The sequence below is a fragment of the Nonomuraea dietziae genome (assembly GCF_014195505.1).
Classification (GTDB): domain Bacteria; phylum Actinomycetota; class Actinomycetes; order Streptosporangiales; family Streptosporangiaceae; genus Nonomuraea; species Nonomuraea roseola.
The window spans coordinates 2,347,842-2,403,248 of sequence record NZ_JACIBV010000001.1; the positions used below are offsets into that span (position 1 = coordinate 2,347,842).

Genomic DNA, 55,407 nt, shown 5'->3' on the forward strand with positions numbered 1-55,407 from the left:
CGACCAGCCGGGCGTAGCCCTGCCTGCCGTACGCCCTGAGCGTCGCCCAGATCGGCAGCGCCCGCGCCCTGCGCGAAGACTCGGGACCGAGGTTGTTGTAGTTGACGTCGGAGGGCAGGTAGTGGGCGCCCCACGCGCCGAACGACCTGAACATCAGGTCCTGGTCGCGCACGAAGGCGAAGCCGCTCTCGTAGGGGACGTTGAGCCACTTGTGCCCGTCGGCGGTGATCGAGTCGGCCCGCTCCACGCCCTCCACCAGGTGCCGCAGGCGCGGCGAGGCGGCGGCGAACAGGCCGAAGGCGCCGTCCACGTGCAGCCAGGCGCCGTACCGCCCGGCCAGGTCGGCCAGGTCGGCGATCGGGTCGAAGTCTCCCGTGTTGACCTCCCCCGCGTTGCCGACGATCACCGCGGGTCCTTCCAGCGCCGCCAGCTCCCTCTCCATCGCCTCCAGATCGACCCTGCCCGCTTCGTCGCGCGCGCACACGGTCACGCCGTCGCGGCCGACGCCGAGCATCTGGAGCGCCTTGCGGCTGCTGGGGTGGATGTAGCCGCCGGCCAGCACCGGCATCCTGGGCAGTCCGGCCAGGCCCTGCGAGGTGACGTCGGCGCCGTGCCGCTCGCCCCACCACTGCCTCGCGCACGCCAGGCCTGTCAGGTTCGCGAACGTGGCGCTCGGTGTCAGCACCCCGCCGTACGCCGGGGGCAGGCCGAACAGGTCCTTGAGCCAGTCGAGCGCGACCCGCTCGGCCCTGGCGGCCAGCGGCGAGGTCAGGTGCAGGCCGCTCGACTGGTCGAGCAGCGAGGTCACCCAGTCGGCGGCCTGCGCGGCGGGCGTGGCGCCGCCGACGACGAAGTGGAAGAAGCGCGGGCCCGAGGTCTGGGTGGAGGCCTCGGTCCCGACTGCGAGCAGCTGCTCGACGGCGGCCATCGTGCCCTCGCCCTCCTCGGAGAGCGGGCCTTCCAGCAGGTCGAGCAGGTGGTCGGCGGAGTGGTCGTGGACAGGGCGCTCGCCCAGCGAGCCGAGGTACGGCTCGGCGGCCGCGGCGACGAGGTTCAGCGCGGCGGTGGCCTGCTCCCGCTCGGACAGTGGATCACTCATTTCCGGATTGTGCCTCCTCGGCGGGGGAAGCGAGCGGGAGACGCAGCACCAGGCGGGTGCCCTTCGCCGAGTCCCCGACGCGCAGGGTGCCGCCGTGGGCGGTGGCGATGTCGCGGGCGATGGCCAGGCCGAGGCCGGTGCCGCCGTGGTCGCGCGAGCGGGCCGTGTCGAGCCTGGTGAACCGCTGGAAGACGGCCTCCCGCTGGTCTTCGGGGATGCCCGGCCCGTCGTCGTGCACCTCCACCACCCCCTCGTCACCGCGGCGCGAGACCGTGACGTGGACGGCTTGGCCGCCGTGCCTGTCGGCGTTGGACAGCAGGTTCGTCACCAGCCTGTCGAGTCGCAGGCGGTTGCCGCGCACCATCAGGCGTGGCTCGACGCAGGTGGTGAAGGGAAGGCGGAAGCAGCGGCGGTCCATCTCGTCGGCCACCAGCTTGCCGAGGTCGAGCAGCTCCTCCGTGGGACGTGTCCCCTCGTCGAGCCTCGCCATGAGCAGCAGGTCCTGGACGATGGCCGACAGCCGCCTGGCGTCGCCGAGCGCCTCCTCCAGTGTCTGAGCGCACTCCTCGGGATCGGGCCTGACGGCGCACGCCTCCAGCCGCACCAGCATCGCCGTCAGCGGGGTGCGCAGCTCGTGCGAGGCGTCGGAGACGAAGCGGCGCTGCCGCTCGACGGCCTCCTCCAGCCTGCCCAGCGTGTCGTTGACGGTGACGGCCAGCCGGGCCACCTCGTCGCCGGTGTCGGGCACCGGCATCCTGTCGCCGAGGTCGGTGGCGCTGATCTGCTCCAGGCCCGACCTGATGCGTTCCACGGGGGCCAGGACGCGGCCGACACCGATCCACGCCGCCCACCCCATCAGCGCGAGCAGGACGAGCGCGGCGGCGCCCAGGATCACGGCCAGGAGCGGGACGTTCAGCACCGCCGACTCCCTGACCGCCGCGTAGGCCACGGCCGGGCCGTACGCGGTGGACCTGTTGCTGGTGCCCACGACGATCAGGCAGTTCTCGCCGCCGGCGCGGCAGACCCTGTCCAGGACCCTGGAGTCGCCGCCGACGGGCACGGCGCGGGTGAGGAGCGGCTCCCCCTCCAGGGGGGCGCTGGCGGCGACCACCTCTCCCCTCGCGTCCACCACCTGCAGCAGGAAGACCTCGCCCTGCGACGGGATCGGGCCCTGGATCGGCCGGGTGTCGATGAGAGTCGTGACCATGCGGCTGGCCTCGTCCGCGCGGTCGACGAGCTGGGCGCGCGCCCATGAGGGCAGGGTCAGGCAGAGCGTCACGACGCCTACCAGGAGGACGACGCCGAACAGCGCCACCGTGGCGACCGTCATGCGGGCCCTGATGGAGCGTGGGCGAAATCTGCTGAACTGCACCTTTCCACGGTCACCGACGGCCCATCACGGCCGGTGCAAACAGGGCTCACGAGCGGCTATAGAACCTCTCACGAACCGGTGCACGGGGCGCTTCGGCCCGTTCGCGGCATGGTGCGGATCTACGGACGGTCAAGCGAGGGAATGGCGGCGCGGCCTGGTACGGTCGCGGGCGGCAACGCCCCGGACGGGCGAGTTCGACCTCGCCTGACCGCCACGCGACAGGGGCCCCAGGGAGAGCACTCTGAGGGCTTTCGTCACCAAAAATGGGTTGATCCCACTATTAATCTAGAAGGGATGCCTCCCGATACGAACTCCCCCAGACGTCCCCTGCTCGCTTCCAACTCCCTGTGGCGCATGCGCTCCTATCTGCGCCCCCACATCGGCAAGCTGGTCTTCATCTGGCTCGTCGCCATCCTCGGCATAGCCGCCAGCATCGCCTTCCCCCTCGTGGGCAAGGAGGTGATCGACGCCGAGCAGACCGCCGACCTGCTCCCCCTCGGGCTCCTGGCGGTGGGCGTCGGCGTCGCGGAAGCCCTGATGATCTTCCTCAGGCGATGGGTGCAGACCAAGCCGGTCCTCGGCCTCGAGACCGAGATCCGCGACGACCTCTACGAGCACCTGCAGCGCCTGCCGATGGCCTTCCACAGCGACTGGCAGTCGGGCCAGCTGCTCTCGCGCGCGACGACCGACCTGTCGACCATCCGCCGCTTCCTCGGCTTCGGCATGCTGTTCCTGGTCATGAACGTCATCCAGCTCACCACGGTGACGATCGTGCTGCTCAACATGTACTGGCCGCTGGGCCTGCTGGTGGCGGCCTCCGCCGTGCCCATCATCTGGGTGTCGCTGCGCTTCGAGAAGAAGTACATCAAGATCTCGCGCCAGGTCCAGGACGAGCAGGGCGACCTCGCCACACTCGTCGAGGAGTCCGCGATCGGGATCCGCACGATCAAGGCCTTCGGCCGCCGCCACCACGTCTACGACAGCTTCGACGAGTCCGCGCGCAAGGTCTACGCCACCTCGATCGACAAGGTCGGGCTCTCGGCCAAATTCTTCACCTTCCTCGAGGTGATCCCGAACTTCACCCTCGCCCTGGTGCTCCTGCTGGGCGCGCTGGCCGTGGGCACAGGGGGGCTGACGCTGGGCACCCTGGTCGCCTTCACCACGCTGATGCTTCAACTGGTGTGGCCGATCGCGAGCCTCGGCTACATCCTGGCGATGGCACAGGAGTCGATGACCTCGGCCGACCGCGTCATGGAGGTCATGGACACCGTGCCCTCGATCAGGGACGGCTCGGAGACGATCGAGGACCCCAGGGGCCATCTGCGCCTCGAGGGCGTGGGCTTCCGCTTCCCCGGAGCCGAGCGCCCTGTTCTGCACGACGTCTGGCTCGACGTGCGGCCGGGCGAGACGGTCGCGGTGGTCGGCGCCACGGGCTCGGGCAAGACGACGCTCACCGCGCTGGTGCCCCGCCTGGTCGACGTGACCTCGGGCCGGGTCACCATCGACGGACACGACGTGCGCGACCTCAAGCTGAGCGTGCTGCGCGACGTCGTCGCCACCGCCTTCGAGGAGCCCACGCTGTTCTCGATGAGCGTGCGCGAGAACCTCACGCTGGGCCACCGCGAGGCCACCGACGAGGAGGTGCGCGAGGCCCTGGAGGTGGCGCAGGCGACCTTCGTCTACGACCTGCCGTGGGGTCTCGACACCCGCATCGGCGAGCAGGGCATGTCGCTGTCGGGCGGTCAGCGTCAGCGCCTGGCGCTGGCGCGCGCGGTGCTGTCCAAGCCGAAGATCCTCGTCCTCGACGACACGCTGTCGGCGCTGGACGTGGAGACGGAGGCGCTGGTGGAGGAGGCGCTGCGGCACGTGCTGCGCGAGGCGACAGGCATCGTGGTCGCCCACCGCGCCTCGACCGTGCTGCTCGCCGACAAGGTGGCGCTGCTGCGCGGCGGCACGATCACCCATGTCGGCACCCACCAGGAGCTGCTCGCCGACGTGCCGGAGTACCGCGAGCTGCTGGCGCAGGACGCCGACATGTCCGAGGAAGGGGCCCTGCGATGACGACCGCCACCGACTGGCGCGGCGTCGCCTCGGAGAACAAGGACGACCTTCCCGAGAAGGTGTCCCTGCTGCTGCGCACCCGTTCGCGCAAGCTGCTGACCGACCTGCTCAGCCCGCACCGCAAGGCGATCGCGCTGCTCAGCGCGGTCATCGTCTGCTCGAGCGGCGCAGGCCTCGCCATCCCCTACCTGGTGAAGGTCGGCATCGACTCGGGCATCCCGCCGATGGCCAGGGGCGAGGGCTCAGGCACGCTGCTGACCGTGATCGCGGTCATCCTGGCCGCCGCCGTCACCCAGGCGCTGACCAGGCAGGCCTTCCTGAAGATGTCGGGCCGTATCGGCCAGGACATCCTGCTCGAACTGCGCCGCAGGGTCTTCGACCACTTCCAGCGGCTCTCACTGTCCTTCCACGAGAAGTACACCTCGGGCAGGGTCATCTCGCGGCTGACCTCCGACATCGAGGCGATCGCCGAGCTGCTGCAGTCGGGCTTCGACGGGCTGGTCACCGCGGTGCTGACGATGTTCGGCACCGCGGCGCTGCTGCTGATCCTCGACGTGCACCTGGGCCTGGTGGCGCTGGTGCCGCTGCCGATCCTGCTGCTGTTCACCCGGTGGTTCCGCCGCCAGTCGGCTCTCACCTACCGGCGGACCAGGGAGACGGTCGCGCTGGTCATCGTCCACTTCGTGGAGTCGATGACCGGCATCAGGGCCGTGCAGGCCTTCCGCCGCGAGCCGCGCAACCAGGAGATCTTCGGCCAGCTCAACACCGACTACCGCGACGCCAACGCCCGCGCCATGCAGCTGATCGCGGTGTTCATGCCCGGCATCAAGCTCATCGGCAACCTCACGATCGCCGGGGTGCTGATCTACGGCGGCTGGCTGGCCTTCCACGACGAGGTCACGGTCGGCGTGCTGGCGGCCTTCCTGCTCTACCTGCGCCAGTTCTACGAGCCGATGCAGGAGATCAGCCAGTTCTACAACACCCTGCAGTCGGCGGGCGCGGCGCTGGAGAAGCTGTCGGGCGTGCTGGAGGAGGAGCCCTCGGTCCCCGAGCCGCCGCGCGGCGCGGAGCTCGCCAGGGCGCGCGGCGAGGTCCGCTTCGAGGGCACCGCGTTCTCCTACGTGCCGGAGATGCCGATCCTGCCGCGCCTCGACCTGACCATCCCGGCGGGTCAGAGCGTGGCGCTGGTCGGGGCGACGGGCGCGGGCAAGACCACGCTGGCCAAGCTCATCGCCCGCTTCTACGACCCCACCGAGGGCCGGGTGCTGCTGGACGGCGTGGACCTGCGCGATCTCGACGAGACGACGCTGCGCGGAGCCGTGGTGATGGTGACGCAGGAGAACTTCCTGTTCTCGGGCACGGTCGCGGAGAACATCGGCTTCGGCCGTCCGGGCGCCTCCCGCAAGGAGATCGTCGAGGCGGCCGAGGCGATCGGCGCGCACGAGTTCATCTCGGCGCTGCCCGACGGCTACGACACCGAGGTCGGCAAGCGAGGCGGCCGCATGTCGGCCGGTCAGCGCCAGCTGGTCGCCTTCGCGCGCGCCTTCCTCGCCGACCCCTCGGTGCTCATCCTGGACGAGGCCACCTCCTCGCTCGACGTGCCGAGCGAGCGGCTGGTCCAGCGGGCGCTGCGCACGATCCTGGCCGACAGGACCGCGCTGATCATCGCGCACCGCCTGTCGACGGTGGAGATCGCCGACAGGGTGCTGGTGATGGACAAGGGCGTGATCGTCGAGGACGGCTCGCCCGAGCAGCTCGTCGCCTCGTCAGGCCGCTTCGCCGGCCTGCACCAGGCCTGGCTCGACAGCCTCGCCTGAGCGACGCGAGAGGGCGCGGCCCCGCCACGGCGGGGCCGCGCCGGTGCGTTCGCCACTACATGATCGGCGCCCGCCAGGTGAACTTCAGCGCCGTCTCCTGCGCGATCTCCCTGGGCGCCGGCACCACGGGCTCGGCCCTCTTGGCCAGGTAGCCCGAGGGGAACGTGGTGATCTGGACCGCCCCGCACTTCGGGCAGCTCCTGTCGGAGTTGGGCGGCTGGACCGACACGCCGGACCTCAGCCAGACCTCCACCTCGTTGCCGTGGTCGTCGGTGAGACGTCTGACGAGGTACTCCTCTTCCCAGACATGCCAGCAGCACTGGCACTCGAACGGCCACGTCTCCCTCGCGTCATAGCCTTCTCGCACGAGGATCACCTCCGCCTCTCTTCCGAGTGTCCGCCTCCATGCCCGGCGCTCGCAAGCCATTGACGAGGGAGAAAACGGCCCGTAGGTTCCCATACCGACCGGTTGGTTCACGAGCGAGGAGAGCGTCGATGGTCGATCCCCACGTGGCGAGGCGGGCATGGCGACGCCTTGAGCCGGTGCACGGCATGATCTACTTCGTCCCCGAGGCGAGCGAGCGGTACGCCGCGCTCGGCCTCACCGGACAGATGACGGGCTACTTCGCCTCCAGGGGCGCCGCCTTCGGCGAGGCGAGCGCCGAGGTGGTCATCGCGGCCTTCTTCAACTTCAACCCCGCCCTCGTACGGCGGGCGCTGCCCTCCGCGTGGGAGGTGACCACACCCGCCAAGGTACTCGAGGCCAGGATGGAGGCGGCCGAGGCGGCGCTGCGCAGGGGCGGCATCGACACGGCGGGCGCGCTCGAGGAGACGCTCGCGCTGGCCAGGAGGGCGGCGGAGGCGGCGGCCGAGCACCTGCACGGCAGGCCGTTGTTCGCCGCGCACACCACGCTGCCGTGGCCCGGCGAGCCGCTGCGCGACCTGTTCCACGCCCAGACCCTGCTGAGGGAGTTCAGGGGCGACGGCCACGTCGCGGTGCTGACCTCGGAGGGACTGTCTCCCGTGGAGGCGCTCGCGATGCACGCGGCGGGCGGCGACGTGCCCGAGATCTTCCTGCGGGCGTCGCGCGGCTGGCCCGAGGAGGCCTGGGCGGCGGCGGTCGCCTCGCTGCGCGCGAAGGGCCTGCTGGCCGGAGCCGCCGACGGGCAGGCCGCCGACGCCCCGCCCCCCGGAGGCGGCTGGACCGCGGCGGGCCTGACCGAGGAGGGCAGGCGGCTGCGCGCCCACATCGAGGCGAGGACCGACGAGCTGGCCCTTCCCGCCTACGCCGCGCTCGGCGAGCAGGGATGCGCGCGCCTGGCCGAGCTCGCCCAGCCGTTCGGGCGGGCCGTGGTGAGCGCGGGGCTGCTCGCGGTGTAGGGGCTGCTCGGTGGAGCCACCCGACCCGAAGACGGGCGGCCGTCCGCGCTGGAGGCGGGGCGGCCGTCCGCGCGGGCGGCGGGGCGGGCGGCGGGGCGGCCGTTAGAGGGTGGAGACGACCACGAAGCAGGGCCGCGCCCACGACCACGCAGAGCGTGCCGATCCAGGCCACCAGGGCGTCCAGGCGGCCGTCGAGCGGGTCACCGCGATGCAGGGCGAGCTGAACGGCGCGGAAGCGGGCCGAGGTGCGCACGAGCAGGATTCCTCCGCACAGGGCGGCCAGCGCGAACCCGGCCACGAACACCGGGCCGAGACCGGTGCGCGCCGACAGGCCGGCCGCGGCGAGGCCGCCCGTGGACAGTGCGACCGCCGTGCGCACCCAGGCCAGGCGGGTGCGCTCGCTCTGCAGTCCGGGGTCCCAGATCTCGCTCGACATGGTCAGACGGTCATCAGGATGAGCACGAGGGCGACGACCGCCACCGCGGCCACGCCGTAGCCGAAGACGGCGGCCAGCGCGGGGGGCGGCAGCGGGGCCTGGTTGCGCAGCGCGCGCTGGATGTTGCGCCAGCGCGGGTAGGCCATGCCCGCGGCCAGCGCGGCGAGCGCGACGAGCATCACCGACAGGACGGTGCGCGCCCACGGGACGAAGACGTCGTCGGCCACCGCCGCCATGGCGACGCCGCCCGCGCACAGCGCCAGGGAGGTGCTCAGCCAGGTCAGGAACGTCCTCTCGTTGGCGAGGGTGAACCGGGGGTCGGGCTCGGTGCCGTTCATGTCTCCACGCTAGTTCGACCCCATTTCCCCTAGAGAAGCTGGGATAGGAGATCCTGGGAGCATGCGCATGGCGGAGATCGCGGCACAGTTCCTCGGCGGCCTCACCGACCCCCAGCGGCAGGCCGCCGCCTACCCCTTCCACGACCCGCGGCGGCTGCGCTGGACGTACGTGCCCACGCCCAGGCCGGGGGTGTCGCTGCTCGGGCTGGACAGGCAGTCCCGCAAGGGGGCCCACAGGCTGCTGGCCACCGCGCTGTCGCGGCACGCCTTCGCCCAGGTGGTCACGATCATGGCGCTGGAGGAGGTGCTCGACCTCGACGAGGGAGGCGCCAGGGGCCGCCACAGCGACGACTACCACCTGGCCGTCTTCGGCACACCAGGCGACGAGGAGTGGGGCTGGCGCTTCGAGGGTCACCACGTGTCGGTCACGGCGACGGTCAGCGGCGGGCGGGTGGAGGTCGCGCCGCTGTTCCTCGGCGCCCATCCGGCGGGCGTCTGGTACGGCTCAGCCGCGGTCGTGCGTCCGCTGCCGCTGGAGGAGGAGCTGGCCAGGGCGCTGCTGGCCGAGCTGTCACCCGCCCTGCGCGGCCGGGCGATCGTCGCCGACGAGGCGCCGCCCGACATCCTGACCGGCACCTCGGAGGTGACCTCGGCGCTGGAGCCGCTGGGCGTGCGCGGCGCCTCCATGGGCTCGGCCGAGCGCGACCTACTGGCCGGGCTGACGGCCGTCTACGTGGACCGGCTGGCTCCCGAGCTGCGCGGCAGCCACGACGCGGCAGGGCTGTCGTTCGCGTGGGCCGGCCCCGTCACGCCCGGGGCCGGGCACTACTACCGCATCCAGGGGCAGGGCCTGCTGATCGAGTACGACAACACGGCGGACGCCGCCGACCACGCGCACACGGTCATCAGGCGTCCCGGCGCCGACTTCGGCGCGGCGATCCTGCCCGCGCATCTGACCGGCGAGCTGGGCCTGTCCTAGCTGCAGGCCTCCTTCAGCTTGGTCAGGTAGGCGGTGGTGTCAGTGCCGACCTTCTGGACCGCGTCGACCGCCTCGTTGGCGCTGGTGACGTTGAGCTTGCCGAGGCTGGTGGCCAGGTCGTCCGTCGCCTCCTTGAGCGTGGTGTTGGAGGCCTTGTCGGCCACCTCGCCGAGCTTCTGCGAGGCGGAGTTGAGCTCCTTCTCCATCGCGGCGGGGTCGTTGACCAGGGTGCCGATCTTGGTGACGGTCTCGGTGATGATCTTGGGGGCCTCCAGGCAGGCCTGCGCCTTGTCGACCGTCGCGTTGATCTCGCTGCACCCGGTGGCGAAGACGGCCACGGCGAAGGCGGCGAGGGGCACGAACCTGCTGGAAACGAGTCGCATACCGACGACCCTATCCAACGGCCGCGCCCCCCGCGATGATCAGGACAGCTTGCTGAAACAGGGACCGTCCATCGTGTGAGCCTGCGCGGTGGGCCCTGTGAAGAAGTCCTTCACCTCCGTGACCCCGGTCGGCGCCGACTCGTCCACCTTGTTGATCAGCGTCTGCCGGAACGTGGCCGCGTTCGCGTCGCCCGCGAAGTTGCCCGCCTCCGGGGGCAGCATGCCCTCGTAGTCGACGGTCGCCAGCGTCTTGACCGCCGCCAGCAGGCCCTTGCGGCTGACGTCGCCGCCGGCGACCATCTTCTCCAGCGCCGCCTTCAGCGGGTAGGACCACGCCCAGCCCGAGGTGTAGCCGTCGTTGGGCGTCACGCCCGGCAGCGCGTCACGCATGGCCCGGTGGCCCGGCGTGTCGGCTCCGTACGGCTTGCCGGGCGACGACTGCTCGTACAGCGCCTTCAGCGCGGGCGCGGCAGGCGACTTGAGCAGGGCGGGGTTCCACGTCGGGCCCGTGCCGATGAAGCGGCCCTTGTATCCCGCGGCGGCGGACTGCCCGATGATCGCGGCAGCGTCGGCGGGGCCCGTGGTGAGGATGACCAGGTCGGGCTTGTTCTTGGTGATCTCGGTGATGGCCCTGCCCTGCTCGGTGGCGCCCGAGGGGGTCTCCACCGCGGTGAACTCCAGCCCGTTCTTCTCCGCGGCGATCTTCGCGCCCGCCGCCGCGTCGGCGCCGTAGTCACCGGCCAGGTGGACGGCCATCACGGTCTTGGGCTTGTAGGCCTCCATCGCGTAGTCCACCGAGTTCATGGCCTCGATGCAGTAGTTGGAGCCGGTCTCGATGATGACGTCCTCGAACTCCCACGCCGAGGTCCAGGAGGCGGGCGCGGCGACCACGCTGTTGGCCTTGAGGTCGTCGATGATCGCCGCGGTCGTCGGCGAACCGAGCGTCTGGGCCAGGCCGAGCACCTTGTCCTTGATCTCGTTGTAGACCTGCCGGTGGGTCTCGGGGTTGTACTTGTTGTCCCTGACGTAGCTCTCGACGTCCACCTCGTATTTGCCGCCGATGCCGCCGGCGGTGTTGACCCGCTTCCAGAAGGCCTTCTGCGCGTCGGTGATGGGGACGGCCAGCGCCGCGAACGGCCCCTGGGTGAGGTCGGAGACGGTGCCGAGGTAGATGCACCCCTTCTTCTTGTCGATGGCCTTGGGACATGGTTCGTTGGTGACGCCCGTTGCCACGGCGCCGCCCTTGCTGCCCTCGTCGTCCCCCCGGATGACGCCACATGCGGACAGAAGGGCCACTACCGCGACCCCGGTCACGACATAGCGACTCTTCACGAAATTTCCTCTCTTAGTAGGAGAAGGGCCAGCTCTTCCAGTAGTTGCGGACGCGGATCCAGACGCCGAACAGACCACGCGGCTCGAAGACCAGGAAGAGGATGATCAGCAGGCCGTACAGCACGGTCTCGACCTGGAAGACGTTGGGAGTGACCGTCGTGTCGGCGCTGACGAACGGCACCAGCGCGGGCAGCGACCTGGTCAGCGGCTGCAGCAGCGAGATGAACAGCGCGCCCGCGATCGCGCCGGACACGGTGGCCACCCCGCCGATCAGCACCATCGCGATGAACTGCACCGACAGCAGCAGGCTGAAGGAGCCGGGCTCCACGTAGCCGCTGATGCTGTAGAGCAGCGCGCCCGCGCAGCCGGCGTAGAAGGAGGAGATGCCGAAGGCCAGCACCTTGTACCTGGTCAGCGGCACCCCCATGACCTCGGCGGCGATGTCGCGGTCACGGATGGCCATGAACGCCCTGCCGATGCGCGAGCGCGCCAGGTTGCGCGCGGCGACGGCGAAGACGATGAGCAGGACCAGCATCAGCAGGTAGAGCAGCTGCTCCCGGGTGCCGAGCGGCCCGTCCTGGTCGAGACGCACGCCGAACAGCTGCGGCACCGCGGCCGAGCGGCCGACGCCGGGCCCTCCCGTCAGGGCGTCCCACTCCTTGAAGATGTGCTCGCCGAGGAAGACCAGGCCGAGCGTGACGACGGCCAGGTAGAGCCCGCGCAACCTGGTGGCCAGCGGCGCGACCAGCACGCCTGCCGCGGCGGCCATCAGCCCCGCGGCCGGCAGCCAGATCCAGATCTCCGCGACGCCGAACCCGAGCGTCCTGCCGCCGGGCGGCCCCGACAGCGCCGCGCCCGTGTAGGCGCCGATGGCGACGAAGAAGGCGTGGCCGAGCGAGACCTGGCCCGCGTAGCCGGTGACGATGTTGAGCCCGATCGCCCCGATCGCCAGCACGTACGCGCCCGCCAGCACCTCCAGCGAGCGGTCGGCCAGCACGACCGACAGCCCGAACGCCACCAGCACCAGCAGCCCGGTCCAGACCTTCTTGGCCCCGGTGTCGAGCAGCGCCATGTCCTGGCTGTAGGAGGTGTAGAGCAGCGGGCGCCCACGGGGTCTGCGAGACCGTCCGGTCGGTATGTCGGCGGCCCAGGCCATGGGCGGGCGCCCCTGCTTCCACGGGCGCCGTTCCTTCGTCGGCGATTCCCTGTCGCTCATACCCGCTCCACCTCTTTGGTGCCCCACAGGCCGTAGGGTCTGATGAGCAGCACCACCAGCATCACCACGTACGGCGTGACCACCGCGAAGTTCTGTCCCAGCCACGGCGCGAGCTGGCCCTGGTAGCTCTGGAACAGCGACTCGACCACGCCGATCGCGAGGCCGCCGACCACCGCTCCGCCGAGTGAGTCGAGCCCGCCGACGATGATCGCAGGCAGCGCCTTGAGCGCGATGATCCAGGTCAGCTGCTCCACGCCCTGGCCCGTGCCGACGAACATGCCTGCGATCGCGGCGAGGAAGCCGGCCAGCCCCCACGACAGCGCGAACACCATGCCGACCGAGACCCCCTGGGCGAGCGCGGTCTCCTGGTCGAAGGCGGCCGCCCGCATGGCCAGGCCGTACCTGGTGTAGCGGAAGAAGGCGAACAGCAGGCCGACGAGCACGGCCGTGACCAGGAGCATGGCCAGCCACCTGGTCTGCACCACGAACGGGCCGAAGGAGACCTGCGTGAAGCCCCAGGGGTCGCCCATCTGCCGCACGTCGCGCCCGATGAAGGCGTTCACGACCACCCGCACCACCACGTCGACGCCGAGCGTGATGATCGCGACCACGAAGAAGGGACGGCCCACCATGGGCCTGATCGCGACGCGCTCGATCACCAGCGCGACCCCCGCGATCAGCAGCCCCGCCAGGAGCACCGCCAGGTAGAACCCGGTGACCTCGGCCAGGTAGCTGACCGCGACGGCCCCCGCCAGCATCAGCGACGGCTGGGCGAAGCTGATGACCCTGGTCGCCTTGTAGATGATCACGAAACCGAGGGCGAGCAGCGCGTAGACCGAGCCGTTGCCCAGGCCCCTGATGACCGACTCCACCACGTCCGTCACCGGCGGTACATCCCTTCGACGAGCTCCTCGAACAGCTTGGCGATGGCCGAGCGCTTGACCTTCTGGGTGGCGGTGAGCTCGCCGTCCTCGTGGTCGAGCTCCTTGGGCAGGAAGGCGAAGCGCCTGACCTGCTCGACCCTGGCGAACCTCTGGTTGACCTCGTCGACGATGCCCTGCACCAGCTCACGCACCTCGCTCTTCTCCGACAGGTCCCTGTAGGTGGTGTAGGACAGGCCGCGCCTGCGCGCCCACTCCCCCACGGTGTCGAGCTCGATGCCGATCAGCGCCACCAGGTAGGGCCGCTGGTCGCCGATCACCACCGCCTCCTTGATGTACGGCGAGGCCTTCAGCGCGTTCTCCATCTCGCTGGGCGCGACGTTCTTGCCGCCGGCGGTGATGAGGATGTCCTTCATCCTGTCGGTGATGCGCACGTGCGTGCCCTCGACCCATTCGCCGACGTCGCCGGTGTGCAGCCAGCCGTCCTCGTCCAGCACGTCGGCGGTGGCGCGGGGATTGCGCCAGTATCCGGCGAAGGTGCCGGGGTGCCTGGTGAGGATCTCCCCCGTCAGCTCGTCGATCCTGAGCTCGACGCCCTCCTGGGGCTCGCCGACCGTGCCGAGCCTGATCCTGCCCGGACGGTTGCCGGTGGCGATCGCGGTGTTCTCGCTCATGCCGTACACCTCGTGCATGGCCACGCCGATGCCCATGTAGAACTTGAGCACGTCAGGCGCGATGGGCGCGGCGCCCGAGGCCGCGTAGCGGACGCGGCGCATGCCGAGGCGCTCGCGCAGCGAGCGGTAGCACATCAGCCAGCCCAGGCCGTAGAGGGCCCTGGTGCCCATGGTGTGCCTGCCGCCCGTGCGCACGAGGGTGTCGCCGATGCGGTCGGCCACGCGCAGCCAGAGGCGGGTGGTGAGCCGCTTCAGCGGGGAGGCCGAGTCGATCTTGATGTTGACCTGCGCGAGGATCTTCTCCCAGATGCGCGGCACGCCGAACAGGATGGTCGGCTGCACCTCTCGCAGGTTGGCCTGCACGGTGTCGATGGACTCGGCGAAGTTCACCTGCACGCCGGCGGCCGAGTTGAACCAGACCGTGAAGGCGCGCTCGGCGACGTGGCACAGCGGCAGGTAGGAGACGATCAGGTCGCGCTCCGAGGGCGGAGGCGAGGTGAAGCCGCCGTTCTCGACCAGCGTCCGCACCGCGAACTCCACGTTCGCCACGGTCAGCATGACCCCCTTTGGCGGGCCCGTGGTCCCCGAGGTGTAGATGAGCGTCATGACGTCGCCCGGTTCGGCGCTCGCCATCCGCTCCTCCAGGGGACCCGCCCGCTCGGCGCCCATGGCCAGCAGTTCCTCCCACGACATCAGCCGCGGGTCGTCGTAGCGCCCTCTGATGCCGCGCGGTTCCAGGTAGACGATGCGTTCGAGGTCGGGGCACTCGTCGATGACCGCCAAGGCCTTGTCGACCTGCTCCTGGTCCTCGGCGATGAGAATCTTCGCGCCCGAGTTCGACAGCAGGTAGGCCACCTCGGCGGGCGGGTTGGTCGGGTAGAGGCCGACCGTGATGCCCCTGATCGCGACGGTGGCCAGGTCGGCGTAGAGCCACTCGGGTCTGTTCTCCGAGTGGACGGCCACCCTGTCGCCGGGCTGCACCCCCAGCGCCATCAGGGCGTGCGCCACCAGCTCGACGTGCGTCCAGTAGGTGAGCCAGCCGGCCTCCTTCCAGATGCCGAAGTCCTTGTAGCGCATCGCGACCGCGCCAGGGCTCTCCTCGGCCCTGCGGCGCACCCTGGTGGCGATGGTCTGCGTTCTCGTTGCCGTCATTGTCATGCGGCGCCTCCCAGGTACGCCTCGATGACCTTGGGGTCCTGCTGCACCCGCGCGGGCGTGCCGAGCGCGACCTGACGGCCGAAGTCGAGCACGAGCACCCGGTCGGCCAGGTCCATGACCAGGCCCATGTCGTGGTCGACGAGCACGATGGGGATGCCGAGCTCGTCGCGGATGTCCAGGACGAACCTGGCCATGTCCTCGGTCTCCTCCAGGTTCATCCCGGCCACGGGCTCGTCGAGCAGCAGCAGCTTGGGCTCCATCGCCAGGGCGCGGCCCAGCTCCACCCTCTTCTGCACCCCGTAGGGCAGCAGCCGCACCGGGTGCCTGCGCCAGGCCTCCAGTTCGAGGAAGTCGACGATGTCCTCGATCCTGGCCCTCGCCTCGAGCTCCTCCCTGCGCGCTTTGCCGTACCAGAGGACGGCGGGCAGCGCGCCGTAGCGGAAGTGGCAGTGGCGGCCGAGCATCAGGTTGTCCAGGACGGTCAGGTTGTGGAACAGCTCGACGTTCTGGAAGGTGCGGGCCAGGCCCATGGCGGCGATCTCGTGCGGGCGCCTGCCGAGCAGGTCGGCGCCGAGGAAGGTGACACCGCCCTGCTGCGGGCGGTAGACGCCGGACAGCACGTTGAAGATGGAGGTCTTGCCCGCGCCGTTGGGGCCGATCACGGCGAACAGCTCGGTGGGGCCGACGGTGAAGGAGACGCCGTCGATCGCCTTCACACCGGCGAACGAGAGCCGCACGTCCCGCACGTCGAGGACGTCGGGCGCGCCGGGGGGTTCGGGGGCGGTCATGAGAGCCACCGCTTCCTTCTCTTGTAGTGCTTGACGTCCCTGAAGGACTTGGCGGCTCCCTCGGCGCCCAGGCCCAGGTAGAACTCCTTGATGTCCTCGTCGGCCAGCAACTCGGCCGCGGGCTTGTCCATGACGATCTTGCCGGTCTCCATCACGTAGCCGTGGGCGGCGATCGACAGGGCCATGGTGGCGTTCTGCTCGACCAGCAGGACGGTCGTGCCCTGCTTGTTGATCTCGATGATGAGGTCGCGGATCTGCCCGACCAGCGCGGGCGCGAGGCCGAGGCTCGGCTCGTCCATCAGCAGGTAGCGGGGGCCCGCCATGAGCGCCCTGCCGACCGCGAGCATCTGCTGCTCGCCGCCCGACAGGTAGCCCGACACGCTCCTGCGCCGCTGCTTGAGGACGGGGAACAGACCGTAGACGCGGTCCAGGTGCGACTCGGTGGCGGTGTGTCCGCCGACCTTGAGGTTCTCCTCGACGGTGAGCTCGGCCAGGATGCGGCGGCCCTCCATGACCTGGCTGACGCCCCGCCTGACGATCTGGGCGGGTCTCAGGGTGTGGAGCGGCCTGCCGTCCAGGGTGACGGAGCCTTTGGTGATCTCTCCGTCGTGCACGTCGAGCAGGCCCGACAGGGCGCGCAGGAGAGTGGTCTTGCCCGCGCCGTTGGCGCCGAGCAGCGCGACGATCGAGCCGGGCGGCACGGTGAGACTGACGCCGCGCAGCACGAGCATCACATCGTCGTACACGACCTCGAGATTGCGAACCTCAAGCAAGCGGGCCTCCTAGGTGGCGACCCCCCGATGAGAGAAAGGGTCGCCTTCACCAAGCGCTCGATCAAGGGGTGCGACCAAATTGGAACCCTGTTCTGGTTCTAAGCTTCCTGTCATGGCAATTTGCGAGCATCTTTCCAAGGCAGGAGACCCTTCCCCGCGTACACCGGAGGGCTGCGAGGAGTGTCTGGCCACGGGGGGCCGCTGGGTGCATCTGCGGCGCTGCCTCGACTGCGGGCACATCGGCTGCTGCGACTCCTCGCCCGGCAAGCACGCCTCCAGCCACTTCCGCATGGTGGGTCATCCGGTCATGCAGTCGTTCGAGCCGGGCGAGGACTGGCGGTGGTGCTTCACCGACAACACCATGGGCTAGCTGTACTGCCCAGGGACGTTGGTCAACCTGGTGATGGGTGGTTTGCCGCCGGTAGCGGTGTGGGGCCGGTGGTGATTGTAGTGATGGAGCCAAGCCGGTAGGGCTTTGCGGCGTGCTCGTTCTGAGGTGTAGAAGCGCCCCAGGGCCCAGCCGTCTGCCAGGGTGCGGTGGAAGCGTTCGACTTTGCCGTTGGTCTGAGGGCGGTAGGGGCGGGTCTTCTTGGGCCGGATGCCGAGTTCGGCGCACGCATCACGCCAGGCGTGGGATTTGTAGGCCGATCCGTTGTCGCTGAGCACCCGCTGGATGGTGACACCGCGTTCGGCGAACCAGGCAACGGCGTTGCGCAGGACGTCGATCGCGGTGGCGGCTCTCTCATCGTCACGGATTTCGGCGTAGGCAACGCGTGAGTGGTCATCGACGACGGTGTGCACGAAGGCGGTGCCGATGCGGGGCTCATAGCGGGTGTTGCGGGCGCCGGTGCGGCGAGCGGTGGCCTCTCGGTTGCGCTCGCCTTGGACTCTGCCGAGGTAGCGCCAGCCGCCGCCATCGGGGATGTTGCCGAGTTTCTTGACGTCGACGTGCAGCATCGCGCCGGGCCGGTCGTGCTCGTAGCGTCTGATCGCCTCGCCGGTGGCGCGGTCGATGTGTGAGAGCCGGTTGATCCGGCACCTGCTCAGGACGGCGTGCACGGTCGAGGCCGGCATGCCGAGCCGCCCGGCGATCTGGACCGGGCCCAGACGCTGCTTCCATCGCAGGTGCACGATCTTGCGTACTACCGGCTGCGGCGTCCTGGACGGGCTGCGGTGTGGCCTGGAGGACCGATCGGCCATCGCGGCCGCACCGTGCTGGGCGTAACGACCGGCCCACCGCTTGGCGGTCGGCCAGGACACGTCATAACGCTCCGCGGCTCTGGCGATCGGCCAGCCGTCATCGACGATCAAGCGCGCCAGCCGAAGACGTGCGCGAGGAGTCAAAGCGGCATTAGCGTGGGACACGAAGGCCTCCTGTTGGCGGAGCGGTTCCTAGACAGCTCCACTCCACAACCGGAGGCCTTCGTCATCGCAGATTCAGACCATGTCGTCACACAATCTCAACCAACCTGCCTGGGCAGTACAGCTAGCGCTAGCGCTCGAGGATCGCCTCTTCGAAGTCGAGCTCCGCCGTCACCCGGCGGAGCACCTCGTCGTCCAGCCTTCGCTCGTCGCGCAGCCTGACGAGCACCTCGCGCTCGGCGGCGAGCATCTCCCTGCGCAGGCGCCGGTAGAGGCGGCTGGGCGTCTCCGCGCCGCCCTGGCCGGTGCCGCCGCCCAGGCGCTCCCAGGCGGTGAGGGCGCGCCGCTCCGACTTCTGCCGCAGCATGTCGATGACCTCGCCGTGGATCTGGTCGCCGGGCTCCTCACGCAGCACCTCCTCCAGCCTGGCCAGGCCCGCCTCGACGGCGGCCTGCTGGGCGGCGGCCTCCGACAGGTTGTCCTCGTACTCCTCGCGCTCGCTCGAGACGCGCAGCTTCCTGATCAGCGTGGGGAAGGTCAGGCCCTGAACCAGCAGGGTGAGGATGACGGTGCTGAAGGTCAGGAAGAGCAGCAGGTCGCGCTCGGGGAAGCCCTCGGGGATGGCGAAGGCGGCCGCCAGCGAGACCACGCCGCGCATGCCCGCCCAGCCGACGATGACCACGTGCTGCCACGGCGGCCTCGGCGCGCTCTTCAGCCACAGCAGCGGCAGGTAGGCCGAGGGGAAGACCCAGACGAACCTGGCCAGCACGGTGACGGCGAAGATGGCCAGCACGTAGCCCGCCACCTCCCATGGGCTGCGGCCCGCCAGCCCGCTGAGCACCGGCACCAGCTGCAGGCCGATCAGCGCGAAGACGATCGACTCCAGCATGAAGTCGACGACCTTCCACACCGATGACAGCAGCACCCGGGTGCCCGCGCCGGTGCGGTGCATCCGGTAGCCGAGGTAGAGCCCGACGATCACCACCGCGATCACGCCTGAGGCGTGCACCGACTCGGCGCCCAGATAGGTGGCGAACGGGATCAGCAGCATCACGGTGTTCTCGACCAGCGCGTCGCGCGTCCGCCCCAGCAGCCAGCCGGACGCCAGCGCGACGGCGAGGCCGATCAGCACGCCGCCGACGGCGGTGTAGAGGAACTCGCCGACCCCCTCGATCAGGCTGATGCCGTGTCCCACGACCGCGCCGATGGCGACGCGGTAGACGGTCAGCGCCGTGGCGTCGTTGAACAGGCTCTCGCCGATGAGGATGGTCAGCGGCCTGCGCGGCAGGCCGAGCCTGCGCCCGACCGCGACGGCGGCGACGGCGTCGGGAGGGGCGATGATCGCGCCCAGCGCGAACGCGGCGGCCAGGGGCAGGTCGGGCAGCAGCAGATGCACCACGCCGCCGACGACCAGCGTGGTGAACAGCACCAGGCCGATCGAGAGCATGCCGATCGCCCGCTTGTTCTCGCGCAGGCTGAGGTAGGAGCTCTCCAGCGCCGCCGAGTAGAGCAGCGGCGGCAGGAACACGTAGAGGATGAGCTCGGGCTCCAGCTTGATGGAGGGCACGAGCGGCGAGACCACCAACCCTGCCAGCACCAGCAGCAGCGGAGCGGGCCAGCCCCTTCGCCTGGCCACCCAGGCGACCGCGATCGCCCCGCCCGCCACGAGCAGCCAGTAAAGGCCGGTCGACGCTTCCACGCGCTCCCCCTGCTAGGCAGCGGGCCAGGTCAGGCCCGCGGCACGATTCTCACTCGGCACGGGGACATCTTAGACAGGGGCGTGGCGATCACCACTCGCGGCGTTCGGTCCTGTCTTCCTGGTGCTGCTGCTCGGGGCGCAGGCGCTCGCCGGTGACGAACATCTGGTCGTTGACGTAGGGGCGGTGCATGCTCGGGTCGGGCTGCTGGTGCGGCGGCTGCGTCTGGTAGGCGCCAGGACCGAGGCCGAGCGGGTCGGCGGGGTTCAGCGGCGACTGCGGGTAGCCGGGCTGCTGGCCGCCGTACTGCTCGGGTGGCGGGTACTGGCCGGGCCGGCCGTACTGGTCAGACTGCCCGTACTGATCCGGCTTGCCGTACTGGTCAGGCTGGGCGTACCGCTCGGGCTGGGCGTACTGCTCGTGCTGGACGTACTGGTCCTGCTGGGTGTACGGCTCGGGCTGCGGGTAGGCCTCGGCGACGGGCCTGCGGCCCGCTCCGGGGATGCCGTGCATGGGCGTGCCGAGACCCGCCGCGCCCGGGACCGCCGGGGCGCTCTGCGCGCGCTGGGGCGGCGGCGAGAAGGGGTCGGTGTACGGCGCGGGGGCGGCCTGCTGCGGCGGCTGGGTGTAGGGGTCCTGGTGGACCGGAAGCTGCTGCGTGGCCGCCTGGTGAAGGGGCTGCTGCGCGGCGAACGGGTCGGAGGGGGTCTGCTGGTGGGCGCCGCCCTGCCCGGGGAAGCCGAACGGGTCGGTCGACTGGGGCGAGCGCTCGACGGGCAGCTGGTAGTCGGGCATCTGGTAGCCGGGCCCGCCCAGCGGGTCGGCGGCCCTGGCCGCCTGCGGCTCGGCGGCGCGTGGCCTGCCGTCGGCGCCGATCACGGGCTCGCGCTGGTCCTGGTAGGCCGTGGCGACGAGCTTGTCCTGCTGCGGCGGCGCCCCCCTGGCGACGAGGACGTCGCTGGGCGCGAGCGTGGCCGTGGGCCTGTCGTCGTGCTGTGGGCGCTGCGGGTCGTGCTCGAAGGGCGGCGGCCGGTGGTACGTGCCCGTCCCCGGATACTCGCCCACCTCCACGGGGGGCTCGACCACGACGGGCGGCTGCTCGCCGGTGGCCTCCGCGTAGCCGTCATCGAGGGTGTCGAGCAGCCGCCCGACGTCTTCCATCGGCATCCGGAAACTGCCGGTGCACATCTCCCCTCGCCACAGGCTGAGCACCAGGGTGCCCTCGTGCCACGTGACCCGGAGACACCGCTCCTGACCTCGTGCATCGAAGAACACTTCGCCGAACGACGGCAACGGGACAACTTCCGACATGGCAGACATACTGCTTTAACCAGCCTTTATTCGTCCACTCAACCTTCAGAAACCCTAGCGAAACGGGCCTTACGCCCCCACCTCGGGCCCCACACGCCACAGCAGGAAGATCTTCTTTGACCTGGCGGGTTATCTCCGCAAGTGTGCCACGGGGAACGGCCGACGGGGCCTGGAACGCCAGGATGCGTCCGCCCGATGACTGCGCGTTCTGTCACCGCGAGCGGGTACGGTTTCTGCCGTGCCGGACTCCACTCTCCCTCCAGTCGAAGAGCTGCTATCCATCGCCGTGGGCGCCCTGGGAGGGAGCGACCGGCCTGGGCAGATCACCATGGTCAAGGCCGTGCAGAAGGCCATCGACGACGAGGAGCACCTCGCCGTCCAGGCCGGCACGGGCACCGGCAAGTCGCTGGCCTACCTGGTGCCGTCGATCAGGCACGCGATGGAGTCCGACTCCCCCGTGGTGGTCTCCACCGCCACCATCGCGCTGCAGCGCCAGCTCGTCGACCGCGACCTGCCGCGCCTGGCCGAGACCCTGGGCAAGGAGCTGCCGCACGAGCCGACCTTCGCCATCCTCAAGGGGCGGCGCAACTACCTGTGCCGCTACAAGGCGACGGCGGGGTGGCCCGAGGAGGAGCAGGACCAGCTCTTCGATCCGCGCGAGGTGAGCGCGACGGGCCGGATGGTCCAGCGCATCCAGGAGTGGGCGGAGGAGACGACCACGGGTGACCGCGACGAGCTGGTCCCCGGCGTCAACGAGCAGGCCTGGCGGCAGTTCTCGGTGAGCGCCAAGGAGTGCCTGGGCGCCCAGCGCTGCCCGAGCGGCGCCGAGTGCTTCGCCGAGCTCGCCAAGGCGCGCGCGGGAGAGGTCGACGTGGTGGTCACCAACCACGCGCTGCTGGCGATCGACGCCATGGAGGGCATGGCGATCCTGCCCGAACACGAGGTGGTGGTCGTCGACGAGGCGCACGAGCTGGTCGACAGGGTCACCTCGGTGGTGACCGACGAGCTGTCGGAGGCGGCGATCGCGCTGGCCGTACGGCGGGTCGGCAGGCTCATCGAGCAGCCGATCGCCGACCAGCTCCTCGAGGCGGGCGAAGACCTCAAGGCGCTGCTGGAGGCGGCGCCGCCCGGCCGCATCGACGAGCTTCCCGAGGTGCTCGGCCTCACCCTGGCCCTCGTGCGCGACAGCGCCGCCAGATGTCTCACGGCGATGGGCTCGCGCGGCGCCGACAAGGACGACCCTGACAAGGCCGGCCAGCGCAAGGCGGCCTTCACCGCGCTCGACGAGGTGCACGACACCGCCGTGCGCATGCTCGAGGCCTACGGCCACGCCACCGAGGTCGACAGGGCGGAGGTGGTGTGGCTCGACGGCAGCACCGACCGGCGTCCGGCGACGCTGCGCGTGGCGCCGCTGAGCGTGGGCGGCATGCTGCGCGACAAGCTGTTCGGCGAGCGCACCGTGGTGCTCACCTCGGCCACGCTCGCGCTGGGCGGCACCTTCGACGGCCTGGCCAAGCAGTGGGGGCTCGGCGACCCGGAGCGAAGGAGCTCGGGAGGAGAGAGCGACAGCCGTAAGCGCGGGTGGACGGGCATCGACGTCGGCTCGCCCTTCGACCATCCGCGCGCGGGCATCCTCTACGTCGCCAAGCACCTGCCCCAGCCGGGGCGCGACGGGCTGCCGCAGGCCTACCTCGACGAGATCGCCGAGCTGATCGAGGCGGCCGGCGGGCGCACGCTGGGGCTGTTCTCCTCCATGCGGGCGGCCAAGGCCGCCACCGAGGCGCTGCGCGACAGGCTCGACGTCCCGCTGCTGTGCCAGGGCGACGACTCGACGATGCTGCTGGTCAAGCAGTTCGCCGAGGACGAGCCGACGTGCCTGTTCGGCACGCTGTCGCTGTGGCAGGGCGTGGACGTGCCCGGGCCGTCGCTGCGGCTGGTGATCATCGACAGGGTGCCGTTCCCCAGGCCCGACGATCCGCTCACCTCCGCCAGGCAGCGGCACGTGGTGGCCAAGGGCGGCAACGGGTTCATGGCGGTGGCGGCCAACCACGCGGCGCTGCTGCTGGCGCAGGGGGCGGGGCGGCTGCTGCGGGCGCAGGACGACAAGGGAGTGGTGGCGGTGCTCGACCCCCGGCTGGCCACGGCGCGTTACAGCGGGTTCCTGCTGAACTCGCTGCCGCCGTTCTGGAGGACGAGCGACCCGGCGGTGGTCCGCACCGCTCTGAAACGCCTGACGGGCTGAGAGCTCCCGCCGGGTCGGAACCGGCCGCCACGGATCCCCTTCTATCCCGCGATCACGGGATCTCCCACCCGGATCTCGCCCACGTCCCGCGGAACGAGGCGGATGCCGAACCAGGTCTTGCCGTCCCACCTGCGGTGCGCGGCGAGCGTACGGAGAGGCTCCTTGCCCTTGCGGTAGGTGTGAGGGTCGATGGTGGTCACCGCGCACCGGTCGCACAGCTCGGAGACGCGGAAGGAGACCGTGCCGATGCGGACCTCGCGCCAGGTGTCCTCCTCGAACGGCTCGGCGCCCTCGACCATCACGCTGGGCCTGAAGCGCAGCGGCGAGAGCGGGCCCGCCGAGGCCTCACCGCGTTCGGCGGCGCCCTGCTCGATCCATTCGTCGAGCCTGCGCGAGGAGGCCGTGGTGATGAGCAGCAGCGGGGCGTCCCATGCGAAGCTCACCACCTCGCCGGGCAGTCCGCCGTGGGCGGGGTCGACGGAGCGGCGGGCGGGATCGTCGAGCCACACCAGCCTGGCGGGGACGCCGAGCAGCTCGGTGAACCACGCGTGCGCCTCGGGCGCGGCCAGCATGGCGTGGTCGAGGCCGGTGAAACCCACGGGCACTCTCGGGCCGTCCGCGGGCGGCACCCTGAGATCGGGCAGGCCCCGCGCGGACAGCAGCAGGCCGCCCGCAGGGAGCTCGGTGGCCGTGACGGCGAGCAGACGGGGGTACTCGCCGAGCCAGAGGTTGTCGCCGTCGGGGCCGACCACGGCCCAGCGGCGATCGCCTTCGAGGCCCCACGGGTGGACGTGGGCGCGGTCGACCGCCCGTCCGGTCACCGATTTGATCGGGTAGACATGGATCTCCGAGAGAATCACGCCCTTTACTGTAGCTCTCGAGAGAGCGCTCTCTGGCGATCTGCTCTAGACCGGGGCACGGGTTTTTGTCGGCACCAACCGCTACCTTCTGAGCAGGATGCGAACTCACGACGCGGGGCCGGAACTCATCGGCAGGGAGCACCCTGCCGAGCTGCTGCGCGCCGAGATCAGCAGGGTGACGGGCAGCCACGGCGGTCTGGTGCTCGTCACAGGTGAGGCGGGCATCGGCAAGACCACGCTCGTGACCAGCGCCGCCGAGCAGGCCAGACGGCAGGGCGCGCTCGTGCTGAGCGGCTCGTGCTGGCACTCCGACGCGGCCCCTGGCTACTGGCCGTGGGTGCAGGTCATCAGGGCGCTGCGGCGCAGCGGCGAGTGGCCCGCGATGGAGGAGGCGGCGGGCGGGAGCCTGTCCGCGCTGCTGGGCGACGGCGCGCGAGCGGAGGCGGCCGACGCCTTCGAGGTCTACGACGCGGTGACGACCGCGCTGGTGACGCTGTCGCAGTCGCGTCCTGTGGTCGTGGTCCTCGACGACCTCCACTGGGCCGACGGCGCGTCGCTGAAGCTGCTCGAGTTCGCCGCGCAGCACACCTGGTTCGAGCGGCTGCTGCTGATCGGCACCTATCGCGACGTGGAGGTCGAGCAGGGCGAGCATCCGCTGGGTCCGCTGCTGTCCCCCCTGGCCGCGCGGGCCACGGTGATCACGCTCACCGGCCTCGACCGCGCGCAGGTGGCCGCGCTGGTCACCCGCACGATCGGCCACCGGCCCGACGACGACGTGGTCCAGGAGATCCATCGCCGCACAGGGGGCAACCCGTTCTTCGTCGAGCAGACCGCCAGGCTGTGGCGCAGCGGCGGTTCGGTGGCGGCGATCCCTCCGGGTGTGCGCGACACCCTGTGGCGGCGGCTGTCGCTGCTGCCCGCTCCCGTGGTCAAACTGCTCACCGACGCGGCCGTGCTCGGGCGTGAGTTCCACCGCCAGGTGCTGGCCTCCGTCGCCGCCGAGCCCGCGGCCCAGGTCGACAGGCTCCTCGCCCAGGCCGCGGCGGCCCGGCTCGTCGGGTCGCAGGGCGGCGGGGTGTTCGCCTTCGCCCACGATCTGGTCCGCGAGACGCTCTACGACTCCCTCGACCAGGCCGAGCTGCGCGCACGGCACGCGGCCGCCGTCCATGCCCTGCGCGACCTGCCCGCCGCGATGCCGGGAGAGCTGGCCCGCCACGCCTATCTGGCGGGCGGCGACGTCGATCCCGATCTCGCGGCCGAGCTCCTGGTCGCCGCGGCCAGACAGGCCAACCAGCGGCTGGCCCTGGAGGAGTCGCGGCTCCACTGGCGCAGGGCGATGGAGCTCGCGGGCGCGGGCGACCCCAGACGGCTGGTCAAGATCGCCCTGGAGTTCGGCAGGCTCCTCCACCACGCGGGCGAGTCCGAGGAGTCGGCGCGGGCCTTCGACAGGGCTATCGCCGTCGTGCGTGAGCTCGACGACCCCGAGCTGCTGGCCAGAGTCGCACTCACCCTCTTCCAGACCTGCGGGGCCGAGGAGAGCGGCCGCGGCAGCGTCGCGCTCCTGCGCGAGGCCCACCGCAGCCTCGTCGGCGAACTGCCCACCGTCAACCCGTCGCCCGACCGGCTCGCGCAGGACCTCGCCCTGCGGGTGAGCGTTCTGGCCAGGAACAGCTCAGACGACGAGGCGCTGACCTTCGCCCTGTGGGCTGTGCACGACACCATCTGGGGTCCTGGCACGGCCAGGCAGCGGGTCGAGCTGACCGAGGAGCTGCGCGGGCTCGCCCGGCGCAGGGGCGACGTCGAGATGGAGCACTTCACCTCCGCGCTGCACTGGGTGGCGCTGCTCGAGCTCGGCGACCCTCGCTTCCACGACCAGTTCCGCCTCTACGTCGCGATGGGCAAGGCCAGCGACCAGCTCAACATCGGGCTGTCCACCTCGATCGACCAGAGCATCATCGACACCCTCACGGGCAACTTCGCCAGGGCCGAGTCGCTCACACGCGAGGTGTCGGAGCTGGGCCACGGCCATGGCCACGCCCACTTCGGCTACATGCTCGAACACCACCGGTGGGCCACGCTGCTGGCGCAGGGGCGCTTCTCCGAGCTGGAGGAGGTCCACGAGCGCCTGCGCGCGAGCCGCCATCCGTGTCCCGGGCTTCTCGAGGCGCTGTCGGAGTTCAGGCAGGGCGGGGGCGATCCCGCGCTGTTGCGTGCTGTGCCCGAGCCCGCCGACGACGGCGTGCGCCCCCTGTGGCTGCGGTTCCTTGCCGAGGCGGCGGCGTTCACCCGCGACCCCGACCTGTGCGCGCAGGCGCGCGAGGCTCTGGAACCTCATCTCGACGAGTGGGCCGTCTCGCTTTACGGCTGGGACGTCAGCGGGCCCGTCATCCTCTGGATGGGCGCCGTGGAGGCGGCCGAGGAACGGTGGGACGAGGCGATCGCCTCCCTCACCGCCGCCGCCCGCTCGGCCGACCTCCTGCGGGCGCGCCCGTGGTCGATGGAGGCGAGGCTGCGGCTGGGCGCGGCGCTGACAGCCCGTGGGGGGCCTGGCGACGCGGAGGCCGGCGAGCGCCTCTGGGCACAGGTGGCGGCCGACGCCGCCGACCTCGGTGTCCGCGACGTCCCCGACCGCCTTGATCGGGTACGGCAGGCGAACGCGAGGCGCGCCTCGGAGCAGGCGATCGAGCGTGACAGCGTGGGGCACGACGACCGTGCGGCGGACCGGCAGGCAGGCGGCACGGCCACAGGGCAGCCACGGGGCCCGTCCTGGGACCCACCCGGTGCCGCACGTCCCCCGAGCACGCCGGAGTCGTCGTCTCCGGTCGGCATGCCCGAGGGCTCGCCTGCCGCGGGCACCTCTTTCCCGGCTGGCCCGCCACCCGCTGACACGCCGTCGGGCTCCCCTTCCGCCACCGGCTCGTTCGCGACGGGACCACCTGCCGTTGACCCACCCGGAGGCTCGGGTAGCTCACGGGCTTCGGCGGGCTCGCCGGCTTCGGGCGCGGGCAGACCGGGCGCTTCAGAAGACTCGTCCGCACTGGATGCGGGCGGCTCGTCAGGCTCGAACCGCTCATCGGCTCTGGGTACGGAGGGCATGTCCACTTCGGGCACGGGCAGACCGGCAGGTTCAGGCGACGCGCCTGGTCTGAGTGCGGGCGGCTCGTCTGGTTCGGGCACGCCAGCAGGCTCAGGGGGCACGTTCGCTCCAGGTGCGGCGGGCTTGTCGGGTTCAGGTGGACAGGGGCTTGTGGGGAACGCGTTCAGGAGGGAGGGGGCCGTTTGGACGCTCTCCTTCGATGGGCGGACCGTGCACATGCCCGACGCCAAGGGCCTTCGCGACCTCCACACGCTGCTGAGCAGGCCAGGCGCGGAGCTGCCTGCCGTACAGCTGCTCGCTCCTGAAGGTGGCGACGTGGTGGTGGCCGCCCGGCGGATGGGCGGCGACCCCGTACTCGACGAAGAGGCCAAGGCCCGCTACCGCAGCCACCTGACCCGGCTGGACGAGGAGACCGAACGCGCCCTGGAGCTGGGCGACGATAGGCGGGCGGCGGAGCTCGACAGGGAGCGCGAGGCGCTGCTGTCGGAGCTGCGCCTGGCAGCGGGCCTCGGCGGGAGGGCACGCCGACTCGGCGACGAGGCGGAACGCGCCCGCAAGACGGTCACCGCACGCATCCGCGATGTGTTGCGCAAACTCGACAGCCTCCACCCCGCCCTCGCCGCGCACCTCCGCGCCACCGTCTCCACAGGCGCCACCTGCCGCTACGACCCCCGCCCGACCACCAACTGGCACCTCTAGCCTCGTAATCATCGATTTCACGAGGAAGCCGCTCAAACACCTGGAGGACCTGGACGACCAGGCCCTCCGAACGGTGTGCCTGGCGCTCCGGCCCACCGAACAGCGGCTCCGACGCTCCGACCCACCAAACGGTGCCTGGCGGTCCGGCCTCCGAGCGGTGTGCCTGTAGTCCAGATCCCTCGGGTGGTGGGGACTGGTGGTCGAGGCCCTCAGAACCGTGGGCTGGTAGGCCAGGCCCCCTCGGTGGTGGGACTGACACGTTATTGCGAATATGAGTAACGATCGCTGGGTTAGGAGGCCTGGACCGTGAGCTCGCAGCGCGGCCTGCATGGGTCATGACGCCTTCTTCCGGCGACTGCATGTCTGCGTGGCTGTGCGTACGTCGGCTGACGATCACGCGGGACAAGGCGAACGGGCCGCACCCTGGTGGCCGGTCGCGCCCTGGTGGCCGGGGCCGCGCGGCGGCAAGCGGCTCAAGGGGAAGTGGTCCGTCATAACGTCTGGTCCCGGCCGACCAGGTGGCTCACTCCTGGCTTCCGCAGAGTCTCAGGGTCATCGCCGCCGGACAAACCACGTTCCGTTCCTCTGGCACCGGAGAAACCACGTTCCGTTCCTCTGGCACCGGAGGAACCAGGTTCGATTCCTCGGGCAACCGTCGTCCTACCGGTACCCCGCGCTGCCTGCGGTAGCCACTTTTTTGTGGGTACTTGTCGACCGGGCCAGGAGGGCCTGAAGCTTGGTCGTGCGGGCCGGAAACGCCCTTGGATCCAGATAAGACGGGGAGGTTGGCGGTGTCTCAGGAGACCAGTTGGGACTCGGCCAGCTTCTCCAGACGGCGATGGCCCCAATCGGAAAGCGGTCCCAGCGCTTCGGAGAGCTCGCGACCGAACGCGGTCAGGGAGTACACGGTCTTCAGGGGCCGTACATCGTGTACCTCCCGGTGGATCAGTCCGTCGGTCTCCATCTCCCGCAGCGTCTGAGTCAGCACCTTCTCGGTGAGGCCCGGCAGGCGCCGGCGCAGCTCGCCCGGACGGTGCGGACCGGACTCCAAGGCCCACAGCAGAGTCGACTTCCACTTGCCGTCGATCACGGCGATCGCGGCGGTCACTCCGCAGACGTTCGGGTCCTGGGCACGGCTCCGCGTCATTTTCATCCCCATTCGTAACCGTTTTGCTTATTTTCGAGGAGTTAGGCATGACCTCGCACATTGAACAGTCTGCCGTCACCGTGCTCGGCCTGGGGCCGATGGGCCGGGCGCTGGCCAGAGCCTTTCTGGATGCCGGGCTGCGGACCACGGTCTGGAATCGGACGCCGGGCAAGGACCGGGAGCTGGTCGAGCGGGGCGCGGTCGGCGCCCGATCGCCCGAAGAGGCGGTCGCCGCGAGCAGGCTGACCGTGGTCTGCGTGGTGAACTACGACGCGGCGGACGCCGTCGTGCGGCGCGGTGCGGTGACCGACGCGCTCAAGGGGCGCACGGTCGTGAACCTGACGCCGACACCCCCGATCGAGCCCGGGACACCGCAGTCTGGGCGGCCGAGCACGGCATCGGGTACCTGGACGGTGCGATCATGACGCCGACCACGACCATCGGCACACCGGCCGGAGTCTTCCTCCACAGCGGCCCTGAGGCGCTGTACCGCGAGCACCGGCCAGTGCTGGACGCCCTGGGCGGCACCCACACCCACCTCGGTGAGGACGTCGGCCGGGCCGCTGCGTACGACATCGCCTTGCTCGACATCTTCTGGACCGCGATGGCTGGTTACGCGCACGCGTTGGCGGTGGCCAGAGCCGAGGGGGTCAGCGCACGGGAGCTGGCACCGTTCGCCAAGGGCATCGGCGCGATCCTTCCGCCGATCTTCGAACTGGGCGCGGACGATGTGGACAGCGGGCGGTTCTCCGGTGAGGACAACCCGATCACGTCGGCGGTGTCGTCCATGGCCCATATCGTCCACACCTCCGAGGCTCACGGCATCGACGCGAGCGTGATGCGTGCGGCTGAAGGCTTGGCTCGCCGCGCCATCGGGCGTGGCCACGGCACGGACGGGTTCCTCCGGATCACCGACATCATGAACCCCCGCTGAGAAGGCGTTCCTGCACCGTCCCTTCAGGGACGCGGCCCGGGCCGGCTCACTGCGGTCACGCCCTTTCAAGCGCTCGCTTCGCCCGCTTGGGCGGAGTGAGCGCTTGTGGGCGCGCCTTGGCTGGACCCCTTGCCGCAGCAGGCCGACGTCAGCCACGGGGAATGGCCTCGATGGTTCGCATGTGCTTCTCGCCCCAATCGCCCAGCGGTATGAGGGCGGTGTTGAGCGAGTGGCCGAACTCGGTCAGGGAGTACTCCACTTTCGGCGGGACCTGGTGGTGGACCTCGCGATGGACCAGACCGTAGGTCTCCATCTCTCGCAACTGCTGGATCAGCATCTTCTCGCTGATTCCTGGCACCGACCTCTTCAACTCCCCGAACCGCAGGGGTGCGTAGTGAAGCGCCCACAGGATCAGCGCTTTCCACTTGCCGCCCACGACGTCGACGGCGGCGTCGAGCCCGCACGTGTAACCCTGTTTCTTCAACACCGACTCCACACTTACGAAAGGACCAGTACCTGAGAAAATAGTAGGTACTTGAGGAAAGTCCAGTGGACGGCCAGCATCGAACGTGCCCCGAAGCCCCCCCGCATCCGGGACCGGGGCGTGCGCATATGGGCATCGGATGAACCGACCTTGGACTGGAGTAAGACATGGAAGACGCCAACCGCACACCGGTGACGGTCATCGGACTCGGCGCGATGGGAAGAGCGCTGGCGGGTGCGTTCCTGGACAACGGTCACCCCACGACCGTCTGGAACCGCTCGATCGGCAAGGCGGAGGAACTGGCCGTGCGGGGCGCGACCGTGGCCAACACCGTGGACGAGGCGATCGCCGCGAGTCCGGTCGTGGTGATCTGCGTGCTCGACTACGCCGTCGTGCACGAGATCCTCGGCCCGCTGTCCGGCTCGATCGCGGGCCGTACCTTGGTCAACCTCACCAACGGCACACCGAAGCAGGCGCGCGAGGCGGCCGAATGGGCCGCCGGGTACGGGGCGGATTATCTGGATGGCGGCATCATGGCCGTGCCCGTGATGATCGGGCGCCCCGAGGCGGTCATCCTCTACAGCGGATCGGCCGGTGCCTTCGGCGTCCACGAGCGCGCCCTTGGCGCGCTGGGCACGGCCACGTACCTGAACGCGGACGCCGGCCACGCCTCGCTGTACGACCTGGCGCTGCTGGCCGCCATGTACGGCATGTTCGGCGGCGTCTATCAGGCTGCCGCCATGGTCGGCTCGGAGAAGGTCCCCGCAGCGGAGTTCGCCCCGATGGTGGTCTCGTGGCTCAACGCCATGACCGCCGCCCTTCCCGCCGTAGCCGAGGCCATGGACGCCGGCGACGGCGCCGACGACGACGACTCGAACCTGCAGATGCAGGCGGTGAGCTTCGCCAACATCCTCAGTGCGAGCAGGGAACAAGGCATCAGCACCGCACTGCTGGAACCCATGCAGGCCCTGCTCGACCGGGCTGTCGCCGCACAGCGTGGAGGAGCCGGAACGCCGAGCCTGATCGCTATGCTGCGCACCGATCCTGTCCCGGCCTGACAGGCGACCTGCCGGGCCCGCTCGGATCTGGTGGTCTCCGCCCGGACGGTGGATCAGGCAGGAGGCGGGATCGAAGTCGCCGACCTCCAGGTGGACGAGCTTTTCACGGCGCAGCTGAATCGTGGCGCTGGCCAACCCGTACCCGAATCGAGGGGCACGGGCTTGGCGATACGAGGGTTCGGCCGTTCGTGCGAGTCGCCGATCCATGCGACTGGCCGGCAGACCAGATCCCTCGGGCGATGGAGCCGGCGGTCCGGATTCTCAGAACCGTCAGATTCTCCGGGCGGGGCCCGAGGGTTCGGGTCTCCGGGTGGGGCTACTTGCGGTTGTACAGGCGCATGGTCAGGGAGCCGAAGATCGCGATCAGGGCGACGCCCGCGATCAGGACCCAGCCGAGTTCGGCGACGTTCGGCTGGCCCGACATCAGCGAGCGGACCGAGGCCACCAGGTGGCTGATCGGGTTGATGTGCACCACGAAGACCTGCAGCCAGCCCGGCATCGTGCTCGGGTCGACGAAGACGTTGCTGAGGAAGGTCAGCGGGAACAGCACCATCATGCTCCACCCCATCACCGACTTCTCGCTGCGCAGGAGGAGGCCGAGCATGGTCCACAGCCAGGAGAAGGCGAAGGAGAAGCCGACCAGCACCGCGATGCCCGCCGCCGCCCCCGCGATGCCGCCCGCGGGACGGAAGCCGAGGATCAGTCCGACGATGAGGATCACGACCGAGGCCATCACGTAGCGGAGCATGTCGCCCAGCAGGTAGCCGACCATGGGCGAGGGCCGCCAGATCGGCAGCGTGCGGAAGCGGTCGAACACGCCCCGCTCGATGTCCTTGTTGACCTCGATGCCGGTGTACATGGTGATCATCACGACGCTCTGGACCATGATGCCGGGCAGGACGAACTGGAGGTACTGCCCAGGCGAGCCCGCCAGCGCCCCGCCGAACAGGAAGGTGAACATCAACGTCATCATGATCGGGAAAGCCGTGACGTCGAAGAGCTGTTCGGGGACGTGCTTGATCTTGAGCATCGCCCGCCAGCCGAAGGTGACCGACGCCGACAGCGCGCTCGGGCGCGGCGGGCGGGAGGAGGGGGCGAGAACGGTGCCGAGGGTCTCGGCCACCGGCACGTAGGCGGTGGTGGATGCTGAGGTGTCCGTGCTCATGCCGCGATCTCCTTCTCGGTTGCGGGGTGGTCGGTGAGGGCGAGGAAGACCTCGTCCAGGCTGGGCTGGCCGAGGGAGAAGTCGTCGACGACGATCCCCGCCCCTGCCAGCTCCGACAGGGCGAGGGCGGCCTGCTCGGCGGCGGCGGCGCCGTCGGCGGAGACACGGGCGGTCAGCGCGACGGGGTCGGCCTCCAGGTAGACGGGCGCGTCGAGCGCCTTGGCCAGCAGCCGCTCGGCCTCTGGCCGCTGACCGGCATCGCGCAGCCGTACGTGGACGGCGCCCGCGCCGACGGAGGACTTGAGCTCGCCAGGAGTTCCTTCGGCGATGACCTTGCCCCTGTCGATGACGGCGATGCGGCCCGCCAGACGGTCGGCCTCCTCGAGGTACTGGGTGGTCAGCAGCACCGTGGTGCCGTGGGCGACGACGATGCGGATGATGTCCCAGACCTGGTTGCGGCTGCGGGGGTCGAGCCCGGTGGTGGGCTCGTCGAGGAAGAGCAGGTCGGGGGTGTTGAGGATGCTGGCGGCGATGTCGATCCTGCGCCGCATGCCGCCGGAGTAGGTCTTGACCAGCCGTCCGCCCGCGGCGGTGAGGCCGAAGGCCTCCAGCAACTGGGCGGCCCGCTCCTTCGCGGCCGGCTTGCGGTGACCGAGCAGCCGCGAGAGCAGGACGAGGTTCTCCATGCCGGTGAGGTCCTCGTCGACCGAGGCGTACTGGCCGGTCAGGCTCACCCTGTTGCGCACGGCGTCGGCCTCGCGGGCGATGTCGTGGCCGAACACCCTGCCCTCGCCGCCGTCGGGGCGCAGGAGGGTGGCCAGCATCCTGACCGCGGTGGTCTTGCCCGCCCCGTTGGGGCCGAGCACGCCGTAGACCATGCCGGCGGGGACGGCCAGGTCGAGGCCGTCGACGGCGCGGGTGTCGCCGAAAGTTTTGATCAAACCTCTTGTCTCGATTGCCAGTTCTGTCATGAGATGTCTTCCTCTTCCTTGGTGGTCAGGAGGCGAAGGGCCGGGTGGCGCGGGCGGCGCGCAGCGCGAGGCCCCACCACAGGAGCTGGTCGAGCATGGTGGTCACGGCCAGCGAGCGTTCGTCGGTGTCGTACGGCGTGCCGCCGTCGTCCACTCCCCCGCCGAGCAGGTCGATGCCCACCCCGTCACGCACGGTGACGGTGTGCAGTCCGGCGAAGACCGTGCGCAGCTGCTCGATCGCGTAGAAGCCGTCGGAGCCCGAGCCGTAGGACACGAAGCCGACCGGTTTGGCCTGCCACTCGTCGTAGGCGAAGTCGATCGCCTGCTTGAGCGAGGCGGGAAAGCTGCGGTTGTACTCGGGAGTGACCACGGCGAAGGCCTCGGCCCCCGCGACGGCGCGGGAGAAGGCGCGCATCGCGGGTGTGGCCACGGCGGGGAAACAGCAGGGGAAGGCGTAGTCGGCCAGGTCGAGCACCGAGACCGCGAGATCGTCGCGCAGCTCGGCACGGGCGGCGAACCATCGGCCGATGCTCTCGCCGACCCTGCCCTCGCGTGTGCTGCCGATGATCACCGCTGTCCGCAGCGGGCCCTTGGGCGTCATCTCGCACCTCCTCTCACCAAGGAGGCGCTAGATCGTCGCTAGATCAGATCTAGCGGAGTTCCCACGGCCTGAGGTCGGGCCGCTTGGGGTCGAGCCCGTCGCCCGAGGAGGTGCCGCGCAGACGCCGGTTGACCCACGGCACCAGGAACTCCTTGACCCATCGGGCGTCCTCGCGCCGCTTCACCCTGGGGTCGACGGAGCGCGAGGGCCAGTCCTTGCGCCAGGTGTCGTCGCAGGGAACCTCCAGCACATCGAGCACGCGGGCGGCGACCAGGCGGTGCCCCTCCTCGTTCATGTGCAGGCGGTCGTCGCTCCACGCCCTCCAGTCGCGGATGGCCTGCATCGACCACTGGTCGACGACGCGGCAGCCGTACAGGTCGGCGATGGAGCGCAGGTGCAGGTAGAAGATGGCGAACTTGCCGCGCATGCGCCGCATGAGCGGCGTGTCGCGCGGGTCGACGCCGGTGAACAGCAGCACCTCGGCGCCGGTGGCCCGCAGCTGCCGGACGGCCCCGGCCAGCTTCTTGGCCATCTGGTCGGGATCGCTGCCCGGCCTGAGCAGGTCGTTGCCGCCCGCGCAGAAGCTGACCAGGTCGGGCTTCATCGCGACCGCCGTGGGGACCTGCTCGGCCACGATCTGGTCGATGAGCTTGCCACGCACGGCCAGGTTCGCGTACTGGAAGGAGGGCTCCTTGGTGGCCAGTACCTCGGCGACCCTGTCGGCCCAGCCGCGGAAGTGGCCGTCGACGCCGGGGTCGTTGAGTCCTTCGGTGAAGCTGTCGCCGAGGGCGACGAACGAACGGTAGTGCGTCATCTGATCAGGTCGGCCATCGCTCGCAGGGCAAGGACGTAGGACTGCAGGCCGAAGCCCGCGATCGTGCCCGTGGCCACGCCCGCGACGACGGAGGTGTGGCGGAACTCCTCGCGAGCGGCGGGGTTGGAGATGTGCACCTCGATCAGCGGCGCCGTCCGCATGGCGACGGCGTCGCGCACGGCGTAGGAGTAGTGGGTGAAGGCGGCGGGGTTGAGCACGACGGGGATGCGCCGGTCGGCGGCCTCGTGCAGCCAGGAGAGGAGTTCGCCCTCGAAGTCGCTCTGCCTGACCTCGACCTCGAGGCCCAGCTCCTTGCCTGTGGACACGCACAGCTCGACGAGGTCGGCGTAGGTGTCGGCCCCGTAGATCTCGGGCTCGCGAGTGCCCAGGCGCCCCAGGTTGGGCCCGTTCAGCACGTAGATCATCGCGCCACCTCGCGGTAGGCGGCCTCCAGCAGCTCCTCAGGCGGGTCCTCGAGGCGGCCGGGCTTGGCCAGGCCGTCGAGGACGACGAAGCGCTGCTTGGCGCCGCGGTTCTTCTTGTCGAGCCGCATGTGGTCGCGCAGCTCGGGCCAGGCGTCCTTGCGGTAGGAGGTGGGCAGGCCCACCGACGTCAGGATGGTGCGGGTGCGCTCGACCAGGTCGGCCCTGCCGGCCAGCTTCGACAGCTCGGCGGCGTAGACCATGCCGATCGCGACGGCCTCGCCGTGCCTGATCTGGTAGTGCTCGGCGCGCTCGATGGCGTGGGCGAGCGTGTGACCGTAGTTGAGGATCTCGCGCAGGCCCGCCTCACGCAGGTCGGCGCCGACCACGTCGGCCTTGACCTGGATCTTGCGCTCGATGAGCGCGCGGGTGTGCTCGCCCTCCGGCGTGGTGGCGGCGGCGGGGTCGTCCTCGACCAGCATGAGGATGGTCGGGTCGGCGATGAAGCCGCCCTTGATGATCTCGGCCAGCCCCGCGACGTAGTCGTCGCGGGGCATCGAGGGCAGTGTGGCCAGGTCGCAGAGCACGCCCGCCGGAGGCAGGAAGGTGCCGACGAGGTTCTTGCCCTCGGGGGTGTCGATGCCGTTCTTGCCGCCCACCGCGGCGTCGACCATCGCCAGCAGCGTGGTCGGCACCAGGACGACCTTGACGCCGCGCAGCCAGGTGCCTGCGACGAAGCCCGCCAGGTCGGTGGTCGCGCCGCCGCCCACGCCGACGACGGCGTCGGAGCGGCTGATGCCGTACCTGCCGAAGGCCGACCATAGCTGGGCGGCCACCTCGACGGACTTGGCCGCCTCGCCGTCGGGGACCGGCAGGGAGACGACGTCGTAGCCGGCCCCCTCCAGCGCCCCGCACACCGGGCGGGAGATCTCGGGCAGCGTGGCGGGATGGACGACGGCGACCGTGCGGACGCCCTCGCCCAGCAGGCCGGGCAGCTCGGCGAGCACGCCGGTGCCGATGACCACGTCGTAGGGGCTCTCGCCGCGTACCGTGATGCGGGTGGCGCTCATGCCGGCAGCCCCTTCACGATCTCCTCCACCAGTTCCTCGGGGTCGCGCTTGTCGGTGACCACTCTGAGGACAGCCAGGCGCTCGTAGATCGGGCGGCGCTCGTCCATGAGCTTCTTCAGCTGGCTGCGCGGGTTGAGCACCAGCAGCGGACGGGCCGAGCCGAGGCCGACCCGCTGGACGGCGTCGGCCAGGCCGACCTCGAGGTAGACCACGGGGTGGCCGCCGAGCAGCTCCTGGGTCTTCTCGTGCAGGATCGCGCCGCCGCCGAGGGACAGGACGCCGTCGTGCTCGGCCAGCGCCGCGCGGACCGCCTCGTGCTCCAGCTCGCGGAAGCGCTCCTCGCCGTCCTCGATGAAGATCTCGCTCACGGCCTTGCCCGCGACAGCCTCGACGTCGGAGTCGGTGTCGCGGAAGGTGAGGCCGAGCCGCTGCGCCAGCAGACGGCCCAGTGTCGTCTTGCCCGACCCTGGCGGACCGATGAGCACGACCTTGGTCATTTGATCACCATCGAGGAGAGGTATCCGGACAGGTTGCGGGCGACTTCCTCCACGGAGTCGCCGCCGAACTTCTCGAGGGCCGCGTCGGCCAGCACCAGGGCGACCATCGCCTCGGCGACGATGCCCGCCGCGGGGACGGCGCAGACGTCGGAGCGCTCGTGGTGGGCCTTGGCCGCCTCGCCGGTCTTGACATCGATCGTGGCCAGGGCCCTCGGGACGGTCGAGATCGGCTTCATCGCGACGCTGACGCGCAGCACCTCGCCGTTGGTCATGCCGCCCTCGACGCCGCCCGCGCGGTTGGTGACGCGCCTGACGCCGTCCTCGGTGGTGTACTCGATCTCGTCGTGCGCCCGCGAGCCGGGCCTGCGCGCGGTCTCGAAGCCGTCGCCGACCGCGACGCCCTTGATGGCCTGGATGCCCATGAGGGCGCCGGCCAGGCGGGAGTCGAGGCGGCGGTCCCAGTGGGTGTAGCTGCCGAGGCCGGGCGGCAGGCCGTAGGCCAGGACCTCGACGACGCCGCCGAGGGTGTCGCCGTCCTTGTGCGCCCTGTCGATCTCGGCCACCATCGCGGCGCTGCCCTCCGGGTCGGCGCAGCGGACGGGGTCGGCGTCGATCGCCTCGAGGTCGGCGGGGACGGGGAAGACGTTGCCCGGCGACTGCGCGGCGCCGATCGACACCACGTGGCTGAACAGCTCGACGCCGAGGGCCTGCCTGAGGAAGCGCTTGGCGACCTCGCCGAGCGCGACGCGAGCGGCGGTCTCGCGGGCGGAGGCCCTGTCGAGGACGGGCCTGGCGTCGTCGAAGCCGTACTTCTGCATGCCCGCCAGGTCGGCGTGGCCGGGGCGGGGGCGCGAGCGGGGCGCGTTGCGCGCCATGCCCTCGAGCTCGGCGGGGTCGACGGGGTCGGCCGCCATGACCTTCTCCCACTTGGGCCACTCGGTGTTGCCGACGCGGATGGCGACGGGGCTGCCCAGCGTGCGGCCGTGGCGCAGGCCACCGACGATGGAGACCTTGTCCTCCTCGAACTTCATCCGGGCGCCGCGGCCGTAGCCGAGGCGGCGACGGCGCAGCGCCTCGTCGATCGCGGCCGTGGTCACCTCCACCCCCGCGGGCAGGCCTTCCAGGATGGCGACGAGTTCGGGGCCGTGGGACTCTCCGGCGGTCAACCAACGCAACATGCTCACAAGTCTTCCATGCGCGGAGCGGTGAGATGGACACCGCTCACCAGGCGAGACAGAGCGCGCCTGCCAGCATGAAAGGGCCGAAGGGAAACTCCGCCGACCTGTCGGCCTTTCTCAGGACCAGGAGGGCGATGGCGTAGAGGGCGCCGAGCAGCTGTCCCGCCAGCGCAGCGGCGACCCAGGCGTTCCAGCCGACCGCGCCCGCGGCCATGCCGATCAGCCCGGCCAGCTTGACGTCGCCAAGACCCATGGCCGTCGGCCTGACGAACCACAGCACGCCGTACAGCAGCAGCAGCGCGGCGCCGCCCAGCAGCGCGTCGGCGAGGCGGCCCGTGGGGAGCAGCAGGAGGGCGAGGATCGGATAGGAGGGCAGCGTGAGGACGTCGGGCAACCGCTGGGTGCGCCAGTCGATCACGGCGAGGGCGCTCCCGACGGCCGCGGCGTACAGGAGCGCGGGCAGGTAGACCGGCTCCATCCGCCAGGCCAGCAGCGCGAACACGGCCGCGGTCGCCGCCTCGATCACCGGCTTGGCCAGGCGCACCCTGCCCGGCAGGCCGGCGAACGCCCGCCCGGCCTCGGCCCGGGGGTCGACGGGGTCGGGCTCGAACCCGTCGGCCAGCGCGCGCACCAGGACACCCACGACAAACCCCGCCAGCGCCGCCGCCCAGACCATCCCGCCATCCTCCCCGTGCTCCGGGGGCTCTGTCAGGGCTTTCCGTACGGCTCACGCACGGAACGGCCACCGCGGTCACCGGCGGGCGTGCCTCCATCACGCCGCTCCGGCGGCGCGGGCGACCCGCCGTGACGCCGGGCTCCTCGAGCGATCGGGTGGTCAGCGGCGGCGCGACCAGGGGAAGCGGCGCCGCCTCGGCTCGGTGCTCTCGGCGAATCGCGCCACGGTGACCGAGGGGCCGACCTGGTCGAGCGTGCCCGACTCCACCGCGGCCATCGCCTCGAGCACGCCGCCTTCGATGACGAAGGGCACCGGGCCCGCCACGTCCACCACCACGGCCGCCGCGCCCTCGTGCACGGCCGCCTGGCACACCTGCAGCGTGGTCGCCTGGATGGGCCGGGCGTCCTGACGCCATCGGGTGAGCGCCTCGACGCCGGTGAAGGCGATCACCGCCTGCCTGCCGTCCTTGCCGATGAGCTTGGGGAGAGCCATCTCGCTCTCCTTCTCCTGCCTGAGCCCGTGCTCGCCCACCTCGGACTCGGTCAGCAGCGCCACGACCGGCACCAGCAGCCTGGACGTGCTCAGCACCGACAGGACGGCGGTGGCGTCGGCCGTACCTGAGGAGAAGGCGGTCAGCGCGGCGGCGACGGCGTCGTCGGCGCTCCCGTCGTCACCTGGGACAAGGGGCTGCGGAATGCTCGGCACAACGTCCGAGACTACCGGGCCCTGCGGGCCGGTCCGCGACGTCCCGGTCCGGCCTCAGCCGGCCTCGGCCGGCCTCACGTCCCGGCGGGGGCCACCCACTCCACGAGCTGGACCACGACGCCGTTGGGGTCGGCGAGCTGCAGCAGCTTCTCCCCCACGGCTCCTGGCGCAGCTCCATGGTGATGTTGGCGCCCTCGCGAACGAGCCTGTCGAACTCCGCCGCGATGTCGGTCACCGTGAAGGCGACGATGACGCCCGCGGGCCGCTGGTGGCGCATCTACTTCGACTCGTTCGCGACCCGCCACCCCGGCTGCGACGTGCGCCACCGCCACCTCGACTTCGGCAACCCCTTCGGCCGGCTGCGCACGGGCGAGGCCGACCTGGCGATCGTGTGGCTGCCCGTCGAGGAGCGCGACCTGACCGTCGGCCCCGTCGTCTTCACCGAGCCCGTCGTGCTCGCCATGTCGGCGACCCACCCGCTGGCCGCCAGGGTGTCGGTCTCCCCCGCCCGCTGGGCTCTCGTCTGGCGCTCGGCCGCGGAGACCTGCCTCATCCGCGACTTCGCCGAGATCGTCCACGACCTGGGACCCCTGGCCCTCTGAGCGACGTCAGGTTCTCCCGTCTCAGTAGAGTGGTCGGTATGGGCATGATCGGTACCGTTGGGCTGGTGTTGCATCCTCGGCGTGACTCCGAGACAGCGATCGAGACGATCGTCTCGTGGGCCACCGCCAGAGGCGTCACGGTGCTGGGCCTGCCCGACGAGGTGGACCGCATCCACTGCAGCGCCGTCGCGGTGGAGCCCGAGGTGCTGTGCGAGCGCGCCGACCTGCTCGTCAGCCTCGGCGGCGACGGCACGATGCTGCGCACCATGCGGCTCATCGCGGGGCTCAAGACGCCCATCCTCGGCGTGAACCTGGGCAGGCTCGGCTTCCTCGCCGAGATCGACGTCGACGAGCTGCCCGAGGCGCTGTCGGCGATCGACGAGCACCGCTACACCGTGGAGCCGCGCATGGCGGTGCGCGCGGCGCTGGGCGACGGCCAGGAGGTGACCGCGTTCAACGACATCGCGCTGGTGCGGGTGCCGGGCGACGGCATCGCGGCGGTGTCGGTGGCCGTGCAGGGCCATCCGTTCGTGCGTTACGCGGCCGACGCGGTCATCATGGCGACCTCGACAGGGTCGACGGCCTACAGCTTCTCCGCGGGAGGCCCGATCGTCTCGCCGCTGGTCGAGGGGTTCCTGGTGGTGCCCGCCGCGGCGCACTCGTCGTTCAACAGGGCGGTCATGCTGTCGGCCGACGAGGAGGTCACGCTGGAGCTGCTGCCGACCAGCGGCACGCTGGCCGTCGAGGTGGACGGCGCGGTGATGGGCACGCTGGCCCCCGGCGACCGGCTGAACGTGACCGCCGTGCTGGGTGCCTCCTGGGTCGTACGGCTGGGCACGACGACCTTCTACGAGCGCGCCCGCCGCAAGCTGCGGGTCAACGGGAGCGCGGAGGTCGACTGAGCCATGCGGATCGCGGTGGCCGCCGACAGCCTCGACGGCGTGGCCGCGCGGATCGTCGGCGAGCTGCGCGAGCGAGGGCACGAGGTGGTGACGCACGGCGCGCTGAACGAGGCCGAGCGCGACGACTGGGCCTGGGCCTGCGAGGCGGCGGCGCGCGACGTGGCCGAGGGCAGGGCAGAGCAGGCGGTCGTGTGCTGCTGGACGGGCACGGGCGCCTCCATCGCGGCCAACAAGGTGCGGGGCGTGCGCGCCGCGCTGTGCGCCGACGGCGCGCGCAGGTGGAACGACGCGAACGTGCTGGCGCTGAGCCTGCGTGTGGTCTCCGAGCCGCTGCTGAAGGAGATCCTCGACGCGTGGTTCGCGGGTACGGCCAGCACGGACCCCGCCGACGTGGCCAACGTGGAGCACCTCGAGACCTGACGGCGCCCGGCCGCGGTCCCGCCGGGCGGCGTGCAGGACGGGCAGCCACCGATGAGCGCGGTGGCCGCGCCCGTGCGCGCCGTGACGGCCTGGCCTGAGGTCAGGACAGGTCGGCGATGGCGGCCACAGGACCACCGCCTGAGGGTCCCTGGTGGACGGCGGCCACGGAGACGAACACGGCGGGATCGCCCGTGACCGAGGCGGCCACGCCGCCGACGGTGGCCTTGATCTGACGGTGCCAGTGCACGTCGGAGTCGTCGAGCATGATGTTGCGCCGTCCCCGCACACGTCCCGAGGGGTCGGCCTCGCACTTCATGAAGACGTTGACCAGGCGTCCGCCGAGGTCGGTGTGGTGCGGACGCTCGGGAAGCTCCAGGCCCGAGTCGCGGATGGCCTCCCAGATGCCGTCGGCGTCGAGGGCGTCCTTCATGACGCTGTGCCCGATGCGGTAGCGCCCGCCGATGCCTCTGACGTTGCCGACGACGACGATCTGGGCGCGGTCCAGCTCGACGCCGCTGGAGCAGGAGGCGACGCTGCTGTAGAGCGACAGGTCGCGGTGGATCTGGTCGGCCGAGGGCATCTCGATCTCGCCGAGGGCGACGGCGACGCCGAGGGCGGTGGTGGAGTTCGACAGGTCCATGGAGGGGCCGGTCTCCTCGATGGCGGTGTCCTTGCCCCTGCTCTTGGCGTCGGTGATGGTGGCCAGGGTGAGCAGCGGGGTCTTGGTCTGCACGTAGTGGACGTCGCGCGGGTCGTCGATGCCGGCGACCTTCATCGCCTCTCGCACGCCCGCGGCGACCTTCTCCACCATGGCGGGGCGGCCGATGTCCTCGGGCAGGATCACCTCGCTCATGGCCACGCCGACCGAGATCCTGGGCTCGTCGGAGGCGGGGGCGTCGGCGGTGGTGGCGAAGATCGTGGCGTGCGGGCTCAGCACGCCGTCGGTGCCGCCCGACCACACCAGCGGCACGCTCTCGGGCGCGGGATGGCCCTTCCTGGCCAGCACCCCGCGGAAGGCGGTGTCGGCCAGGATGCGGGTGTAGTCGTTGACGCCGCCGTTGCCCTCGGTCTTGCCGACCACCGCGAGCACCCGGTGCGCCTCGATCACCCCGTCGTCGATGAGCTTCTCGAGCCCTGAGGCGTCGGTCACGCTCTCGATGGCGACCTTGCGCACTTCGATCGGTTCGGGCATCTATCTCTCCACTCTCGTTCCTGCGCCTGGATCGGCGATGTGCTCCAGCGAGGTGATCACGGCCCGCTCGCCGCCTGCCGCGACGAACCGCAGGACCGCCTCCACCTTCGGTCCCATGCTCCCCCCGGCGAAGTGCCCAGCGGCGTGCAGGACACGCAGCTCACCGGCGGAGATCTGACCGATCGGCCTCGGGTCCCGCCCGCCGTAGCCGACGACGGCCTGCGGCACGTCGGTCGCGATGACCAGGATCCGCGCCCCGACGGCCCGCGCCAGCACCGCCGCCGCGAGGTCCTTGTCGACGACCGCCTCCACGCCCGTCAGCGAGCCGTCCCGCTGCCGCACCACGGGAACCCCGCCGCCGCCCGCGGCCACCACCGTGAAGCCCGCGGCCATCAGCGCGGTCGCGGCGGGCGCGTCGAGGATCTCCAGCGGCTCAGGTGAGGCGACCACGCGCCGCCAGCCGCGTTCGAAGCGCCGCCAGCTCTGGCCGAGCTTTTCGAACCTGCGCGCCTCCGCCTCGGTGAAGTAGCGTCCGATCGGCTTGACCGGATCGGCGAAGGCGGGGTCGCCCGCGTCGACCAGCGTGCGGGTGACGACCGTGGCGGCGGGGCGGCCGAGCGCGTTGAGGATCAGCGTGCCGATCGTGGCCTGTGTCTGCGCGCCGCACCAGTCGAGCGGCACGGGCGGCACGACGGCGGCCGCGAGCTGGTTCTTCAGCAGCAGGTTGCCCACCTGCGGCCCGTTGCCGTGGGTGAGCACCACCTGGTGCCCGGCGTCTATCAGCGCCCTGACCTGCCGCATCGCCGCCTCGACCGCGTTCTGCTGAGCCTGCGGCGAGGCGCTGCCGTCAGGACCTGTCATGGCGTTGCCGCCCAGCGCGACGAGTACCCGTTCACCCACCCTCGCGACGCTACCCACGCTGGACAAGGCGTTCATTGGCAACCTTTGCCCATGATGTGAGGGGCGGCATGGCGGACGCCGTCCGCGGGTCATCTCGGGACAAAGGTAGCCTCACGGACGTGATTCGCACCGCACACGTCAACGGCGTCGACCTTTCCTACAGGGAGGAGGGCGACCCCGCGGCCCCCACGCTGGTCCTGCTGCACGGGCGCACCGCCGACCACAACAACTGGAACCCGTTCATCCGCCGCTTCGCCGAACGCTTCCACGTGATCGCGCCCGACCTGCGGGGACACGGCGCCAGCGAGCGCCCCGGCCGCTACGAACTGCCCGACATGGCCGAGGACGTCGTGGCCCTGCTCGGCGCGCTCGGCGTGGACCAGGCCATCCTGATCGGCCACTCCCTCGGCGGCGTGGTCGCCTACCACCTGGCCATGAACCACCCCGAGCGGGTCTCGCTGCTGGTGCTGGAGGACCCGCCCGCGCCGGTGCCGCACGAGCGGCCCGCGCTGGTGGACGACTCCCCCATGATGGTCGAGACCGAGCGTCAGATCGTCTCTCCCGACCCCGCGTGGGCCGAGGGGCTGAAGCGCGTCACGGCTCCCACGCTGGTGCTGGCAGGCGGACCCGCCAGCCATGTCATCGCCGAGCCGCTGGCCGACCTCATCCCCGGCGCGAAGCTGGTCACCATCGGCGTGGGGCACCTGATCCACGCCGACGCGCCCGAGGAGTTCTGGGCGGCCGTCGGGCGGTTCCTGGAATAGCTCAGCCGAGGCAGGCGCGGAAGACCCGCGTGAGACGGTCGACGACCGCCTCACGCCGCCACTCGCCGGCCGGGCCGAAGACCCTGCGCAACTGGGCGCTGCCCATGATGAGGGCGGTGGCGAGGGAGGCGCGCATCTCGGCGTCGTCGCCCGGCAGGCGCTCGCTCAGCGGCTCGAGTATCGCGGTGCGGATGCGCTCGCGGATGATCTCCTGGATCTCCGAGGTGGGCGTGGAACGCGCCAGGGTGGCCACCAGCACGCTGTCGCCCGGCGAGGTCAGCCGGTCGGCGACGTACTCGGCCAGCGCCCTCGGCAGGTCGCCGCCCGCCTCGTCGAACACGCCGGGGAAGCGGCCCTGTTCGGCGATCACCTCGGCGAACAGGTCACGCTTGCTGCCGAAGTAGCGGTTGATCAGCGAGAGGTTCGCCTCCGCCCTCGCCGCGATGAGGCGCATCGTCACCTGGTCGTAGCCGTGTTCGGCGAACAGCTCTCTGGCCGCCTCCATGATGCGCAGCCTGGTGGCGTGCCTGTCGCGCAGCCGTACCTCTTCCACACCTGGATCCTCCCACCTGGGAGCGCGTGCGGAGACGCGAAAGGGCGCTCCCTTGGGCAAGGGAGCGCCCGCCGTGCTTCTCGTGGAGGTCAGACCGTGACGAGGGCGGCCTCGGCCTCGAGGGTCGCGGCCGTCGCGTTGATCACCGCGGCGATCCGCAGCGCCTCCTGGATCTGCTCACGCGGCATGCCCGCGCCGCGCAGCACCTGCTCGTGCGACTCCAGGCAGCGGCCGCAGCCGTTGACCGCCGAGACCGCGAGGCACCACAGCTCGAAGTCGACCTTGTCGACGCCGGGGTTGCCGATGACGGTCATGCGGAGCTTGGCCGGCATCGTGCTGTACTGCTCGTCGCCGATGAGGTGCGTGGCCCGGTAGTAGACGTTGTTCATCGCCATGATCGAGGCGGCGGCCTTGGCGGCCTTGAACGCCTCGGCCGACAGGTTGCCGGCGGCCTCGCCCGCGACCTCGGCGATGACCTGCGCCGACCTGGTGGCCATCGCGCACGCCAGCGCCGCGCCCCACAGCTGCTGGTCGGTCAGCGACGACGTCGTCGTGACCGAGCCCAGGTTGAGCTTGGTGTCCTTGGCGTAGTCGGGCAGAGCGGCCTTCAGGTTGTCGATGCTCATGCGCCCTCCTTCGTCGGTCGCACAAGCATCAGATGGCTGTGTTCCCTGCGCTCGCTTCGCTCGCTCATGCGCCCAGCAGCGCCTTCGCGTCGAGGCCCTTCTCGCCCTTGTTCCAGTTGCACGGGCACAGCTCGTCGGACTGCAGCGCGTCGAGGACCCGCAGGACCTCCTTGACGTTGCGGCCGACCGAGCCCGCGGTGACCATGGCGAACTGGATCTCGTTGTTGGGGTCCACGATGAAGGTGGCGCGCTGGGCGACGCCGTCCTCGCCGAGGACGCCGAGCGCCGACGACAGCTCGCGCTTGATGTCGCTCAGCATCGGGAAGGGCAGGTCGCGCAGGTCCTCGTGGTCCTTGCGCCAGGCGTGGTGGACGTACTCCGAGTCGACGGAGACACCGAGCACCTGGGCGTCGCGGTCGGCGAAGTCCTCGTTGAGCCGGCCGAACTCGGCGATCTCGGTGGGACACACGAAGGTGAAGTCCTTCGGCCAGAAGAACACCACGCGCCACTTGCCCTCGTAGGACTTGTGGTTGATCTCCGCGAACGCCTTGTCGGGGTCGAGGTCGACACAGGCGGTGAGTTCGTACTCGGGGAACTTGTCACCAACGGTGAGCACGTGAATATCTCCTTGAGGAAGACGTCGTTGTCAGGGCTTCAGGGTGCCTCACCTAGCATTGATCCGAGAAATCGAGCAGTCGGACGAATCTGAGAGGTGATTCCTATCAGTGAGCCCTCGCCCACCCTCGCTCAGCTGCGCGCGTTCCTCGCTGTAGCCGACCATCTCCACTTCAGGGAGGCGGCCACGGCGCTGCGGATGAGCCAGCCGGCGCTGTCGGCGTCGGTCTCCGCGCTGGAGGAGATCCTCGACACCCAGCTGCTGGAGCGGACCACCCGCAGGGTGCTGCTCACCCCTGCGGGCGAGCGGGTGGCCGTGCACGCGACCAGGGTGCTCGCGGCGGTCGACGACCTCATCGGCGAGGTGGACAGGAACCGCGAGCCGTTCAGCGGGCCCGCGCACCTCGGGGTGATACCGACCGTCGCGCCGTACGTGCTGCCCGCGCTGCTGCCGATGTTCGCCAGACGCTTCCCGCACCTGAAGCTGACGGTGCACGAGGCCAAGACCGAGACGATCGTGGAGGAGGTGCGCGAGGGCAGGCTCGACCTGGTGCTGCTGGCGCTGCCGACCGAGACGAGCGGGCTGGTGGAGGAGCCGCTCTACGACGAGGACTTCCTGCTGGCGCTGCCCGAGGGGCATCCCCTGACCGCCGAGGACGCGCCGCTGAGCAGGTCGGCGCTGAAGGGCCTCGACATCGTGCTGCTCAACCAGGGCCACTGCCTGCGCGAGCAGGCGATAGACGTGTGCAGGGAAGTGGGGGCGCGGGCCACCGCGACCACCTACGCCACCAGTCTGCCGACGCTGGTGCAACTGGTGGCGGGCGGGCTCGGGGTGACCCTGCTGCCGGAGTCGGCGGTGCCGGTGGAGACGGGCAAGAGGGTACGGCTGGCGCTGCGCCGCTTCGCCCATCCCGCGCCGGGGCGGACGATCGGCCTGGCCTACAGGGCGAGCTCGGCGCGGGCGGCGGAGTACGCGCAGCTGGCCAAGGCGGTGCGCGGGGCGGTCAGGCAGCGCAAGCTGCCGGTGAAGGTGATCTCCTGAGGCGTCCCCGCGCGCCGGCCTCCCTCCGGATCAGTCGCCGAACGGCCAGCCGGTGACCGGCGGGCGAGGCGCCCTGGCGGGGGCCAGGCCCAGCGCGCCCAGCGACTCGGCCAGCTTGACCGCTGCGCCCACGCCGTCCACGACGACGCGCCCCGTGGCCGCCGCGACGTCGGCGGCCATGCCCGCCATGCCGCCGCAGCCCAGCACGACGACCTCGGTCGCGGCCAGCGCCGCGACGCCCGTCACCGCCTCCAGCGCCCGCTCCCGCCGCTCGACCAGGTCGGGCACGCTCTGCCCCGAGGCCAGTACGGCGGCGCAGGCCGCGTCGAGGCGCAGCGCCCTGAGGCGGTCCTCGACGATCGGCACCGCCGCGGTGGTGGAGGTGACGATCGTGTAGGAGGCTCCGAGCGCGCGGGCCAGCAGCGGGCCGCACTCGGTGATGTCGAGCACGGGCGCGGCGGTCAGCTCCTGCGCGGCCTCCTTGCCAGGCTCGCCGAAGCCCGCCATGACCACGGCGTCGGCGGGCGTGCGCGCGATGACCTCCAGCACGCCGACCGCGCTGAACAGCACCTCCGACTGCCCCGTCAGCTCGAAGGGGCCGCGCCCCGGCGCGAGCGTGGTGACGGTGGTGCCCGGCGCGGCGGCGGCGCGGGCCGCCGCGTGGATCAGGCGGGTGCAGCCGTCGACGCGGTTGGGGTTGACCACCAGGATCTCCATGCCGCGTAACGGTATACCAGTATTAGCCGAGTCGCTTGAGCCTGGTCACCGCCTCGTCGATGACCTCGTCCTTCTTGCAGAAGGCGAACCTGACGAAGTGCCTTCCGCGCTCGGGGTGGTCGTAGAAGACCTGCGTCGGGATGGCCACCACGCCTGCCAGCTCGGGCAGGCGCCTGGTCAGCTCGAGCCCGTCGGTGAAGCCCAGCGGCCTGATGTCGGTCTGCACGAAGTAGGTGCCCGACGGCTTCAGCACCTCGAAGCCCGCGCCCGACAACCCGCTCATGAGCCTGTCGCGCTTGCTCTGCAGCGCCGCCCGCAGCTCGGCCACCCAGCCCAGCTCCTCGCGCAGGCCGTGCGCCACGGCCAGCTGCCAGGGCCCGCCCACGGTGAAGGTGAGGAACTGCTTGACCGTCTGCGCCGCCCGCGTCAGCTCGGGCGGCGCGCACACCCAGCCGGTCTTCCATCCCGTGACGGAGAACGTCTTGCCCGCGGAGGAGATCATCACGGTCCTCTCACGCATGCCGGGCAGCGTGGCGAGCGGGACGTGCGCGACGCCGTCGAAGGTGAGGTGCTCGTAGACCTCGTCGGTGATCGCGATCAGGTCGCGCTCCTGGCACACCTCGGCGATGACGGCCAGTTCCTCGCGGGTGAAGACCGTGCCCGTCGGGTTGTGCGGGGAGTTGACGAGGATCGCCCTGGTGCGCGGTGTGACGGCGGCGCGCAGCTCGTCGGGGTCGAAGGTGAAACGGCCCTCCTTCGGGCGCAGCGTGACCGCGGCCAGCCTCGCGCCGGCCAGCGCGATGGAGGCGGCGTAGGAGTCGTAGTAGGGCTCGAAGGCGATCACCTCGTCGCCCTGCTCGCACAGGGCCAGCACCGTCGCCGCGATGGCCTCGGTCGCCCCGACGGTGACCAGCACCTCGCCGTCGGGGTCGTAGTCGAGACCGTAGTGCAGCCTCCTGTGCTCCGACACCGCCTGCCGCAGCTGCGGCAGACCCGGCCCCGGCGGGTACTGGTTGACGCCCGACCTGATGGCCTCCACCGCGCGGTCGAGCATCGAGGCGGGGCCGTCGGTGTCGGGGAAGCCCTGCCCCAGATTGATCGACCCGGTCCTTACGGCCAGCGCGCTCATCTCGGCGAAGATGGTGGTCCCGAACCGTCGCATGCGGGAAACAAGGGGATCGCTCACAGAGCCAGACTATTAGTCTCGAGGGGTGATCACCCGGGTCGTCCTCGCCCTCACCCTCGTGTCCGGCCCTCTGACCGCCGCTCCCGTCCCCCTGGAGGCCAGGGCGTGTCCCGTCGCGATGCCCGAGGGAACACGGTGCGGCTTCCTGGTGGTGCCCGAGCGCCGCGACGCCCCCGGCACGACGATCAGGGTGGGCTACGCCGTCCACCGGTCGGACGCTCCCTCGGGCGATCCGGTGGTCTACATGAGCGGCGGCCCCGGCTCGGCCTCCATCCAGCTCACCGGCTACCTGGCGGCGCTCTTTCCCGACCGCGACGTCGTGACCGTCGAACAGCGCGGCAGCAGGTTCTCCAAGCCCACCCTCGGCTGCCCCGAGACCGTGGCGGCGATGCTCGACCGGCTGCGCGCCCCCGGCGCCGACATGGCCAGGGGCGCGCGCGACTGCCGCAGGCGCCACCAGGAGGCGGGCGTCGACCTGCGCGGGTACACCACCAAGGAGATCGCCGCCGACGTCGTGGACCTGCGCAAGGCGCTCGGCTACGAGAAGTGGAACCTGTTCGGCGTCAGCTACTCCACCAGGGTGATGGTGGACGCGGCCGCCGCCGACCCCGGCGGGACCGCCGCCGTCGTGCTCGACTCCTTCCTGCCGCAGGAGGTGTCCTGGTACGGCGACGCCGACCGCAACCTGGACGACACGGTGGCCGCGCTCGGCATCGACGAGGATTTCGAGGTGATGACCGGGCGACTCAACGACGACCCCGCCCTGGTGCCGACCACCGACCCGCTGACCGGCAGGGCGTTCACCGCCAGGCTGACGGGCGACGACGTGGCGACCGTGCTGGCCGAGGGGCTGCACGACACGAGCGTGATCGCCGCGGCGCCCGCGCTGGTCGGCGCGCTCGCCGAGGGGCACGACGAGCTGCTGCGCCCGCTGGCCGACCAGACGGGCCCCGGCCTGGCCTCCCACGAGTTCGGGCTCTACCACGCCGTCCAGTGCCAGGACGAGGCCACCTTCCCCGACAGGTCGCGCCTGTTCACGGTGAACGTGGACAGGGCGGTGTGCGCGGAGTGGCGGCTGCCGGCCTCGAAGCCGACGAAGGCGAGCACGAAGGCGCCCGTCCTGGTGCTCGCAGGACAGTACGACCCCACCACGCCCCCCAGGACCGCCAGACCCGCCGCCGAGCGGCTGCCCCACGCCCGCTTCGTCGAGTTCGCGGGGGTGGGACACGCGGTGTTCCTCTCCGACCGGTGCGGCGCACGCACCATCGCCGCCTTCCTGGCCGATCCCGAGGGCTGGAAGCAGCCCTGCGACCCCTCCGTGCGCCGCCTTCCCGCTGTGCGGCCCGGCGACCTACACGTCACAGGCGCCCCCTACCAGGCGATGACCGCTCCGTGGCTGGCCGCGCCGGCGGCGCTGTTCGTGCTGGCCAGCCTTGCCCAGCTGGTCACGGGCGCGATCAGGGGCAGGGCGCTGACCGCCTTCGCGGGCCTGACGGGCCTGGCGTTCACCGGCCTGGCCGCCGACGCGGTGTGGGGGCTGACGAAGGTGAACGAGACGGCACTGGCCGTGGGCGTGCCGCGCGTGCTGGAGTTGTACGGGTGGATCGCGGTGGGTTCGGCGTTGCTTACCGTCGCGGCGCTGGCTCGCGCCCGTACAATCCCCAACAGCCTGGCCGCGACCGTCGCGGCGGGGTTCCTCGTATGGTGGTGGTCCTGGTTCCTTTGACGCGCATCAGAGAGCTCGACGCGCTCCGCGGCTTCGCGGTGTGCGGGATCATGCTGGTCAACACCTGGCAGCACCACGAGGGGCCCAAGGGCGAGTGGTGGATCGAGACCTTCTTCCAGGGCCGCTTCTACCCGATCTTCTCGCTGCTGTTCGGCATCAGCTTCGTGCTGGTGCTGCGCGGCGCCTCCCGGTGGGTGCTGCTGCGCAGGCTGCTGTGGCTGCTGCTGTTCGGGCTGATCCAGCACACCTGGTACGAGGGCGAGGTGCTGACCGACTACGCGCTGTTCGGGCTCGGTGTGCTGCTGCCCGTCTCGTTCCTGTCGCCAGGATGGCCGATCCTGGTGCTCGGTGTCGCGGCGCTCGGGTGGGGCACGTGGATGGGCGGCGGCGTCCTGATCGTCCCTGGGCTCTTCCTGATCGGCATGACGCTGATGGAGCTGCGGCCCGGCCGTCGCTGGCTGCTGCCGGGCCTCGTGGTGTCCGCGGCCGTCTCGGCGGTGTTCACGTGGCTCTATCCGATCACCCAGCAGTGGTGGATCTACGTGGTCGCCGGGCTGGCGGGGGCGGCGGCCTACTCCATCGCGATCCTGTACCTGCGGCCGCGCTGGCTGGAGCCCCTGGGCAGGATGGCGCTGACCAACTACGTCACCGGCACCGTGGTCATCGTGCTGACCGGCCCCACCCGCTGGCCGGTGCTGGCGGTGACGGGGGTGACGCTGCTGGCGCAGCTGCTGTTCAGCTGGTGGTGGCTGTCCAGGTTCAGGTACGGCCCGCTCGAGTGGGCGTGGCGGGCGCTCACCCGGTGGAAGCCGGTGGGCAACAGGCTCGTCTCTTCTGACCGTTGACGGCGCCCCCGCCCCCGGATACACGAGTAGCGGAAGGACTGTCCAAGGTCGGGAGACACTGTGACGCTACGGCTGTCGTTCGCCGTGCTCGTGCTCGCCTCGTTCGTTCTCGGGATCGCCGGCTTCGCCGCCTTCCTGGGGCCAGGCTCGTCCGTGTTCGACCTCGTCTACTACTCGCTGCAGCTGTTCGTCCTCGATCCCGCGCCCTTCGACGTCGGCCACGCGCCCCTGGGATGGGCGCTGGAGGTGGCCCGCTTCACCGCGCCGGCCGCGACCGTCTACGCCCTGGTGGCCGGTGTGCTGCTGCTGTTCTCCACCGAGATCAGGCGGCTGCGCGCCCGCCGTTCGCGCGGGCACGCGGTGATCTGCGGCACCGGCCCGATCGCGCAGGCGCTGACCCAGCGCCTGCGTACGGCGCGCCGCACCGTCGTGCGGATCGCCGCCTCCCCCAGCGCCGACAGGGCCGTCATGCACGTCGCGGGCGACCCCAGGGATCCCGCCGTGCTGCGCGCCGCGGGCGTCGAACGCGCCTCGGTCCTGTACGCCTGCGAGGGCGACAGCGCGACCAACACCGCGATCGCGCTGGCCGCGCACGCCCTGCGCAGGCCCGGCAGCCGCCCCCTCGCCGCCTACGGGCTCATCTCCGATCCCGACCTGTGCGCGGCGCTGCGCGCCAGACGCCTCGGCCTGACCCGCCCCACCGGTCTGCACCTCGACTTCTTCAACCCCGACGCGCTGGCTGCCAGGGCGTTGCTGAAGAGCGACCCGATCGGCGAACCGGCGCCCGTCATGATCATCGGTCTCGGCACGTTCGGCAGGATGCTGCTGCTGGAGCTGGCCAGGCAGTGGCGCCCGCGCTCGCCGGCGGCGGGCCCGCTGCCCGTCACGGTCGTCGACGCGGAGGCGTCCGGCGTCGTGGCGGCCCTGTCCGTCAGGCACGACCTGCTGCTGAAGTCCTGCGAGCTGACCGCGCTCGACCTGGAGCCCGAACAGGTGAGCCGGCCCGGCGCGCTGCCCGAGGGGCCGCCGCGCAGGGTCTACGTCTGCTACCCCGACCAGGACCTCGCGCTGAAGACCGCGCTGACCTCGCTGCGGCTGTGGGGAGGCGGCCCGGGGTCACTGGTCGTCCGGGTCGAGCACGCCGCGGCCTTCGACGCGGGCCTGCTGGAGGGGCTCGACGGCGCGCTCAGGGTCTTTCCCGTCACCGACGCCGCCGCCGATCCCGGGCTGATCGCCGAGGACCTGGTGGAGACCCTGGCCACGACGGCGCACCACCACTACCTCGCCGGCCAGGCGAGCAGGGGCGGCAGCCCGTCGCTCAACTCCTCGCTGGTGCCGTGGGAGGAGCTGGAGGAGGACAAGAAGGAGTCCAACAGGCTGCTGGCCGAGGACATCGGCAGGAAGCTCAGGGAGGTCGGCTGCGCTCTCGGCCCCCGGGTCGATCCCGAGCTGGGCTACGCCTTCACCAAGGAGGAGATCGAGGTTCTCGCCGAGATGGAGCACGTGCGCTGGATGCGGATGATGCTGGCACGCGGCTGGAGGCACGGACCGCTGAGGGACGCGGCGAAGCGGACACATCCCGACATAGAAGATTGGGCCGCCTTGTCGATCTCGGCGAAGGAGAAGGACCGCGAGACGATCAGGAACCTGCCCGACATCCTGGCCATCGCGGGCTTCCAGGTGGTGCGCACCCGATGACGAAGCTCGCCGTGACAGGCCACAGGGCGCTGACCCCGCACACCGTCGAGCTGGTCGGCAGGGCGCTGCGCGAGGAGCTGGCCGGCGCGGGGCCGGGGCTGGTGGGACTGTCCTGCCTGGCCGAGGGCGCCGACCAGATCTTCGCGGCCGAGACGATCGCGGCGGGCGGCGAGCTGCGCGCCGTCCTGCCCGCCCGCCGCTACAGGGACAGCCTGCCCGCGGCGGCCCGCCGCACTTACGACCTGCTGCTCGGCAAGGCGAGCCAGGTCGTCCTGCTGCCCTTCGACGAGGCGGGCGTGCCCGCCTACCTCGCCGCCGCGAAGGCGATGCTGGAGGCCGCCGACGAGCTGGTGGCCGTCTGGGACGGCGGGCCGCCCGCAGGGCCCGGCGGCACGGCCGACGTGGTCGCCATGGCCAGGCGGGCGGGCAAGCCCGTCCGGGTGATCTGGCCGCCCGGTTCCATGCGGGCATAGTCTCGGAGGCGTGACGAGAATCGCCCTGTGCCAGCTGCCGGTCTCCCCCGATCCCGCCGCCAACCTCAAGCGGGCCACGGAGGCCCTGGCCAGGGCGCAGGGCGCCGACCTGGCGATCTTCCCCGAGGCCACCCTGACCAGGTTCGGCAGGAGCGTCAGCGACCTGGCCGAGCCGCTCGACGGGCCCTTCGTCACCGGTCTGGCCGCGGCGGCCCGCGAGCATGGCGTCGCGGTGATCGCAGGGGTGTTCGAGCCCGCCGAGGGCAGGGTTCACAACACCGCCGTCGCGATCGACGCCTCGGGCGCGGTCGTGGCCGCCTACAGGAAGATCCACCTGTTCGACTCCTTCGGCTTCCGCGAGTCAGAGCTGGTCGCCCCGGGCTCCGAGCCGGCCGTGGTCGAGCTGGCCGGGCTCAGGATCGGCCTGCTCACCTGCTACGACATCCGCTTCCCCGAGCTGGCCAGGGCGCTGGTCGACAGGGGCGCCGACCTGTTCGCGGTGATCGCCGCCTGGGGTTCGGGCCCGCTCAAGGAGGACCACTGGATCACGCTGGTGCGCGCCAGGGCCCTGGAGAACACCATGTGGACCGCCGCCGTCGGCCAGGCGCCCAACCCCTCCGAGTCGGGCGACGGATTCGGCATCGGGCGCAGCATGCTGGTCGACCCGCTGGGCGTGGTCCGCGCCGACCTGGGTAGCGGACCCGCCGTGCAGGTGGTCGAGGTCGATCCCGAGGCGACCGCGTCGGCTCGCGCGGCCCTGCCCTGCCTCGAACACAGAGTGCTGTAGGCCAAGAGATCGTAAAGTGGTGTCGTGAACGAGCGTAGGACGCAGATGCAGAAGGTGGTGCCGCCTCGGCTGCTCGTGCCCTACCTCTCGGGCAAGCGCACGGTCATCTCCGGCTACGTCTACAGAGTCCAGGACTGCGCGCGGCTGACCACGCCGCGCACCCTGTTCCTGGGGCTCGACCTGTCGTTCGAAGGATCGGAGCTGAGCGCGGAGGTGCCCGAGCTGTACGTCATGCGGTGGTACGCACGAGACGTCGACACCTACGCGGTGCCGTACGGGCCGCACATGGGCGGCGACTGGAGCGACGCGCCGCCGTTTGCGGGGAACGGGTTCACCACCTCGCGCGAGCACGTGGTGCCCCAGTTCCACACCGCGCCGATGCCGATCCCCGCGGGGGCCGAGATCGTGCACGTGAGCGACAGGGGCGAGCGGCCCTTCGCCCTCTACGACGGGCTCACCTGGCGGCCCTCCGCATGAGCGACGAGATCGTTCCCGTGGCCTCGGGGTTCGTCGCCCGCCACAGGGGACACACCCATCCGGCGGCGATCGGCCCCGACAGCGACGAGGTCGTGCTGTTCAGCGAGGAGGAGCTCGAGGGCTTCGAGGCCGCCTCCGGCTACTGGCGGCGTACCGTGGACCGCTCCGACCTGGAGTGGCTCGTGCTGGTGCGCACGGTCGGCGC

At 71.0% G+C, this 55,407-nt stretch carries 56 protein-coding genes and 1 pseudogene (2 of these 57 running past the window's edge); 22 read left to right on the forward strand and 35 right to left on the reverse strand.

The window, feature by feature from the left end:
• Both FHR33_RS11315 and FHR33_RS11320 read right to left on the reverse strand, forming a co-directional pair.
• Window positions 1–1,099, reverse strand: partial view of a pyridoxal phosphate-dependent decarboxylase family protein gene (locus FHR33_RS11315; protein WP_183645905.1) — the 5' portion only. The gene continues 314 nt to the left of window position 1, outside the view; only the first 1,099 of its 1,413 coding nucleotides appear in the window; the start codon lies at window positions 1,097–1,099; its stop codon lies off the left edge, out of view.
• Entirely contained in the window at window positions 1,092–2,429 is a 1,338-nt protein-coding gene (locus FHR33_RS11320; RefSeq protein ID WP_183645907.1) for a sensor histidine kinase, read from the reverse strand. The genes FHR33_RS11315 and FHR33_RS11320 overlap by 8 nt, the downstream gene beginning before the upstream one ends.
• 336 nt (window positions 2,430–2,765) lie before the next feature.
• Between FHR33_RS11320 and FHR33_RS11325 the strand changes: the two genes are divergently transcribed.
• Both FHR33_RS11325 and FHR33_RS11330 read left to right on the forward strand, forming a co-directional pair.
• Window positions 2,766–4,532 (forward strand): ABC transporter ATP-binding protein, encoded by a 1,767-nt coding sequence (locus tag FHR33_RS11325; RefSeq protein ID WP_246451769.1) that lies wholly within the window; start codon window positions 2,766–2,768, stop codon window positions 4,530–4,532.
• On the forward strand, window positions 4,529–6,349 hold the full coding sequence (locus tag FHR33_RS11330) for an ABC transporter ATP-binding protein (RefSeq protein ID WP_183645908.1): 1,821 nt from the start codon (window positions 4,529–4,531) through the stop codon (window positions 6,347–6,349). Before FHR33_RS11325 ends, FHR33_RS11330 begins: the two co-directional genes overlap by 4 nt.
• A 55-nt stretch (window positions 6,350–6,404) precedes the next feature.
• Here FHR33_RS11330 and FHR33_RS11335 read toward each other — a convergent pair whose 3' ends face one another.
• On the reverse strand, window positions 6,405–6,716 hold the full coding sequence (locus FHR33_RS11335) for a hypothetical protein (protein WP_183645910.1): 312 nt from the start codon (window positions 6,714–6,716) through the stop codon (window positions 6,405–6,407).
• Window positions 6,717–6,844: 128 nt separating this feature from the next.
• Here FHR33_RS11335 and FHR33_RS11340 point away from each other — a divergent pair, with 128 nt between their 5' ends.
• Window positions 6,845–7,729, forward strand: a complete 885-nt coding sequence (locus FHR33_RS11340) for an SCO6745 family protein (protein ID WP_183645912.1) — start codon at window positions 6,845–6,847, stop codon at window positions 7,727–7,729.
• 256 nt (window positions 7,730–7,985) lie between these two features.
• Here FHR33_RS11340 and FHR33_RS50075 read toward each other — a convergent pair.
• Together FHR33_RS50075 and FHR33_RS11350 are read right to left on the reverse strand one after the other, a co-directional pair.
• Window positions 7,986–8,165: pseudogene (locus FHR33_RS50075) on the reverse strand (DUF202 domain-containing protein); the annotation flags it as partial.
• A 2-nt stretch (window positions 8,166–8,167) separates the two neighbouring features.
• Window positions 8,168–8,503, reverse strand: a complete 336-nt coding sequence (locus FHR33_RS11350) for a DUF202 domain-containing protein (protein WP_183645914.1) — start codon at window positions 8,501–8,503, stop codon at window positions 8,168–8,170.
• A gap of 61 nt (window positions 8,504–8,564) precedes the next feature.
• Between FHR33_RS11350 and FHR33_RS11355 the strand changes: the two genes are divergently transcribed.
• Window positions 8,565–9,482, forward strand: coding sequence for a DUF3500 domain-containing protein (locus tag FHR33_RS11355; protein WP_221241055.1), 918 nt, complete (start codon window positions 8,565–8,567; stop codon window positions 9,480–9,482).
• Here the strand turns inward: FHR33_RS11355 and FHR33_RS11360 are convergent.
• The 7 genes from FHR33_RS11360 to FHR33_RS11390 are packed head-to-tail and all read right to left on the reverse strand — an operon-like array spanning window position 9,479 to window position 16,687.
• Window positions 9,479–9,865: a DUF8711 family protein gene (locus FHR33_RS11360; protein WP_183645916.1), complete on the reverse strand. Its 387-nt coding sequence runs from the start codon at window positions 9,863–9,865 to the stop codon at window positions 9,479–9,481. The genes FHR33_RS11355 and FHR33_RS11360 overlap by 4 nt on opposite strands.
• A 39-nt stretch (window positions 9,866–9,904) precedes the next feature.
• Entirely contained in the window at window positions 9,905–11,197 is a 1,293-nt protein-coding gene (locus tag FHR33_RS11365; protein ID WP_312895469.1) for an ABC transporter substrate-binding protein, read from the reverse strand.
• Between the two features lie 13 nt (window positions 11,198–11,210).
• Complete coding sequence (locus FHR33_RS11370) at window positions 11,211–12,413, reverse strand: branched-chain amino acid ABC transporter permease (RefSeq protein WP_221241056.1); 1,203 nt, start codon at window positions 12,411–12,413, stop codon at window positions 11,211–11,213.
• The gene (locus tag FHR33_RS11375) at window positions 12,410–13,297 is read right to left on the reverse strand and encodes a branched-chain amino acid ABC transporter permease (RefSeq protein WP_183645917.1); all 888 of its coding nucleotides are present in this window, start codon (window positions 13,295–13,297) and stop codon (window positions 12,410–12,412) included. Before FHR33_RS11375 ends, FHR33_RS11370 begins: the two co-directional genes overlap by 4 nt.
• Window positions 13,294–15,126, reverse strand: coding sequence for an AMP-dependent synthetase/ligase (locus FHR33_RS11380; protein WP_183645919.1), 1,833 nt, complete (start codon window positions 15,124–15,126; stop codon window positions 13,294–13,296). The genes FHR33_RS11375 and FHR33_RS11380 overlap by 4 nt, the downstream gene beginning before the upstream one ends.
• Complete coding sequence (locus FHR33_RS11385; RefSeq protein ID WP_183660009.1) at window positions 15,123–15,914, reverse strand: ABC transporter ATP-binding protein; 792 nt, start codon at window positions 15,912–15,914, stop codon at window positions 15,123–15,125. The genes FHR33_RS11380 and FHR33_RS11385 overlap by 4 nt, the downstream gene beginning before the upstream one ends.
• Window positions 15,911–16,687 carry an ABC transporter ATP-binding protein gene (locus FHR33_RS11390; RefSeq protein ID WP_183645921.1) on the reverse strand — a complete coding sequence of 259 codons (777 nt, stop codon included), beginning with the start codon at window positions 16,685–16,687 and terminating at the stop codon, window positions 15,911–15,913. Before FHR33_RS11390 ends, FHR33_RS11385 begins: the two co-directional genes overlap by 4 nt.
• A 112-nt stretch (window positions 16,688–16,799) precedes the next feature.
• Between FHR33_RS11390 and FHR33_RS51710 the strand changes: the two genes are divergently transcribed.
• Window positions 16,800–17,057 carry a UBP-type zinc finger domain-containing protein gene (locus FHR33_RS51710; RefSeq protein WP_183645923.1) on the forward strand — a complete coding sequence of 86 codons (258 nt, stop codon included), beginning with the start codon at window positions 16,800–16,802 and terminating at the stop codon, window positions 17,055–17,057.
• On the opposite strand, the gene FHR33_RS11400 is transcribed toward FHR33_RS51710, so the two are convergent.
• The 3 genes from FHR33_RS11400 to FHR33_RS11410 form a co-directional block, all read right to left on the reverse strand.
• On the reverse strand, window positions 17,054–18,052 hold the full coding sequence (locus tag FHR33_RS11400) for an IS481 family transposase (protein ID WP_183645924.1): 999 nt from the start codon (window positions 18,050–18,052) through the stop codon (window positions 17,054–17,056). The genes FHR33_RS51710 and FHR33_RS11400 overlap by 4 nt on opposite strands.
• 127 nt (window positions 18,053–18,179) lie before the next feature.
• Entirely contained in the window at window positions 18,180–19,748 is a 1,569-nt protein-coding gene (locus FHR33_RS11405; protein ID WP_183645926.1) for a Na+/H+ antiporter, read from the reverse strand.
• A gap of 88 nt (window positions 19,749–19,836) precedes the next feature.
• Window positions 19,837–21,057 (reverse strand): polyadenylate binding domain-containing protein, encoded by a 1,221-nt coding sequence (locus FHR33_RS11410; protein WP_183645927.1) that lies wholly within the window; start codon window positions 21,055–21,057, stop codon window positions 19,837–19,839.
• 238 nt (window positions 21,058–21,295) lie between these two features.
• Here FHR33_RS11410 and FHR33_RS11415 point away from each other — a divergent pair, with 238 nt between their 5' ends.
• Window positions 21,296–23,299 carry an ATP-dependent DNA helicase gene (locus FHR33_RS11415; RefSeq protein WP_183645929.1) on the forward strand — a complete coding sequence of 668 codons (2,004 nt, stop codon included), beginning with the start codon at window positions 21,296–21,298 and terminating at the stop codon, window positions 23,297–23,299.
• A gap of 41 nt (window positions 23,300–23,340) precedes the next feature.
• Here FHR33_RS11415 and FHR33_RS52545 read toward each other — a convergent pair whose 3' ends face one another.
• Complete coding sequence (locus FHR33_RS52545) at window positions 23,341–24,159, reverse strand: MOSC domain-containing protein (RefSeq protein WP_183645931.1); 819 nt, start codon at window positions 24,157–24,159, stop codon at window positions 23,341–23,343.
• Between the two features lie 97 nt (window positions 24,160–24,256).
• On the opposite strand from FHR33_RS52545, the gene FHR33_RS11425 reads away from it, so the two are divergent.
• Complete coding sequence (locus tag FHR33_RS11425) at window positions 24,257–27,955, forward strand: ATP-binding protein (protein ID WP_183645933.1); 3,699 nt, start codon at window positions 24,257–24,259, stop codon at window positions 27,953–27,955.
• A gap of 796 nt (window positions 27,956–28,751) precedes the next feature.
• On the opposite strand, the gene FHR33_RS11430 is transcribed toward FHR33_RS11425, so the two are convergent.
• A complete protein-coding gene (locus FHR33_RS11430; protein WP_312895470.1) occupies window positions 28,752–29,063 on the reverse strand; it encodes a winged helix-turn-helix transcriptional regulator in 312 nt (103 codons plus the stop codon).
• Window positions 29,064–29,149: 86 nt separating this feature from the next.
• On the opposite strand from FHR33_RS11430, the gene FHR33_RS50095 reads away from it, so the two are divergent.
• Window positions 29,150–29,527 (forward strand): NAD(P)-binding domain-containing protein, encoded by a 378-nt coding sequence (locus FHR33_RS50095; protein ID WP_246451771.1) that lies wholly within the window; start codon window positions 29,150–29,152, stop codon window positions 29,525–29,527.
• Window positions 29,524–30,036, forward strand: a complete 513-nt coding sequence (locus FHR33_RS50100) for an imine reductase family protein (protein WP_246451772.1) — start codon at window positions 29,524–29,526, stop codon at window positions 30,034–30,036. The genes FHR33_RS50095 and FHR33_RS50100 overlap by 4 nt, the downstream gene beginning before the upstream one ends.
• Before the next feature lie 148 nt (window positions 30,037–30,184).
• Here FHR33_RS50100 and FHR33_RS11440 read toward each other — a convergent pair whose 3' ends face one another.
• Entirely contained in the window at window positions 30,185–30,520 is a 336-nt protein-coding gene (locus FHR33_RS11440) for a winged helix-turn-helix transcriptional regulator (RefSeq protein ID WP_183645937.1), read from the reverse strand.
• A 167-nt stretch (window positions 30,521–30,687) separates the two neighbouring features.
• Here FHR33_RS11440 and FHR33_RS11445 point away from each other — a divergent pair, with 167 nt between their 5' ends.
• Entirely contained in the window at window positions 30,688–31,578 is an 891-nt protein-coding gene (locus FHR33_RS11445; RefSeq protein WP_183645939.1) for an NAD(P)-dependent oxidoreductase, read from the forward strand.
• Window positions 31,579–31,894: 316 nt separating this feature from the next.
• Here FHR33_RS11445 and FHR33_RS11450 read toward each other — a convergent pair whose 3' ends face one another.
• The 10 genes from FHR33_RS11450 to FHR33_RS11495 all read right to left on the reverse strand — a co-directional run bounded on the left by FHR33_RS11450 (window position 31,895) and on the right by FHR33_RS11495 (window position 39,677).
• A complete protein-coding gene (locus tag FHR33_RS11450) occupies window positions 31,895–32,743 on the reverse strand; it encodes an ABC transporter permease (RefSeq protein ID WP_183645941.1) in 849 nt (282 codons plus the stop codon).
• The gene (locus FHR33_RS11455; RefSeq protein WP_183645942.1) at window positions 32,740–33,714 is read right to left on the reverse strand and encodes an efflux ABC transporter ATPase subunit, DrrA-related; all 975 of its coding nucleotides are present in this window, start codon (window positions 33,712–33,714) and stop codon (window positions 32,740–32,742) included. The genes FHR33_RS11450 and FHR33_RS11455 overlap by 4 nt, the downstream gene beginning before the upstream one ends.
• A 25-nt stretch (window positions 33,715–33,739) precedes the next feature.
• Window positions 33,740–34,315 carry an NADPH-dependent FMN reductase gene (locus FHR33_RS11460; RefSeq protein ID WP_183645944.1) on the reverse strand — a complete coding sequence of 192 codons (576 nt, stop codon included), beginning with the start codon at window positions 34,313–34,315 and terminating at the stop codon, window positions 33,740–33,742.
• Between the two features lie 49 nt (window positions 34,316–34,364).
• Window positions 34,365–35,129 carry an SGNH/GDSL hydrolase family protein gene (locus FHR33_RS11465; RefSeq protein ID WP_183645946.1) on the reverse strand — a complete coding sequence of 255 codons (765 nt, stop codon included), beginning with the start codon at window positions 35,127–35,129 and terminating at the stop codon, window positions 34,365–34,367.
• Window positions 35,126–35,554, reverse strand: coding sequence for a type II 3-dehydroquinate dehydratase (gene aroQ, locus FHR33_RS11470; RefSeq protein WP_183645948.1), 429 nt, complete (start codon window positions 35,552–35,554; stop codon window positions 35,126–35,128). Before aroQ ends, FHR33_RS11465 begins: the two co-directional genes overlap by 4 nt.
• On the reverse strand, window positions 35,551–36,621 hold the full coding sequence (aroB, locus tag FHR33_RS11475) for a 3-dehydroquinate synthase (RefSeq protein ID WP_183645949.1): 1,071 nt from the start codon (window positions 36,619–36,621) through the stop codon (window positions 35,551–35,553). The genes aroQ and aroB overlap by 4 nt, the downstream gene beginning before the upstream one ends.
• Window positions 36,618–37,118, reverse strand: a complete 501-nt coding sequence (locus FHR33_RS11480) for a shikimate kinase (protein WP_183645951.1) — start codon at window positions 37,116–37,118, stop codon at window positions 36,618–36,620. The genes aroB and FHR33_RS11480 overlap by 4 nt, the downstream gene beginning before the upstream one ends.
• The gene (aroC, locus tag FHR33_RS11485) at window positions 37,115–38,296 is read right to left on the reverse strand and encodes a chorismate synthase (protein WP_221241057.1); all 1,182 of its coding nucleotides are present in this window, start codon (window positions 38,294–38,296) and stop codon (window positions 37,115–37,117) included. Before aroC ends, FHR33_RS11480 begins: the two co-directional genes overlap by 4 nt.
• Window positions 38,297–38,339: 43 nt before the next feature.
• Window positions 38,340–38,972: a prepilin peptidase gene (locus tag FHR33_RS11490; protein ID WP_183645953.1), complete on the reverse strand. Its 633-nt coding sequence runs from the start codon at window positions 38,970–38,972 to the stop codon at window positions 38,340–38,342.
• A 159-nt stretch (window positions 38,973–39,131) separates the two neighbouring features.
• Entirely contained in the window at window positions 39,132–39,677 is a 546-nt protein-coding gene (locus tag FHR33_RS11495; RefSeq protein ID WP_183645956.1) for an SseB family protein, read from the reverse strand.
• Window positions 39,678–39,853: 176 nt separating this feature from the next.
• On the opposite strand from FHR33_RS11495, the gene FHR33_RS11500 reads away from it, so the two are divergent.
• The 3 genes from FHR33_RS11500 to FHR33_RS11510 all read left to right on the forward strand — a co-directional run bounded on the left by FHR33_RS11500 (window position 39,854) and on the right by FHR33_RS11510 (window position 41,601).
• Entirely contained in the window at window positions 39,854–40,279 is a 426-nt protein-coding gene (locus tag FHR33_RS11500; protein ID WP_183645957.1) for a LysR substrate-binding domain-containing protein, read from the forward strand.
• A 65-nt stretch (window positions 40,280–40,344) separates the two neighbouring features.
• Window positions 40,345–41,181, forward strand: coding sequence for an NAD(+)/NADH kinase (locus FHR33_RS11505; protein WP_312895472.1), 837 nt, complete (start codon window positions 40,345–40,347; stop codon window positions 41,179–41,181).
• Window positions 41,182–41,184: 3 nt separating this feature from the next.
• Complete coding sequence (locus FHR33_RS11510; protein ID WP_183645961.1) at window positions 41,185–41,601, forward strand: RpiB/LacA/LacB family sugar-phosphate isomerase; 417 nt, start codon at window positions 41,185–41,187, stop codon at window positions 41,599–41,601.
• Between the two features lie 100 nt (window positions 41,602–41,701).
• Here FHR33_RS11510 and bar read toward each other — a convergent pair whose 3' ends face one another.
• A complete protein-coding gene (gene bar / locus FHR33_RS11515; protein ID WP_183645963.1) occupies window positions 41,702–42,793 on the reverse strand; it encodes a barbiturase in 1,092 nt (363 codons plus the stop codon).
• The gene (locus FHR33_RS11520) at window positions 42,794–43,693 is read right to left on the reverse strand and encodes a carbamate kinase (protein WP_312895473.1); all 900 of its coding nucleotides are present in this window, start codon (window positions 43,691–43,693) and stop codon (window positions 42,794–42,796) included.
• Between the two features lie 119 nt (window positions 43,694–43,812).
• On the opposite strand from FHR33_RS11520, the gene FHR33_RS11525 reads away from it, so the two are divergent.
• On the forward strand, window positions 43,813–44,457 hold the full coding sequence (locus tag FHR33_RS11525) for an alpha/beta fold hydrolase (protein WP_221241059.1): 645 nt from the start codon (window positions 43,813–43,815) through the stop codon (window positions 44,455–44,457).
• A 1-nt stretch (window position 44,458) separates the two neighbouring features.
• On the opposite strand, the gene FHR33_RS11530 is transcribed toward FHR33_RS11525, so the two are convergent.
• The 3 genes from FHR33_RS11530 to FHR33_RS11540 all read right to left on the reverse strand — a co-directional run bounded on the left by FHR33_RS11530 (window position 44,459) and on the right by FHR33_RS11540 (window position 46,252).
• A complete protein-coding gene (locus tag FHR33_RS11530) occupies window positions 44,459–45,010 on the reverse strand; it encodes a TetR/AcrR family transcriptional regulator (RefSeq protein ID WP_312895474.1) in 552 nt (183 codons plus the stop codon).
• Between the two features lie 89 nt (window positions 45,011–45,099).
• Window positions 45,100–45,636: an alkylhydroperoxidase, AhpD family gene (ahpD, locus tag FHR33_RS11535; protein WP_183645969.1), complete on the reverse strand. Its 537-nt coding sequence runs from the start codon at window positions 45,634–45,636 to the stop codon at window positions 45,100–45,102.
• Between the two features lie 64 nt (window positions 45,637–45,700).
• Window positions 45,701–46,252, reverse strand: a complete 552-nt coding sequence (locus FHR33_RS11540) for a peroxiredoxin (RefSeq protein WP_312895475.1) — start codon at window positions 46,250–46,252, stop codon at window positions 45,701–45,703.
• 96 nt (window positions 46,253–46,348) lie between these two features.
• Between FHR33_RS11540 and FHR33_RS11545 the strand changes: the two genes are divergently transcribed.
• Complete coding sequence (locus tag FHR33_RS11545; protein ID WP_183645971.1) at window positions 46,349–47,293, forward strand: LysR substrate-binding domain-containing protein; 945 nt, start codon at window positions 46,349–46,351, stop codon at window positions 47,291–47,293.
• A 30-nt stretch (window positions 47,294–47,323) separates the two neighbouring features.
• Here FHR33_RS11545 and FHR33_RS11550 read toward each other — a convergent pair whose 3' ends face one another.
• Together FHR33_RS11550 and FHR33_RS11555 are read right to left on the reverse strand one after the other, a co-directional pair.
• Window positions 47,324–48,010, reverse strand: coding sequence for an aspartate/glutamate racemase family protein (locus tag FHR33_RS11550; protein WP_183645973.1), 687 nt, complete (start codon window positions 48,008–48,010; stop codon window positions 47,324–47,326).
• Between the two features lie 22 nt (window positions 48,011–48,032).
• The gene (locus FHR33_RS11555; protein ID WP_183645975.1) at window positions 48,033–49,196 is read right to left on the reverse strand and encodes a pyridoxal phosphate-dependent aminotransferase; all 1,164 of its coding nucleotides are present in this window, start codon (window positions 49,194–49,196) and stop codon (window positions 48,033–48,035) included.
• Window positions 49,197–49,221: 25 nt separating this feature from the next.
• Between FHR33_RS11555 and FHR33_RS11560 the strand changes: the two genes are divergently transcribed.
• The 7 genes in view from FHR33_RS11560 to FHR33_RS11590 are tightly spaced (at most 60 nt apart) and all read left to right on the forward strand, a layout consistent with a single transcriptional unit that may run on beyond the window.
• The gene (locus FHR33_RS11560) at window positions 49,222–50,922 is read left to right on the forward strand and encodes an alpha/beta hydrolase (protein ID WP_183645977.1); all 1,701 of its coding nucleotides are present in this window, start codon (window positions 49,222–49,224) and stop codon (window positions 50,920–50,922) included.
• On the forward strand, window positions 50,919–51,767 hold the full coding sequence (locus tag FHR33_RS11565) for a DUF418 domain-containing protein (protein ID WP_183645978.1): 849 nt from the start codon (window positions 50,919–50,921) through the stop codon (window positions 51,765–51,767). Before FHR33_RS11560 ends, FHR33_RS11565 begins: the two co-directional genes overlap by 4 nt.
• Before the next feature lie 60 nt (window positions 51,768–51,827).
• The gene (locus FHR33_RS11570) at window positions 51,828–53,465 is read left to right on the forward strand and encodes a RyR domain-containing protein (protein WP_183645980.1); all 1,638 of its coding nucleotides are present in this window, start codon (window positions 51,828–51,830) and stop codon (window positions 53,463–53,465) included.
• Window positions 53,462–53,938, forward strand: coding sequence for a hypothetical protein (locus FHR33_RS11575; RefSeq protein ID WP_183645982.1), 477 nt, complete (start codon window positions 53,462–53,464; stop codon window positions 53,936–53,938). The genes FHR33_RS11570 and FHR33_RS11575 overlap by 4 nt, the downstream gene beginning before the upstream one ends.
• Before the next feature lie 10 nt (window positions 53,939–53,948).
• Window positions 53,949–54,725: a carbon-nitrogen hydrolase family protein gene (locus FHR33_RS11580; RefSeq protein ID WP_183645984.1), complete on the forward strand. Its 777-nt coding sequence runs from the start codon at window positions 53,949–53,951 to the stop codon at window positions 54,723–54,725.
• Window positions 54,726–54,749: 24 nt separating this feature from the next.
• Window positions 54,750–55,202: a hypothetical protein gene (locus FHR33_RS11585; protein ID WP_312895476.1), complete on the forward strand. Its 453-nt coding sequence runs from the start codon at window positions 54,750–54,752 to the stop codon at window positions 55,200–55,202.
• On the forward strand, window positions 55,199–55,407 hold the 5' portion of the coding sequence (locus FHR33_RS11590; RefSeq protein ID WP_183645986.1) for a UCP033725 family protein. The gene runs 187 nt beyond the window's last position; only the first 209 of its 396 coding nucleotides appear in the window; the start codon lies at window positions 55,199–55,201; its stop codon lies beyond the right edge, outside the window. The genes FHR33_RS11585 and FHR33_RS11590 overlap by 4 nt, the downstream gene beginning before the upstream one ends.

Excerpts from the sequence above, each read along its gene's own strand:
- FHR33_RS11575 (WP_183645982.1), top strand. The coding sequence starts at position 53,462 with ATGACGAAGCTCGCCGTGACAGGCCACAGGGCGCTGACCCCGCACACC.
- FHR33_RS11370 (WP_221241056.1), bottom strand. The coding sequence starts at position 12,413 with ATGAGCGACAGGGAATCGCCGACGAAGGAACGGCGCCCGTGGAAGCAG.
- FHR33_RS11480 (WP_183645951.1), bottom strand. The coding sequence starts at position 37,118 with ATGACCAAGGTCGTGCTCATCGGTCCGCCAGGGTCGGGCAAGACGACA.
- ahpD (WP_183645969.1), bottom strand. The coding sequence starts at position 45,636 with ATGAGCATCGACAACCTGAAGGCCGCTCTGCCCGACTACGCCAAGGAC.
- FHR33_RS11460 (WP_183645944.1), bottom strand. The coding sequence starts at position 34,315 with ATGACGCCCAAGGGCCCGCTGCGGACAGCGGTGATCATCGGCAGCACA.
- FHR33_RS11350 (WP_183645914.1), bottom strand. The coding sequence starts at position 8,503 with ATGAACGGCACCGAGCCCGACCCCCGGTTCACCCTCGCCAACGAGAGG.
- FHR33_RS11450 (WP_183645941.1), bottom strand. The coding sequence starts at position 32,743 with ATGAGCACGGACACCTCAGCATCCACCACCGCCTACGTGCCGGTGGCC.
- FHR33_RS11550 (WP_183645973.1), bottom strand. The coding sequence starts at position 48,010 with ATGGAGATCCTGGTGGTCAACCCCAACCGCGTCGACGGCTGCACCCGC.
- FHR33_RS11355 (WP_221241055.1), top strand. The coding sequence starts at position 8,565 with ATGCGCATGGCGGAGATCGCGGCACAGTTCCTCGGCGGCCTCACCGAC.
- FHR33_RS11380 (WP_183645919.1), bottom strand. The coding sequence starts at position 15,126 with ATGACAATGACGGCAACGAGAACGCAGACCATCGCCACCAGGGTGCGC.
- FHR33_RS51710 (WP_183645923.1), top strand. The coding sequence starts at position 16,800 with ATGGCAATTTGCGAGCATCTTTCCAAGGCAGGAGACCCTTCCCCGCGT.
- FHR33_RS11360 (WP_183645916.1), bottom strand. The coding sequence starts at position 9,865 with ATGCGACTCGTTTCCAGCAGGTTCGTGCCCCTCGCCGCCTTCGCCGTG.
- FHR33_RS50095 (WP_246451771.1), top strand. The coding sequence starts at position 29,150 with ATGACCTCGCACATTGAACAGTCTGCCGTCACCGTGCTCGGCCTGGGG.
- FHR33_RS11385 (WP_183660009.1), bottom strand. The coding sequence starts at position 15,914 with ATGACCGCCCCCGAACCCCCCGGCGCGCCCGACGTCCTCGACGTGCGG.
- FHR33_RS11325 (WP_246451769.1), top strand. The coding sequence starts at position 2,766 with ATGCCTCCCGATACGAACTCCCCCAGACGTCCCCTGCTCGCTTCCAAC.
- FHR33_RS11455 (WP_183645942.1), bottom strand. The coding sequence starts at position 33,714 with ATGACAGAACTGGCAATCGAGACAAGAGGTTTGATCAAAACTTTCGGC.
- aroB (WP_183645949.1), bottom strand. The coding sequence starts at position 36,621 with ATGAGCGCCACCCGCATCACGGTACGCGGCGAGAGCCCCTACGACGTG.
- bar (WP_183645963.1), bottom strand. The coding sequence starts at position 42,793 with ATGCCCGAACCGATCGAAGTGCGCAAGGTCGCCATCGAGAGCGTGACC.
- FHR33_RS11510 (WP_183645961.1), top strand. The coding sequence starts at position 41,185 with ATGCGGATCGCGGTGGCCGCCGACAGCCTCGACGGCGTGGCCGCGCGG.
- aroQ (WP_183645948.1), bottom strand. The coding sequence starts at position 35,554 with ATGATCTACGTGCTGAACGGGCCCAACCTGGGGCGCCTGGGCACTCGC.
- aroC (WP_221241057.1), bottom strand. The coding sequence starts at position 38,296 with ATGTTGCGTTGGTTGACCGCCGGAGAGTCCCACGGCCCCGAACTCGTC.
- FHR33_RS11330 (WP_183645908.1), top strand. The coding sequence starts at position 4,529 with ATGACGACCGCCACCGACTGGCGCGGCGTCGCCTCGGAGAACAAGGAC.
- FHR33_RS11500 (WP_183645957.1), top strand. The coding sequence starts at position 39,854 with ATGGTGATGTTGGCGCCCTCGCGAACGAGCCTGTCGAACTCCGCCGCG.
- FHR33_RS50100 (WP_246451772.1), top strand. The coding sequence starts at position 29,524 with ATGACGCCGACCACGACCATCGGCACACCGGCCGGAGTCTTCCTCCAC.
- FHR33_RS11425 (WP_183645933.1), top strand. The coding sequence starts at position 24,257 with ATGCGAACTCACGACGCGGGGCCGGAACTCATCGGCAGGGAGCACCCT.
- FHR33_RS11445 (WP_183645939.1), top strand. The coding sequence starts at position 30,688 with ATGGAAGACGCCAACCGCACACCGGTGACGGTCATCGGACTCGGCGCG.
- FHR33_RS11340 (WP_183645912.1), top strand. The coding sequence starts at position 6,845 with ATGGTCGATCCCCACGTGGCGAGGCGGGCATGGCGACGCCTTGAGCCG.
- FHR33_RS11320 (WP_183645907.1), bottom strand. The coding sequence starts at position 2,429 with ATGACGGTCGCCACGGTGGCGCTGTTCGGCGTCGTCCTCCTGGTAGGC.
- FHR33_RS11410 (WP_183645927.1), bottom strand. The coding sequence starts at position 21,057 with ATGTCGGAAGTTGTCCCGTTGCCGTCGTTCGGCGAAGTGTTCTTCGAT.
- FHR33_RS11465 (WP_183645946.1), bottom strand. The coding sequence starts at position 35,129 with ATGACGCACTACCGTTCGTTCGTCGCCCTCGGCGACAGCTTCACCGAA.
- FHR33_RS11490 (WP_183645953.1), bottom strand. The coding sequence starts at position 38,972 with ATGGTCTGGGCGGCGGCGCTGGCGGGGTTTGTCGTGGGTGTCCTGGTG.